This window comes from Rhodanobacter denitrificans (genome assembly GCF_000230695.2).
Classification (GTDB): Bacteria; Pseudomonadota; Gammaproteobacteria; order Xanthomonadales; family Rhodanobacteraceae; genus Rhodanobacter; species Rhodanobacter denitrificans.
Genome location: NC_020541.1, coordinates 3884701 through 3942097 on the forward strand (window position 1 = coordinate 3884701; position 57397 = coordinate 3942097).

Here is a 57397-nt window from a genome sequence, read left to right on the forward strand (position 1 = left end):
ACCGCCGCCGGCGTGTTCACCGACCTGCTGCGCATCGCCGAATCGCTGGAGGCGCGCGCATGAACTCCTCCCTGCTGGAACCCGTCATGGCCGCACCGCGCACTGCCAAACATCCACAAGTCGCCTGCGCGTTCGCGCCGGCCAGCGTCGGCAACGTCGGCGTCGGCTTCGACCTGCTCGGCCACAGCGTGGCCGGCGCCGGCGACCGCGCCGAAGTGCGCCGCATCGACGAGCCGGTGGTGCGCATTGCCGCCATCCGCGGCTGCGTCACCGACCTGCCCACCGACCCGCGCGCGAACACCGCCGGCACCGCGCTGCTTTCGCTGCGCAAGGCGCTCGGCTTGCGCCACGGGTTCGAGCTGACCCTGCACAAGGGCATCGCGCTGGGCTCGGGCATGGGCGGTTCGGCGGCCTCGTGCGTGGCAGCGCTGATCGCCGCCAATGCGCTGCTGCCCAGGCCGCTGCCGCGCGAGGCGCTGTACGGCTTCGCGCTGGACGGCGAAGCAGTGGCCAGCGGCAGCCGCCACGGCGACAACCTCGGCTCGATGCTGCTCGGCGGCCTGGTGCTGGCCACCCACGAACGCCTGCTGCGCATCGAGGTGCCGGCCGCATGGCACTGCGCGCTGGTGCATCCGCACGTGGTGCTGGAGACACGCACGGCGCGCGCGGCGCTGGCCGGCCACTACGCGCTGGGCGAGTTCGTGGCGCAGAGCGCGAACCTCGCCCTGGTGCTGGCCGGCTGCTGGCGCGGCGATGCTTCGCTGGTGCGTGAAGGCCTGAAGGACGTGCTGGTGGAACCGCGCCGCGCGCCACTGATCCCGAACTTTGCCCGCGTGAAGCAGGCCGCGCTCGACCACCACGCGCTCGGTGCCAGCATCTCCGGCGCCGGCCCCAGCGTGTTCGGCTGGTACGACCACCGCGCCGACGCCGAGGCGGCCAGCATGGCGATGCGCGCCGCGTTCGCCGAGGGCGGGCTGGACAGCGACGCCTGGGTGTCGCCGATCGACGGACCCGCTGCCGCCTTGATCGCCTCGCTCGACGAGGCCTTGCCATGAACGCACGCCCTGCAGGAGCGCACCCTGTCCACAAGGGTCTTCCCTCGGTCGTGCGCGATGCCTTTGCTGCACGCCAGGCAGAACTCGCGCACAGGGTGCGCTCCCGCAGAGGTGGCGACCATGCGTGAACCACTGCGTTATCACAGCACGCGCAGCAGCACGGAAACCGTGCCGCTCGGCCAGGCGATCGCCGCCGGGCTGGCGCCGGACGGCGGCCTGTACGTGCCCGAAGCCCTGCCGCGACTCGACCCGGCCGCGTTCGATCCGCGCGGCAGGCTGGCCGACACTGCGGCCACCTTGCTGGCGCCGTTCTTCGCCGGCGACGTGCTGGCCGACGCACTGCCCGCGATCTGCGCCGAGGCGCTCAGCTTCGACACGCCGCTGCGCGCCCTGCCGGCGCATCCGCACGCGGCGATGCTGGAGCTGTTCCACGGCCCCACCTCGGCCTTCAAGGACATCGGCGCACGCTTCCTCGCCGCCTGCCTGCGCCGGCTGCCGCGCCGCGATGCGCGGCCGCTGACCATCCTGGTCGCCACCTCCGGCGACACCGGCGCCGCGGTGGCCGCCGCGTTCCACCGCCAGCCGAACGTGCGCGTGGTGATCCTGTATCCGGACGGCTTGGTCTCGCCGCGCCAGGCACACCAGCTCGGCTGCTTCGGCGACAACGTCACCGCGCTGCGCGTGGCCGGCCGCTTCGACGACTGCCAGCGCATGGTCAAGGCCGCGCTCAACGACGCGGCACTGCAGGCGGATGTGCCGCTGTCCTCGGCCAACAGCATCAGCCTCGGCCGCCTGCTGCCGCAGATGAGCTACTACGCGCACGCCGCGCTGGGCTGGTGGCGCGAACACGGCACGCCGCTCAACTTCATCGTGCCCACCGGCAATCTCGGCAACGCGCTGGCCTGCCTGTGGGTGCGCGAACTGGGCCTGCCGGTCGGCGAGGTGCGGCTGGCCTGCAACGCGAACGCCACCCTGCCCGAGTTCTTCGCCGGCGCCGACTATCGCCCGCGCGAAGCCATCGCCACTCTCGCCAACGCGATGGACGTCGGCGCGCCCAGCAACTTCGAGCGGCTGCGCTGGACCTTCCCGAATGAATCCGCGTTGCGCCAGCTGCTGCAAGCGCACAGCGTGGACGACGCCACCATCCGCCACACCATCGCCGCTCACGCCCGCGAGCACGGCGAGCTGTTCTGTCCGCACACCGCCACCGCAATGCACCTGCTCGACCGCCTGCGCGCGGAGGGCGACACGGCGCCATGGGCGGTGGTCGCCACCGCGCATCCGGCCAAGTTCGAGAACGTGGTGGCGCCACTGCTCGACCACCCGCTCGCCGTGCCCCCCGCGCTGGCCGCGATGCTGGCACGCGGCGCTAGTGCCGAACCGCTGGCGGCCAGCGAGATCGCCCTGCGGAGCCGGCTGCTGCTCTCGTGAAATATTCCGCGTCTCGCCCGGCAAGACCGTCTGGACATCTGGACGTCCAAAGCAGGCCGATCGACGATTTCAAACGAAACTGTTGACGCCGCCACACGAAGTGCCCTAAGGTCGGTCACATGTCGCAGCGCAGCAACCATTGCCGCATCGCCGAAATGAACCGTCTCGCGACGGTCGACGGCCTGCTGCAGCTCGGCGGCACGCTCCTTATTACCCTCGTACTCGTACTCCTTATTACCAACGGAGGTGCGGGCTGAGGGCATGTGTCCAGGTAAATAAGAAAACCTGAAAACACCCGAAGAACCCCGCACCCGGTAACGGATGCGGGGTTTTTTTGTGCCTTCGGCGCCGCCCACAGCGGAGCCATGATGAAAAACCCCGGCCAGCACGACACCCCCGCCAGCGACGACGACGTAGTCGCCGGGCGCGTGCGCATCTTCGACACCAGCCTGCGCGACGGCGAGCAGGCGCCCGGCTTCTCGATGGACCGGCGCGCCAAGCTGCGCATGGCGCGGCAGCTCGAGGCGCTCGGCGTGGACGTGCTCGAGGCCGGTTTCCCGCAGGCCTCGCCGGACGATTTTGCTGCAGTCGCGGAAATCGCCGGGGCGCTGAAAAACACCACGGTGTGCGCGCTGGCGCGCTGCCAGGACGGCGACATCGACAGCGCCGCCCGCGCGCTAGCGGCGGCCCGCCACTCGCGCATCCACCTGTTCCTGTCGACCAGCCCGTTGCACCGCGAGCACAAGCTGGGCATGAGCAGGGCGCAGGTGCTGGACACCGCGGTGCGTGCGATCGAACGCGCCCGCGGGCTGTGCCACGAGGTGGAGTTCTCCGCCGAGGATGCCTTGCGTACCGAGCCCGAATTCCTCGCCGAGGTGTTCAGCGCCGCGGTCGCCGCCGGCGCCAGCACGCTGAACGCGCCGGACACGGTGGGCTACACCACGCCGACCGAGATCGTCGAGCTGTTCGAATACCTGCGCCGCCACGTCGTGGGCGCGGAGCGGGTGATCTTCTCCAGCCACTGCCACGACGACCTCGGCATGGCGGTGGCGAACAGCCTGGCCGCGGTCAGCGCCGGCGCGCGCCAGGTGGAATGCACCATCAACGGCATCGGCGAGCGCGCCGGCAACGCTGCGTTGGAAGAAGTGGTGATGGCGCTGAAGGTGCGCGCGCCGCACTTCGGCGTGGACGCCCGCATCGACACCCGCCAGCTGTACCCCACCTCGCGCCTGCTGACCGAGCTGACCGGCCAGGCGGTACCGCGCAACAAGGCGATCGTGGGCGCCAACGCGTTCGCCCACGAGTCGGGCATCCACCAGCACGGCATGCTGAAGCACCGCGGCACCTACGAGATCATGCGGCCGCAGGACGTCGGCATCGCCGAAACCCGCCTGGTGATGGGCAAGCACTCCGGCCGCGCCGCGCTGCGCCAGCGCCTGCAGGCGCTGGGCCACGCGCCGGACGCCGCCGCGCTGGACGAGATCTTCGCCCGCTTCAAGACGCTGGCCGACCACGGCCGCGAATTGCACGACGAGGACCTGGAAGCGCTGGCGCTGGGCCGCGACCCGCACGCTACCGGCCCGTGGCATCTGGTGCAGCTGCACGCCAGCTCGCACCTGGGCGGCAGCGCCTCGGCCTCGGTGAAGCTGGCCCACGACGACGGCCACGAGGTCGGCGAGGCGGCAATCGGCGACGGCCCGGTCGATGCGGTGCTGCGCGCGATCGAGCGCGCCACCGGCACGCCGCTGGCGCTCACCCGCTTCCAGATCGATGCGCTCGGCGTAGGTGCCGACGCCCTGGGCCACGCCCAGCTGAGCGCGCGCCACGCCGCGCGCGACTGGCGCGGCCACGGCAGCAGCACCGACATCGTCGAGGCCGCCGCGCTGGCCGCGCTGGTCATCGTCAACCGGATCGCGCAGCACCCGCCGCACGAGCAAGCCCCGTCCATTGAAGAACGCGGTCAGGGAAGGCCGCTTGCCGATCCTCGCGCGCAGGGACGCCCGCACAAGGAGATCACCGCATGAACACCCCATTCCTGTGGCACAACGGCCGCATCAAGCCGTGGGCCGAGGCCAACGTCCACGTCAGCACGCACGCGCTGCATTACGGTTCGTCCGTGTTCGAGGGCGAGCGCGTATACGCCACGCCGCACGGCCCGGCCTACTTCCGCCTCGCCGACCACACCCGCCGCCTGTTCGAGTCGGCGCGCGTGTACGAGATCGAGGTCGGCTACAGCGAGGACGAGATCAACGCCGCCTGCCTGGAGCTGATCCGCGCCAACGCGATGCCGTCGGCCTATGTGCGGCCGATCGTGTTCCGCGGTGCCGGCGGCCTGGGCGTGCTGGCGAAGGACGGGGCGCCGGTCGAGGTGGCGATCATGGCGATGGCCTGGGGCGCGTACCTGGGCGAGGCGGCCGAGCGCGGCGCCGACATCTGCGTGTCGTCGTGGAACCGTCCCGCGCCGAACACCATCCCGAGCTGGGCCAAGGCCGGCGGCAACTATCTGTCCAGCCAGCTGATCGGGCTGGAGGCGCGCCGCAACGGCTACGACGAGGGCATCGCGCTGGGCCACGGCGGCCTGCTCAGCGAAGGCGCCGGCGAGAACCTGTTCCTGGTGAAGAACGGCCGGCTGCTCACGCCGCCGTCCAGCGCCGGCATCCTGGCCGGGATCACCCGCGACAGCGTGCTCGCGCTGGCCGCCGGCCTCGGCATCGCGGTGGAGGAGCGCGAGCTGCCGCGCGAGGCGCTGTACTCGGCCGACGAAGTGTTCATGACCGGCACCGCCGCCGAGATCACCCCGGTGCGTTCGGTCGACCGCAAGGCGGTCGGCAAGGGCGCGCCCGGCCCGGTCACGCAGCAGCTGCGGCAGGCGTTCTTCGGATTGTTCGATGGCCGTACCGAGGATCGCCACGGCTGGCTGAGTGTCGTCAATGCGGTCGCCCCTGACCGCGAAGATCGAGAACCGGCCATCCATGGCCGGACTCCTCATCAACAGCCTGCCCCCATGGAGGCATCGGCATGAGTGCGCGGACCCTGTTCGAGAAAGTCTGGGACGCCCACGTCGTCGTCGCCGAAACCATCGACACGCCCGCGGTGTTCTACGTCGACCTGCACCTGGTGCACGAGGTAACCTCGCCGCAGGCGTTCAGCGAACTGCGCGAGCGTGGACTGAGCCTGCGCCGGCCCGACCGCATGCTGGCCACGCTGGATCATTCCACCCCGACCCTGCCGGCCAACGCCGACGGCAGCCGTCCGTACGCGAACGCCGAGGCGCAGGCGCAGGTGGCGCAGCTGGAAAGCAACTGCCGCGAGTTCGGCGTCGAGCTGCACGGCTGGGACAGCGCCGAGCGCGGCATCGTGCACGTGATCGGCCCGGAGCTGGGCGCGACGCAGCCGGGCATGACCATCGTCTGCGGCGACAGCCACACCTCCACCCACGGCGCGTTCGGCGCCCTGGCGTTCGGCATCGGCACCACCGAGGTCGGCCACGTGATGGCCACGCAATGCCTGCTGCAGCGCAAGCCGAGGACCATGGCGATCCACGTGGACGGCCAGCTGCCGCCGGGCGTGGGCGCGAAGGACCTGATCCTGCACATCATCGGCACGATCGGCGTCGATGGCGGCACCGGCCACGTGCTGGAGTACCGCGGCGCGGCGATCGAGGCGCTCACGATGGACCAGCGCATGACCGTCTGCAACATGTCGATCGAGGCCGGCGCGCGCGCCGGCATGATCGCGCCGGACGAGACCACGTTCGCCTGGCTGGAAGGCCGCATGCGCGCACCGCAGGGCACGGCGTGGGACGCGGCGGTGGCGAACTGGCGCACGCTGAAGAGCGACGACGGCGCGCGCTACGACCGCGAGGTACGCATCGACGCCGCCGCGGTGAAACCTACCGTCACCTACGGTACCCATCCGGGCATGGCGATCGCCATGGACGCGCCGGTGCCAGCGGCGACGAACGCGCAGGAACGCCGCGCGCTCGACTACATGCAGAGCCGCCCCGGCCAGCCGATGCAGGGCACACCGGTCGACGTGGTGTTCATCGGCAGCTGCACCAACTCGCGCCTGTCCGACCTGCGCGAAGTGGCGCGCGTGCTGCGCGGCCGACGCGTCGCCGACGGCGTGCGCATGCTGGTGGTGCCCGGCTCCGAGGCGGTGCGCCGCGACGCCGAGCGCGAAGGCCTGCACCGGGTGTTCCTTGCCGCCGGCGCCGAGTGGCGCGTGCCCGGCTGCTCGATGTGCATCGCAATGAACGGCGACCTGGCGCAGCCGGGCCAGCTCGTCGTCTCCACCTCCAACCGCAACTTCGAGGGCCGCCAGGGCAAGGGCGCGCGCACCGTGCTGGCCAGCCCGGCCACCGCCGCCGCGTCGGCGATCGCCGGGCGCATCGCCGATCCACGCGAGTACCTGGCGGAGGTGGCGGCATGAACGCCGACCGATTCGCTGGCCTCCCTCCCCTGCTGGCAGGGGAGGGCCGGGGTGGGGTCGCTCTTGCCTCCAGCTCCAGAGCTTTACCCCCTCCCGACCTCCCCCTGCACGCAGGGGGAGGAGCAAGGCGCTTCGTTGCACTTCCCTGCGGGCACCCGCCCCTCACATCAATCCTCTCCCCACAGGGGAGAGGAGGCCAACGCAAGAAGCGAGGAATTTCATTGATGCACCCCATCACCCGCCTCCACTCGCGCACCGCCGTGCTGGCCGACGAGAACATCGACACCGACCGCATCATCCCGGCGCGCTTCCTCACCACCACCACCCGCGACGGGCTGGGCAGGCTGTGTTTCCACGACTGGCGCTACCAGCCCGACGGCAGCGACAACCCCGTCTTCCCGCTGAACCGGCCGGAAGCGCGCGGCTGCGCGATCCTCGTCGCCGGAAACAACTTCGGCTGCGGCTCCTCGCGCGAGCACGCGCCGTGGGCCTTGCTGGATTACGGCATCCAGGCGGTGCTGTGCAGCGAGATCGCGGACATCTTCCGCGGCAACGCGCTGAAGAACGGCCTGCTCGCCATCGTCATCGACGAGCGGGAGCACCGCTGGCTGCTCAGGCACCCCGGCATCGAGCTGGCGATCGACGTGCGCGGGCAATACATCGCGCTACCCGACGGCGGCCGCATCCCGTTCCGCCTGGAACCGTTCGCGCGGCACTGCCTGCTCCACGGCGTCGACCAGCTCGGCTACCTGCTGCAACACGCCGACGCGATCACTCATTACGAACAACAGGAGCAAGCGGCATGAAGGCACGCATCGTTACCCTGCCCGGCGACGGCGTCGGCCCCGAGGTCACCGCCGCCGCGGTGGCCGTGTTGAAAACCGTGGCCGCGCGCTATGAGCACGTGTTCGCGTTCGAGCAGCAGCTGATCGGCGGCATCGCGATCGACGCCACCGGCGAACCGCTGCCGGCCGCCGCGCTGGCGGCGTGCCAGTCCGCCGATGCGGTGCTGCTGGGTGCCGTCGGCGGTCCGCAGTGGTCCGATCCGAACGCACCGGTGCGGCCCGAACAGGGCCTGCTGGCGCTGCGCGCCGCGCTCGGCGTGTACGCGAACCTGCGCCCGCTGCAGGTGCACCCGGCGCTGGCCAACCTGTCGCCGCTGAAGAACGACAAGCTGAAGCACGTCGACGTGCTGTTCGTGCGCGAGCTCACCGGCGGCGCCTATTTCGGCGCGAAGACGCGCAGCGCCGATGCCGCCACCGACGAGTGCCGGTACACCGTGGCCGAGATCGAGCGCGTGGTGCGCCGTGCGTTCGAGCTGGCGCGCGGCCGCCGTCATCACGTCACTTCGGTCGACAAGGCGAACGTGCTGGAAACCTCGCGGCTGTGGCGCAGCACGGTGCAGCGCATCGCCGCCGACTACCCCGACGTGAAGCTCGAGCACCAGCTGGTCGACTCGATGGCGATGCTGCTGCTGACCCGGCCGAACCGCTACGACGTGGTGGTCACCGAGAACCTGTTCGGCGACATCCTCACCGACGAGGCCGCCGCGCTGGCCGGCTCGCTCGGCCTGCTGCCGTCGGCCTCGCTGGGCGACGGCCGGCGCGGGCTGTACGAGCCGATCCACGGCTCGGCGCCGGACATCGCCGGGCAAGGCGTGGCCAACCCGATCGGCGCGATCCTCTCCGCCGCGCTGCTGCTGCGCCATTCGCTGGGACTGGAAGCGGAGGCGGTCGCGGTGGAGTCGGCGGTCGAGCAGGTGCTGCGGCACGGCCCGCACAGCCGCGACATCGGCGGCAGCGCCGGCACCGACGAGGTGCGCGATGCGGTGATCGCCGCGATCGACGACCACGCCGACACCGCCGCCGCGTTCTTCGCCGGAGCGCGCGCATGCGGCTGATCCGGCCAGCTTTCCCCCGCGGACACCGGGACGTGTCCGCATTTTTTGCCGCCCCCTGCGCGTCTTCGGCGCCGGACGGTTCGTGCCCGCCGCGATGGCGCCGACTCCCGTTCCGTCCCGCCACCTCCCTGGCGCGCAGGGGGCGCTCTTCTTCCTTTCGATCAGCTCCACCGCAAGCACTCGCCCCTCATCCGCCCCTTCGGGGCACCTTCATTCGGGCCATCCCCGGCCCTCACCCTGCGGGCGGCTGGCGCCGTGCAAATCGGCTTTCCTGCCGATTTGTCCCCCCGTCAAGGGACTCTGTCCTTCGGAGCTTTCCCCATGCGCAGTGACCTGATCAAGAGCGGCCCGGACCGCGCCCCCGCCCGCGCCATGCTGCGCGCCACCGGCCTGGACGATGCGGCGCTGAAGAAGCCGCTGGTGGCGGTGGTGCACACCTGGTCGGACGTGTCGCCATGCAACCTCAACCTGCGCGAGCTGGCGCAGGCGGCGATGGCAGGCGTGCGCGCCGCCGGCGGCACGCCGGTGGAGTTCAACACCATCGCGGTCACCGACGGCATCGCCATGGGCACGCCGGGCATGCGCTATTCGCTGGTGAGCCGCGAGGTGATCACCGACTCGATCGAGGCGGCGGTGGAAGGCCACCTGTGCGACGCCATGGTGGTGCTGTGCGGCTGCGACAAGACCATTCCCGCCGCAGCGATGGCGATGGCGCGGCTGGACATCCCCGCGGTGGCGCTCTACGGCGGCACCATCGCGCACGGCCTGCACAGGAACCGGCCGATCACCATCCAGCAGGTGTTCGAGGCGGTGGGCGCGCACGGCGCCGGCAAGATCGACGACGCCGAGCTGCGCCAGGTGGAGTGCGACGCCTGCGGCGGCGCCGGCGCCTGCGGCGGCCAGTTCACCGCCAACACCATGGCGATGGTGCTGACCACGCTGGGGCTGTCGCCGATGGGGCTGAACGACATTCCCGCCACCCACCCGGACAAGCTCGCCGCCGCTCGCCGCTGCGGCGAGCTGGTGATGGATTGCCTGCGCGAGGGCCGCACGCCGCGTGCCCTGATCAGCCGCACCGCGATGCACAACGCCGCGCGCATGGTCGCGGCCACCGCCGGCTCCACCAACGCGGTGCTGCACCTGCTCGCGATCGCCCGCGAGGCCGGCGTGGAATGGTCGCTGGAGGATTTCCAGCCGGCCACCGAAAGCACCCCGGTGATCGCCGACCTGTTGCCCGGCGGCCGCTACACCGCGGTGGAGATGTTCGACGCCGGCGGCGCCGCGCGCGTGGCGCAGGAGCTGATCGCCGCCGGCATGCTGGAGGACGCCGCCACCGTCACCGGCCGCAGCCTGTTCGCCGAAACCGCCGCGGCGCCGCGCGTCGCGCAGCAGCGGGTGATCCATCCGGTCGTCGCACCGCTGAAGCCGCGCGGCGGCTACTCCATCCTCTACGGCAACCTGGCGCCGGACGGCTGCATCCTGAAGATCCCCGGCAAGCACAGCGCCGGCCACGGCGGCACCCGCTTCGAGGGCAGCGCCCGCGTGTTCGAGAGCGAGGAGGCCGCCTTCGCCGCCGTGCAGGAAGGCCGCATCGCGAAGGGCGACGTGGTGGTGATCCGCAACGAAGGCCCGGCCGGCGGCCCCGGCATGCGCGAGATGCTCGGCGTCACCGCCGCGCTGATCGGCCGCGGCCTCGGCGACGACGTGGCGCTGATCACCGACGGTCGTTTCTCCGGCGCCACCCACGGCTTCATGGTCGGCCACATCGCCCCGGAAGCCGCCCGCGGCGGCCCGATCGCGCTGCTCGCCGACGGTGACCGCATCCGCATCGACGCGCTCGCCCGCGAAATGTCCACCGACGCCGACCTCGCCGCGCGCCGCGCGCGGTGGCAACCGCCGGCGCCGAAAGTCAGTCGCGGCGTGCTGGCCAAGTTCGCCCTGCTGGTGGGCTCGGCTTCCGACGGCGCCACCACGCAACCCGCCAACCCTGCCCCACGCCCTACCACCACCGCATCCAACCAGGGAGTCACCGCATGAGCCACCACACCCTCGCCTCATCCCGCATCGCCGTGCTCGGCTACGGCAGCCAGGGCCGCGCGCACGCGCTCAACCTGCGCGACTCCGGCCTCGACGTCGTGGTCGGCCTGCGCCCGAACGGCCCGACCTGGCACAAGGCCAAGGCCGACGGCTTTACTGTCGCCGAACCGGCCGAGGCGGTGAAAGGCGCCGACCTGGTCGCCGTGCTCACCCCCGACATGGTGCAGCCCGCGCTGTACAAGGAAGCGATCGAGCCGAACCTCAAACCCGGTGCGGCACTCCTGTTCGCGCACGGCTTCAACGTGCACTTCGGACAGATCACGCCGCGCGCGGACATCGACGTGATCCTGGTCGCGCCGAAAGGTCCCGGCGCGCTGGTGCGCAGCGAGTACGAGCGCGGCCGCGGCGTGCCGTGCATCTGGGCCGTGCACCAGGACGTCAGCGGCCACGCCGAGGCGAAGACGAAGGGCTACGCCGACGGCATCGGCGGCAACCGCGCGATGCTCATCCAGACCGACTTCAAGGAAGAGACCGAGACGGATCTGTTCGGCGAACAGGCGGTGCTGTGCGGCGGCGCCAGCGAGCTGGTGACCAAGGGCTTCGAGACCCTGGTCGAGGCCGGCTACCAGCCGGAGATCGCCTATTACGAGGTGATGCACGAGCTGAAGCTGATCGTCGACCTGTTCTACGAGGGCGGCCTGGCCAAGATGCTGCAGTTCGTCTCCGAGACCGCGCAGTACGGCGACTACGTCAGCGGCCCGCGCATCGTCGATGCCGGCACCAAGGCGCGCATGAAGGGGGTGCTCAGCGACATCCAGGACGGCACCTTCGCGAAGAACTGGATCGCCGAATACCAGGCCGGCCTGCCGAACTACAAGCGCCTGAAGCAGGCCGACCTCGAGCATCCGATCGAGGTGGTCGGCGCGAAGCTGCGCGCACGGATGCCGTGGCTGCAGCCGAACACGCCGCCCGCCGCCGTCGCGCCGCTGAAGAAAGCCGGCTGACGCTCCCTGGCTCCTCCCCCTGCAATGAAGGGGAGGTTGGGAGGGGGTGACGCTTTTGACTTTTTACGGGCAAGAGCGCCCCCTCCCCAACCCTCCCCTGCTGCGCAGGGGAGGGAGCACGACACCGAACTTGTGGGGATTTTCTTTGTGAATGCACAAGCACTGAAAGCCGAGACCACGACCGACCGGCACCCGCTGGCCGGCCACAGCATGAGCGGCGCCGAAGTGATCGTGCAGATACTCGCCGACGAGGGCGTCGACGTTCTGTTCGGCTACTCCGGTGGCGCGATCCTGCCGGTGTACGACGCGGTGTTCCGCTACAACGCCGGACACCCGCGCGCTGACGGCAGCGAACCGATGCCGTTGATCGTGCCGGCCAACGAGCAGGGCGCCGGCTTCATGGCCGCCGGCTACGCACGCGCTTCCGGCAAGGTCGGCGTGGCCATCGTCACCTCCGGTCCCGGCGCCACCAACATGGTCACGCCGGTACGCGACTCGATGGCCGATTCGATCCCGCTGGTGGTGATCTGCGGCCAGGTGGGCACCGCCGCAATCGGCAGCGACGCGTTCCAGGAGGCGCCGGTCAGCAACATCATGGGCGCCTGCGCCAAGCACGTGTTCCTGGTCACCGACGCGACGCAGCTGGAAGCGATCGTGCGTACCGCGTTCAGCCTGGCACGCAGCGGCCGGCCCGGTCCGGTGGTGGTGGACGTGCCCAAGGACGTGCAGAACACCGCGCTGGCCTGGCGCGGCGGCGGCGAGCTGGCACTGGCCGGCTACCGCACGCGGCTGCGTGCAGTGGAGCAGTCGACGCTGAGCGACGCCGACTGCGCGACGTTCTTCCACGCGCTGGTGCGGGCGCGGCGCCCGCTGATCTACGCCGGTGGCGGCGTGATCGCAGCGGAAGCGTCGGCCGCGCTGCGCGCCTTCGTCGACGCTTTCGGGCTGCCGGTCGCCACCACCCTGATGGGCCTGGGCGGCTTCGACAGCACCGACCCGCTGGCGCTGCACCTGCTCGGCATGCACGGCACCGCCTACGCGAACTACGCGGTGGAGGACTGCGACTTCGTGCTGGCGTTGGGCGCGCGCTTCGACGACCGCGTGGCCGGCGTACCGGACAAGTTCGCGCCGCGCGCGAAGTTCATCGCGCAGGTCGACATCGACCCGGCCGAGATCGGCAAGGTGAAGGCGGTCGACTGGCAGCACGTGGGGCCGCTGGTGCGCGCGCTGGAACGGCTCACCGCGTACGGCCGCGCGCACGGCCTGCGCCCCGAGCTGGACGCCTGGCATGCGCACGTGGCGGAACTGAAACGCGTGCACGCGATGGCCTACGACCGCGCCAGCGCACTGATCCAGCCGTACGCAGTGATCGAGGCGATCAACCGCCACACACGGGGCCATGCCATCGTCAGCACCGGCGTCGGCCAGCACCAGATGTGGGCGGCGCAGTATTTCGACTTTCGCGCGCCACGGCATTGGCTCACCTCCGGCTCGATGGGCACGATGGGCTTCGGCCTGCCGGCGGCGATCGGCGCGCAATTCGCGCGGCGCGACAAGCTGGTGATCGACATCGACGGCGACGCCAGCATCCGCATGAACCTCGGCGAGCTGGAAACCGTCACCACCTACGAGCTGCCGATCAAGGTGGTGGTGTTGAACAACGTCGGCGACGGCATGGTGCGGCAGTGGCAGAAGCTGTACTTCAAGGGCCGCTTCGCGGCGTCGGACAAGAGCCTGCACAAGAAGGACTTCGTGCGCGCCGCGCAGGCCGACGGCTTCGGCTGGGCGCGGCGGCTGGAACGCGTGGACGAGCTGGAGGCGACGATTGCCGACTTCCTCGCCTACCCCGGCCCGGCCTTCCTGGAAGTGATGATCGACCCGGAGGCCGGCGTATATCCGATGGTTGGCCCCGGCGCCAGCTACGCGCAGATGATCACCGGCGACTTCATTCCCTCGCGCGCGGCGGCGGCCGCGGGCGAGGGCGCGACGTCACACATGTTCTGAGCTTTGGGCCTTTCCCTTCTCCCTCCGGGAGAAGGTGGCCCCCAAGGGCCGGATGAGGGTACGGGCGGGCGTCAGCGCCTCGCTTCGCCCGTACCCTCACCCGCCTGTCGGCACCCTCTCCCGAAGGGAGGGGGACTCACCCACGGAGTCCCGTCATGAACCACACCTTGTCCATCCTGCTGCAGAACGAAGCCGGCGCGCTGGTGCGCGTGGCCGGGCTGTTCGCCGCGCGCGGCTACAACATCGACACGCTGACCGTGGCGGCCACGCACGATCCCGCCGTCTCGCGGCTCACGCTGAGCCTGCAATGCGACGACGCGGCGCTCGGCCAGATCCTGCAGCAGACGCGCAAGCTGGTCGACGTGCTGCAGGTGGCGCATCCGGCTGCCGCGCTCGCGGCATGAACGCCGTCGCCCCGCTCGTCGACGACGATCACGCCGACCTGCTGGCGCAGATCCGTGCCGCGCGCGTCTACGAGGTGGCGCAGGTCTCCGCGCTGGAACCGGCGCCGCTGCTCGACGAGCGGCTGGGCCGGCCGGTGCTGCTGAAGCGCGAGGACCAGCAAAGCGTGTTCTCGTTCAAGCTGCGCGGCGCGTACAACCGCATGGTGCAGCTGGACGCGGCGCAGCGCGCGCGCGGCGTGGTCGCCGCTTCCGCCGGCAACCACGCGCAGGGCGTGGCGCTGGCCGCGGCGAAGCTGGGCATCCGCGCCACCATCGTGATGCCGGTGACCGCACCGCAGCTGAAGGTGGACGCGGTGCGCCGCTTCGGCGGGGCGATGGTGGACGTCGTGCTGGCCGGCGATTCCTACAGCGACGCGCAGGCGGCGGCCGCGCAGCTGCAGGCCGAACGCGGCGCGGTGTTCGTGCACCCGTTCGACGACCCGGCGGTGATCGCCGGCCAGGGCACGGTGGCGCTGGAGATCCTGCGCCAGCACCCGGGTCCGCTGGAGGCGGTGTTCGTGCCGGTCGGCGGCGGCGGCCTCGCCGCCGGCGTGGCCGCGTGCATCAAGGCGCTGCGGCCCGCGGTACGGGTGATCGGCGTGCAGGCGGCGGACTCGGACGCGATGGCGCGCTCGCTCGACGCCGGCGAGCGTGTCGTGTTGGACGAGGTCGGCCTGTTCGCCGACGGCACCGCGGTGAAGCAGGTCGGCGCGCTGACCTTCGCGCTGTGCCGGCAGCATCTGGACGCGATGCTGCGGGTGGATGCCGACGCGGTCTGCGCGGCGATCCGTGACATCTACCAGGACACCCGCAGCGTGCCCGAACCCGCTGGCGCGCTGGCGCTGGCCGGGCTGAAGCAATACGCCGCCGCGCACGGCGGCGGCGCGGGCGCGCTGGTGGCGATCGTCTCCGGCGCGAACATGAATTTCGACCGCCTGCGCTTCGTCGCCGAGCGTGCCGAGCTAGGCGAGCAGCGCGAGGCGGTGTTCGCGGTGACCATCCCGGAGGAGCGCGGCAGCTTCCGCCGCTTCTGCGCCGCGCTGGGCCGGCACGCCATCACCGAGTTCAACTACCGCATCGGCGACGCGCGCTCGGCGCACATCTTCGTGGGCGTGTGCATCGCCCGCCGCGGTGAGCGCGAGGCGCTGGCCGCCGCGTTCTGCGCGCAGCAGTTCGACGTGCTCGACCTCACCGACGACGAGCTGGCCAAGCTGCACCTGCGCCACATGATCGGCGGCCGTTCGCCGCTGGCACGGGACGAGCGGCTGTACCGCTTCGAGTTCCCCGAGCGTCCCGGCGCGCTCACCGACTTCCTCGGACGGCTGCACCCGGACTGGAACGTCAGCCTGTTCCACTACCGCAACCACGGCGCCGACCACGGCCGCATCCTGGTCGGCCTGCAGGTGCCGGCGGCCGAGCTGCCGCTGCTGCGGCAGTTCCTGGCTGCGCTTGGCTATCCGCATGTGGACGAGAGCGCACACCCGGCCTACCGGCGGCTGCTGCGCAGCTGAGCGCGCATCGCCGGCGCCGTGCGCCCGCGGCCGCTCAGAACAGGTCGATGCTGCCGGCCGCCATCTCCCGCCCGAGCAGGCCGCGCGCGCTCAGGCTCTCGTAGCCGCAGGTGCCGTTGCGGCCGTGCTGCTTGGCGTAGTACAGCGCCTTGTCGGCGCGATCCAGCGCGCTGGCCGGGTAATCGTGGCGACCGACGCCGGCGTAGCCGATGCTGACGGTGACGCTGCCCACCTGCGGGAACACGTGCTCGGCGATGCGCTGGCGGAAACGCTCCAGCACGGCGTGCACGATGCCCTCGCTGGCTGCGCCGAACAGGATCACGAACTCCTCGCCGCCGAAGCGGAACAGCACGTCGCTGCGGCGGAAGCAGGCACGCATCTGCTGCGCCAGCAGCAGGATCACCTCGTCGCCGTAGATGTGCCCGTAGGTGTCGTTGATGCGCTTGAAGTGGTCGATGTCGAGGATCGCCAGCCACACTTGCGGCGGCTCCGCGGCGGGCTCGCCGGGCACTGCGCGTGCCGGCGGCAGCACGCGCAGCGTCTGCTCGTGCTGGTGCAACAGCCGCTGCAACTGGCGTTCGAGGCTGCGCCGGTTGTACAGGCCGGTCAGCTTGTCGTGTTCGCTTTCGTGCAGCAGCACGGTGTAGTTGGCGTAGATGCGCGCAAAGCCCTCGGTGAGCGACCGGCTGGCAGCCGGCGGCAGGTCGCTGTCCAGCTGCAGCGCGCCGATCGCGCGGCCGTCGCACAGGATCGGCACGACCAGTCGATGCAGGCCCTGCACCGTTTCCGTCTGCACGTCCAGCCGGTGCATGCAGCGGTGCAGCAGCTTCAGCGCCGGATCGATAGCGTCCGGGTCGTCCGCCTGCAGGCGATAGACGCCCTGCGCGTCCGGCGTGCAACACATGATGGCCTCCACGTAGGCGCCGTCGAGCGCCCGCTTGGCCAGCACCACCCGCCGCGCTGCGGTCAGTTCGGCCAACGACAGCACCAGGCTGTGGTCGAGCGCGGCGATGTCGCGGTGGTGGGTGAACGAGGCCACCGAATCGAGCAGGCGCGAGTGCACGAAGGAATCGGCCGCCGGCGCGTCGGGCGGCAGCGCGTCGGGCGACAGCGCAAGGTCCTCTTCGCTGGCTTCGTATCCGGCCATCGACGCTCCAGGCACCGACGGCGTCCGGCGTCGTGCGGCGCATGCTTGGCGTTACCCCGAACGGTAGCGCTCGTCAGCCTTATCGGCCGCGGCAGGGCGGACTTTAGAACTACCGCGCGGTTCGCCGAGGCACGGCGCGCTAGACTTTGCCGCATGGTTCCCCCATCCCGCCAACGCCAGCGGCACCGCGCCGCGCCTTCCTCCGCCGCCCGGCCACGGCCCGGCACCGCGAACCCCGCCGCCCGGGCGATGCAGCCGGCGGACAGCTCGACCCGTGCCACGCGGGTGCTGGACTGGCTGCTGTGCCGGCTGCCGGCGCACCATCGCGCGAAGGCGCGCGACTACCTGGTGCTGACCCGGATGGATCGCCCGATCGGCGCGCTGCTGCTGCTGTGGCCAACCTGGTGGGCGCTGTGGCTGGCAGCCGGCGATTTCCCGCCGTGGCAGCCGCTGCTGATCTTCACCCTCGGCGTGTTCGCGATGCGCGCGGCCGGCTGCGCGATCAACGACTACGCCGACCGCCAGCTCGATCCGCTGGTGGAGCGCACCGCCGGGCGGCCGATCGCCAGCGGGCGGGTGACGCCACGCGAGGCGCTGGTGGTATTCGCCACGCTGCTGGCGTTCTCCTTCGTGCTGGTGCTGTTCACCAACGCGCTGACCATCCGGCTGGCGTTCGCCGGCGCCGCGCTGGCGGCGATCTACCCGTTCACCAAGCGCTGGACCTACGTGCCGCAGGTGGTGCTGGGCGCCGCATTCGGCTGGTCGATCCCGATGGCATTCGCCGCGGTGACGCACACGGTACCGCCGCTGGGCTGGCTGCTGTTCATCGGCAACATCCTGTGGACGGTGATATACGACACCGAGTACGCGATGGTCGACCGCGACGACGACCGCAAGGTCGGCGCGAAATCCACCGCGATCCTGTTCGGCGACGCCGACCTGCCGATCCTCGGCATGCTGATGGGCACCTTCCTGCTGGCGATGCTGTTCGTCGGCCGGCGCGCCGCGCTGGGCTGGCCGTACTGGCTGGCGCTGCTGGCCGCCGCCGGCCTGTTCGGCTGGCAGCTGTGGCTGATCCGCGCGCGCGCCCGCGACGCCTGCCTGGCCGCGTTCCGCCACAACAACTGGCTGGGGCTGGCGCTGTGGATCGGCATCGTGCTGGCGCTGGCGGTGCGCTGAGCAAGCGCCGAGCCGGCACCCGGTAGTTCAATGCGGGTGCTGCACCAGCACGTAGCTTCCCGGCTTCGTCGCCGGCGCGGCGGACCAGCCCGGCGCCAGCTCGATGGTCCAGCCCTTGCCTGCGAGACGCGGGCCCTTGATCGTCATCGGGACGGGCAGCGCGGCGCGGCTGAAATCCGCTGCCACCAGCACGCCGCCCGCTTGCACATCCAGGGTGCCCCACCGCGCGATGGCGTGGAACGTGCGGTAGACGATGCCGTCCGCGCCCAGCGCCACCGCGGTGCTGGGATTGAAACTGAAGCGCCCCAGCGCAGTCAGCGCAAGCGTCGGCCCGTCGACCAGGGCGGCGCGGTAGTGCGCCTGCATGGCTTTCTCGCGGGCGGCGCGATCCGCCAGCGTCACGCGCAGCCCGCTGGCACCATAGGTCGCGGCACGCGACTCGGCCGACGCTTCCGCGTTGCCGTGTAGCGTCGATGCCAGCATCGCGCCAAGGTCGGAACGCTCGTCGAGCGTCTTGCGCCATCCCGGCATGCGCTCGTCCAGCAACAGGCCGTAGGCCGGTCCCGACATGAAGGCGGAAATGCGCGAGAAGGAACTCTCGACATCGGGATGGAGGAGATCGGCCGCCGTGTGCCAGCGCGCCGCCGCGGCATCCGGCTCCGCCACCGCGATGCCGGTGTATTGGGCGGTGCCCTCCGTGATCTCCATGGCGGCTTCCGTTGCCGCCGCGCCGGGAAACAGTGCGTGGCGATGGCGGCGGAAGGCCAGGGCGTCGCGGATCGCCTGCGTCTGCGCATCGCCCGATTCGATCAGGGCGGCGGCGAGCGCGCGCCACTCCAGCTGCAGCCACAACCGCCCCTGTTCGGTATCGAGCTGCGGATTGGCCGTGGCGTTCGCCGCGAGATGCAGCTGCGGCTGGATGCGGTGGAACATCTCGTGCGCCAGAGTAATCGAGCGCGTCAGTGCATCCTCGGGCACGGCCGGCAACCTCAGCTGCGTCCAGCGCACGCCCTCCCATTCCGTGGGCGCGTCGGAAAGGACCACGTCCTCGGGCAGCGTGCCGACATAGACCCCGTCCGCAGGCCGCAGCAGATGCCGCGGATCCGGCTGGTTGGCGATGACGGCCCGCGTCGCGGGGATCACCAGCAGCATCCGGCCGTAGAGCGGGATGCCCCACAGGCGGCCGTCGTCCCTGGCGGAGACGCTTTGCGCATCCGCGAAGACGGCTTTCGCCTGCGCTATCTCGGTTGGCGTAGGCGACGCGGCCAGCGCCAGGGTCGGCGCAAGCAGGAAAAAAACCAGCGACGCCACGCGTGCCGATCCGCGAATCCACCTTGCTACCGACATGGCAAACCTCCTCATTCCATCACTGCCGACACGCCGCGAGCACAAGGCGAGTCCTCGTCACTGGCCTGATCCGCCCTGGCCGCGCCACCCGTACCACCCTGTCCGGTCTCGCATCGCCTACGGCGACAAACGGCACATGTCCTCGTAATCGTCGCGCGTCCGGAGCACCGGCAGTGCGAGCACCAGGGCGAGGTAGACCAGCGCCATCATGCCGCCGGTGAAAACCGTCGCCAGGATGAAGATGGTCCGCACCCAGTCGACGCGGACGCCCGAACGTGCCGCCAGTCCGGTGCAAACGCCACCGATCCACTTGTCTTGCTCGATGCGGCAAAACCGCCAGGGCCGCATCGGCGGCGGGCGGCGGGCATGGCCGTTGTCGCTGCCGGGATCGACCGTGCCGACTTGCCCCAGCACCGAATCGACTTCGTGGCCGGCGATGACCCGCCCGCCGGCATGCGGCAACACCGCGAGTTTTTCGCCGATCGACTGCTCGAGGTCGCGGAGTATTTCCTCGCGATCGGGATCGCGCGCCAGCCCCGCACGCGCGCGCTCGAAGTAGCGGCGCAAGGATCCGTAGCCATCCTCGTCCAGTTGGAACGCCGTCGCGTGACCGCTCAGGCCGACATGGATCACGATTTGCATGGTGGTGTACCCAGTTCGTCGATGAGGCGCGTCAAGGACTTCCAGTACGTCCGGAACGCGGCCAGTTGCCTGCGGCCGTTCGGCGTGAGCCGGTAATACTTCCGCGGCGGGCCGCTTGCGGATTCCTGCCACTCGTAATCCAGCAAGCGTTCGCGCCGCATCCGGCTCAGGAGCGGATACAGGGTGCCCTCGCTGGTGGCGAACTCGGTACCGCCCAGGCGCTGCAGGATGTCGGCGGCATAGGCCCTTCCCGACGAAACGACGGCCAGCACCACGAACTCCAACAGCCCCTTGCGCAACGCGCCGGACTTGCCTGCATCCATCTCACGCACTACCTTTTTTGAAAAAGGTACTTGTGCCTAAACTTGAAGTCAAGGCGCCCGCGGCGACGGTGCGCGCGCCAGCGCCCACACGTCCACCCGCTGCACGCCGGCGCGGCGCAGCACGCGGGCGCATTCGGCGAGGGTGGCGCCGGTGGTCATCACGTCGTCGAGGATCGCCACGTGCGCGGGCAGCGCCACGCCTTCGCGCAGGGCGAACGCGCCATGCACGTTGCGGCGGCGGGCGAGCGCGTCGAGTTCGGTCTGCGCCGCGGTGGAACGCCGGCGCAGCAGCGCATCGTGCCGCAGCGGCACGCCGGATGCGCGCGCCAGCGAGCGGGCCAGCTCCAGCGCCTGGTTGTAGCCGCGCCGGCGCAGGCGGCTGCGATGCAGCGGCACGGCCAGCAGCAGCTGCGGCAGCCGCAGCGGGCACGGCTCGCGCTGCCACAGTTGCGACAGCACGCGCCCGGCGGCGAGGTCGGCGGAAAACTTGTAGCGCGACTCCAGCCGGTCCAGCGGCCAGCCGTAGCGGAACGGCGCCCACGCCGCGTCCCACGGCGGCCGGTGGCGCTGGCACTCGCCGCACAGCGCTGCCGGCGCGGCCAGCGGCAGCGCGCAACGCGCGCAGCAGCTGCGGTTGCGCGGCAGCTCGGCGGCGCAGTCGGCGCACAGATCCATCTCGTCGGCGCCGGGCGCGCCGCACAGCAGGCAGCGCCGCGGCAGCAGCCATCGCTGCAGCGCGTGCCAGGGTTGCAGCCGACTTGGCCGATCCATGCGTCCTCCCCGTTCGTCGCTCGGGATGGTAACGGCAAGTCGCCCGCGAGTATCGCCCGGTGCCACCGTGGCGACGTACACTCGGGCGTCGTCGCGCCGCGACGTCCGATTCCGCCCGCCACTTCATCCACTCAGAGAGGTTCCCATGTCCGTGCCCGACAGCGGCAAGCCCGCTCCTTCCACCTGGCCGGCGGTAGCCGGCACCGCGCTGCGCGTGGCGTTCGGCCTGATCTGGGCCGTGAGCGCCGCGCTGACCTGGACCGCCGATTTCGCCAACCACTACGTGGGCTACCTGCACAACGCCGCCACCGGCCAGCCGGCCTGGTCGGCGTGGTGGTTCGAGCTGTGGATCGGACTGGTGACGCCGCACGTGGGCTTCTTCGTATGGGCCACGCGCATCGCCGAGACCCTGCTGGCGCTGGCGCTGCTGCTGGGCTTCGCGCGCAAGATCACCTACGTGGTGGGCATCCTGTTCAGCCTGTTGATCTGGAGCACGGCGGAAGGCTTCGGCGGCCCGTACTCGGTGGGCGCCAACAACATCGGCGCGGCGATCAGCTACGTGCTGATCTTCGCGGCGCTGATCGTGATCAACCTGCGCTCGGGCCCCAGCCCGTACAGCCTGGACTACCTGATCGAGCGCCGCTGGCCGAGCTGGCGCCGGCTGGCCGACTGGAACGACACGCTGCCGCTGACCGAGGTGCACCCGCTGCCGTGGCGCGTACAGGGGCCGGCGCTGGCCGGCGTGCTGATCCTGGTGGCGCTGCTGCTGGCCGGCTTGCACAGCGCGTTGAACGTGAAATCAGCCAGCCCGCAGGCCGCGGCGGCCGCGGTGACGCCGCTATCGCTGGCCTCCAGCCAACCCATCGGCAAGGCCCGCGACGCACGCCTGCCGCCGCTGCAGGAAGGCGGCAGCGTGGCAGTGGACATCGCCGTCTCCGACCAGAGCGTGGAAATCGCCAGCGGTGTGCAGTACCAGGCCTGGACCTTCGGCAAGAGCGTGCCCGGCCCGGTGATCCACGTGCGCCAGGGACAAACGGTGAACGTGAAGCTCACCAACCACGGCACCATGCAGCACTCGATCGACTTCCACAGCGCGATCACCCCACCCAGCCTGCACTACGTGGACATCATGCCGGGCGAGTCGATCGCCTTCTCGTTCGTGGCCAAGGTGCCCGGTGCGTTCCTGTACCACTGCGGCACGCCGCCGGTGCTGCTGCACATCGGCAACGGCATGTACGGTGCGATCATCGTCGACCCGGCCACGCCGCTGCCGCCGGCCGCCGAGAGCTACGTGCTGGTGCAGGGCGAGTGGTACACCCAGCAGGTGTCGGGCAAGCTGATGGCCGGCAACTACGAGAAGATGCAGCAGATGCGCCCCGACGAGGTGGTGTTCAACGGCGCCGCGTTCCAGTACCGCGACCACCCACTCACCGCCAAGCCCGGCGACCTGGTGCGCCTGTACGTGGTCAACGCCGGCCCCAGCCTGTGGAGTTCGTTCCACGTGATCGGCGCGATCTTCGACAAGGTCTATCCGGGCGGCAACCCGGCGCAGGCGATCGACGGCGTCTCCACCTGGAGCGTGGGCCCGGGCGAGGGCGCGGTATTCGACCTGAAGCTGGACGAGGCCGGCCACTATCCGTTCGTCGACCACGCCATGGCGCACATGCAGCTGGGTGCGCAGGGCGTGCTGCTGGTGGGCTCGCCCGACGAGGCCGCCAAGCCGCCGGTGAGCAAGGCACCGGTCGCCGCCACGCCCGCCACGCCGCCGCCGGCCGCCAGCGGTCCGTACACGTTCGACCCGGCCCGCGGCGCCTCGCTGTACGCCGCCAACTGCGCGGCCTGCCACCAGGCCACCGGCCTGGGCCTGCCCGGCGCCTTCCCGCCGCTGAAGGACAACGTGGCGGTGCAGGACGCCGACCCGGCCAAGCACATCGAGGTGATCCTGAAGGGCCTGCAGGGCCTGGTGATCAACGGCACCAGCTACCCCACCGCGATGCCGCCGTTCGCCGCCGCGCTGAACGACGCGGACATCGCCAACATCGCCAACCACGAGCGCAGTTCGTGGGGCAACCAGGGCAAGCTGATCACCGCCGATCAGGTGAAGGCCGCACGCGGCAAATAAGCCGGTGCGGATGCGTCGAGGAAGGGCGGCCTGCGGGCCGCCTTTCCGTTTCCGGCGCGGGCGCCAAGTTTACTTCGTCAACCGAACCGCCCTGCAAAAAAGTTGACGACAGCGATCGGCCCACCCAAACTCGGGGCCTCTGCCACGGAGCCCGCCATGCCCGAAGCCGCCATCCGCCACGACTGGACGCGCACGGAAGTCGCCGCGCTGTTCGCGCTGCCGTTCAACGAACTGCTGCACCGCGCGCACGGCGTGCATCGCCAGCATCACGACCCGAACGCGGTGCAGGTGTCGACCCTGCTGTCGATCAAGACCGGCGGCTGCCCCGAGGATTGCGCCTACTGCCCGCAGGCGGCGCGCTACGACACCGGCGTGGCCGCGCAGAAGCTGATGGAGGTCGACGACGTGCTGGCACGCGCCCGCGCCGCCAAGGCCGCCGGCGCCAGCCGCTTCTGCATGGGGGCGGCCTGGCGCGGGCCGAAAGACCGCGACATCCCCAAGGTCGCCGCGATCGTGCGTGCGGTGAAGGAGCTGGGCCTGGAAACCTGCGCCACCCTGGGCCTGCTCGGCGACGGCCACGCGCAGGCATTGAAGGACGCCGGCCTCGACTACTACAACCACAACCTCGATACCGCGCCGGAGTTCTACGGCGAGATCATCCACACCCGCGACTACCGCGATCGCCTGGAAACCCTGGAGCAGGTGCGCGACGCCGGCCTGAAAACCTGCTGCGGCGGCATCGTCGGCATGGGCGAGACGCGCGAGCAGCGCGCCGGCCTGCTGCAGGCGCTGGCCAACCTGCCCGAGCATCCGCACTCGGTGCCGATCAACCAGCTGGTGCCGGTGCCCGGCACGCCGCTGGGCGACGCCGAGCCGCTCGATCCATTCGAATTCGTGCGCGCGATCGCGGTGGCACGGATCCTGATGCCACTGTCGATCGTGCGCCTGTCCGCCGGCCGCCAGCAGATGGACGACGCGGTGCAGGCGCTGTGCTTCTTCGCCGGCGCCGGCTCGATCTTCTACGGCGAGAAATTGCTGACCACCGGCAACCCGGACGTGGAAGCGGACCGCGCGCTGTTCCGGCGGCTCGACCTGCATCCGATGGAAGTGGCCATGGAGGCGGCTGGCGTGCGCGCCGGCCTTCCTGAAAGCGACGCGGCCGGCTGCGGACAAGGCTGCGGCTGCAGTGCCGCGGCCTGATCTGCTCGAACGACTGGCCGTCCAGACGGCTGAACGCGAGCGCGCCAGGCTGCGCCGCCGGCTGCGCACGATCGACCACGCCGACGGCCCGTGGCTGGAGACCGGCAGCCAGCGCCTGCTGGCGTTCTGCAGCAACGACTACCTCGGCCTGGCGCAGCACCCGCAACTGGTCGCCGCGCTCACCCGCGCGGCGCGCGAGGAGGGCGTCGGCAGCAGCTCGGCGCACCTGATCTGCGGCCATCGCAGCGCGCACGCGGAACTGGAGGAAGCGCTGGCCGCCTGGACCGGACGCGAGCGCGCGCTGCTGTTCTCCACCGGCTACATGGCCAACCTCGGCGTGCTGCAGGCGCTGCTGGCGCGCGGCGACGTGTGCGTGCAGGACAAGCTCAACCACGCCTGCCTGCTCGATGGCGCCAGGCTCGGCGGCGCCGAACTGAAGCGCTATCCGCACGCCGACGTGGCCGCCGCCGCGCGCCAGCTGGCGGCGAACCCCGGCGCGGCGGCGCTGCTGGCCACCGACGGCGTGTTCAGCATGGACGGCGACGTCGCGCCGCTGCGCGCGCTGGCGCAGCTGTGCGCACTCGAGCGCGCCACCTTGATGGTCGACGACGCGCACGGCCTCGGCGTGCTCGGCGACGACGGCGCCGGCAGCCTCAGCGCGGCAAAGCTGGGCCAGCACGAGGTGCCGCTGCTGATGGCCACGCTGGGCAAGGCGCTCGGCTGCAGCGGCGCGTTCGTGGCCGGACCGGCCGCGCTGATCCACGGCCTGGTGCAGTTCGCGCGCCCCTACATCTACACCACCGCGATGCCGCCGGCGCTGGCCGCCGCCGCGCTGGAAGCGGTGCGGCTGGCGCAGAGCGAAACCTGGCGGCGCGACAAACTCAGCGTGCTGATCGGGCGTTTTCGCCGCGGCGCGGCCGAGCTCGGCCTGCCGCTGGCGGCCTCGCCCAGCGCGATCCAGCCGCTGCTGCTTGGCGGCGCCGACGCCGCGCTGGGGGCGGCGCAGGCACTCGAACGGCAAGGCCTGCTGGTGACCGCGATCCGTCCGCCGACGGTGCCCGCCGGCCAGGCGCGGCTGCGCATCACGCTGTCGGCGGCGCATGAGGAAATCCACGTCGACCGGCTGCTGGGCGCACTGGAAACACTGCATCTGCCGGCCGCGCTCCGGGTGCCCGGCGGCGACCACGTATAATCGCCGCCTGCTCCGCCGATTCCCCCGCATGTCGATCGTCAACATCTCCGCCTACAAGTTCACCAGCCTGGACGACCTGCCCGCGCTGCGCGAACGGCTGTTCGCGCGTTGCGAAGCGCTGGCGCTGAAGGGCACGATCCTGCTGGCGCCGGAAGGCATCAACCTGTTCCTCGCCGGCCGCCGCGCGCAGATCGACGGCTTCATGGCCACGCTGCACGACGACCCGCGCTTCGACGATGTCGCGCCGAAGGAGTCGTTGTCCGATGCGGTGCCGTTCGGCCGCCTGCGCGTGCGCCTGAAGCACGAGATCATCACCATGCGCCAGCCCGCGACCCGCCCCGAAGGCGGCCGCGCACCGGCGGTGGACGCACCCACCCTGCAGCGCTGGCTGGACCAGGGCCGCGACGACGACGGTCGCGAGGTGCTGCTGCTGGATACCCGCAACGACTACGAGACCGCCGCCGGCAAGTTCGCGCAGGCGGTCGACTACCGCCTCGCCAGCTTCACCGCCTTCCCCGCCGCGATCGCTGCCGACCGCGCGCGCTACGAGGGCAAGACGGTGGTCTCGTACTGCACCGGCGGCATCCGTTGCGAGAAGGCCGCGCTGCACATGCAGGAGCTCGGCATGGCGCACGTCTACCAGCTCGACGGCGGCATCCTGAAGTATCTCGAACAGACCGGCGGCGCGCACTGGCAGGGCGACTGCTTCGTGTTCGACGGGCGTGGCGCCGTCGACAAGCGGCTGCTGCCCGCGCAGGGCGCCGCCGCATGAGCCTGTACGTCGACCGGCGCGGCCACGGCCCCATCCCGCTGGTGCTGCTGCATGGCTGGGCGATGCACGGCGGCGTGCTGGCGCCGCTGGTCGAGGCGCTGGAAAACCAATGCACGATGTACGTGGTCGACCTGCCCGGCCACGGCCGCTCGCGCAACTGCGGCCTGCCGCTGGAACCGCATGTCTGCGCCGCGGCGATCGCCAAGCTCACGCCACCGGCGCTCTGGCTGGGCTGGTCGCTGGGCGGCACCATCGCGCTGACCGCCGCGCTGGAGCTGCCGCGGCAGGTGCGCGGGCTGGCCATGCTGTGCGCCACACCGAAATTCGTGCGCGACGCCGGCTGGCCGCACGGCAGCGATGCCCAGCTGGTGCACCAGCTGGCCAGCGACCTGGAAACCGATTACCACGCCACCATCGAGCGCTTCCTGGCGCTGGAGGCGATGGGCAGCGCCGACCCGCGCGGCGAACTGCGCCACCTGCGTGAGCTGGTGTTCACGCATGGCGAACCCGACCTGCGCGTGCTGCAGGAAGGCATCCGCATCCTGGAAAGCAGCGACCGCCGCGCTGCCCTGCCCGACCTCGCCGTACGCAGTGCCTGGATCAGCGGCCGCCGCGACCGGCTGGTGCCGCCGCAGGCGATGGCCTGGTCGGCCAGCCAGTGCGGCGGCCAGTACACCGAGATTCCGCAGGCCGGCCACGCGCCGTTCTTCGGCCACGCCGATGCGGTGGCGCAGGCGCTGCAGCCGCTGCTGGCCCCCCTTTCCCTTGAGCAGGCGCGATGAGCGACTTCCAACTCGATCCCACCCAGGTGCGCCGCCACTTCGGCCGCGCCGCCAGCACCTACGAAAAGCACGACGCGCTACAGCGCGAAGTCGGCGATGCCCTGCTCGAACGGCTGGGCTTCTACCTGGAAACACCGCTGCGCGTGGTCGACGTCGGCGCCGGCACCGGCCGCGGCAGCGCGCTGCTGAAGCAGAAATACCCCAAGGCCGAGGTGATCGCGGTCGACCTGGCGCTGCCGATGCTGCGCGCCGCGAAGCAGCACAGCAGCTGGCGCAAGCCGTTCCGCCGCGTGTGCGCCGAAGCCACCCGCCTGCCGCTGGCCGACCACAGCGTGGACGTGCTGTATTCCAACCTCTGCTTCCAGTGGGTCGACGACCTGCCGGCACTGTTCGGCGAGTGCATGCGCGTGCTCAAGCCCGGCGGCTTCATGGCGTTCTCCAGCTTCGGCCCGGATACCCTGATGGAACTGCGCGCGGCCTGGGCCGAGGCCGACCAGCAGCCGCACGTGGGCCGCTTCCTCGACATGCATGACGTCGGCGACGCGATGCTCAACGCCGGCCTGCGCGACCCGGTGCTGGACGTGTTCCGCTACACGCTGACCTACAGCGAGCCGCGCAAGCTGCTGGAGGAACTGCGGGGCCTGGGTGCCACCAATGCCGACCGCGCACGCGCACGCGGCCTCACCGGCAAGGGGTGCTATCGGCGCATGCTGGCCGCGTACGAGGCGATGCGCACGGACGGGCGCATCCCGGCCAGTTGGGAAGTGGTCAGCGCGCATGCCTGGGGCCCGCCCGTGGGCCAGCCGCGCCGCGTCCCCGGCGGCGAGATCGCCACCTTCTCGATCGACACGCTACGCGGCTCGCGACGCAAATGACGCACGCCGGCATGGCGGCGCCGTGTGCTCGCACACGGCGCCAGTTCGGTCAGAAGCTGTACTTCAGCGACGCGCCCACGCCGTAATCCGGACTGCCGTCGGCGAAGCCGGCGAGCGCGTAGGCCTGCACGCGCAGGCTGTCGTTGAACTTGTGGTTCCAGTAAGCGGCGATCTCGCTCTGCGAGGCGCCGGTATCGGCGATCCGCTCACGGTAGTAGTAGTACGCGCCGATGTTGTTGCTGGAGTTGAGCTTGTAGTCGGCACCGATGTTCGCATTGAAGCCGTTCTTCAGCTTGATGTACTGCGAGCTGCCGTACTTCATCCAGCCCACGCCGCCGAACGCGGTCCAGTCGCCGCTGACCTTGTAGGTATCCAGCGAGAGGCCGTAATCGTTCTTGCCGGTGCCCAGGCCCTTGTTCTCGTCGGCGGTGCCGAATTTCACCTTGCCGGTGAGGTCCAGCCCGAACGTGCGATCGGCGCTGCCGAACAGCTCATAGCCAGCCGATGCGGTGATATCGCCCAGGCCCGAGGCCGAACCGCTGGAGGTGGTGGTCGTGCCGCCGCCGTTGCCGCGGCCGCGCCCCTTCGGATTACCGTTCTTCACCTTGCCCACGCCGGGGATCACGTTGCCGGCACCGCTGATGTTGATGTACGGCACGACGAGCTTGAACGTCCAGCGGTCGGTCTGGTACGCCGCCGTCACCGGCACCGACCAGATGTCGGTGGTGGTGTCGGTGCCGTACTTGCCGCTGCTGTAGTCGGCGCCTGCCGAAAGGCTGAACCGGCCGCTGTCGGACGTGGCGGCATGTGCCGCCGGCGCACCGATCAGCAGTAGTCCGCCGACGATCATCCAGTGATGGGGGTTGCGCATGAATGGGGTTTCCTTGGTTGAAAGAGGATGGCAGCAGGCCCGGCATCGCACCGGGCCTGCATGGATGACTGCATGCGGGGAAAGGCGGGCTCAGCCGCCCGGGCGACCGGCATGATCGGGATGTTCGGGGCGCTCCGACCGGCTCGGACGATCGGGGCGATCCAGGCGAGCCGGGCGATCGGCTTTTGCCACATGCTCGGGCTTGCCCGGACGATCGACGCCGTGCACCTTGGCCAGTTCGACTTCTTCCACGTGAGCATGCGCGTGCCCGTCCGCGGCGCCGCCGCCGGCCGCCTTCGGCGAACGCATCACGTCGCCCAGCTTGAAACCGTCCGCCTTGGCGATCTGGCCCCAGCCTTCACCGGCGGCGCGCGCGGCGAGGATGCCGTCGAGCTTGATGCTGGTACCGTCGGCAAGCACCAGGGTGCCGCCGTTGAGCGCGGCCTGCATCTCGGCAGCGGTCGGATCGGTGATGCCCGCCTTGGCCAGGCTGGCCTCGGCCAGCGACAGTGCGATCTTCACGTTGCCGTAGCCCATCTGGCCGGTGGCCGGCGTGAACGTGGTGCTCGTCGTGGTCGTGGTGCCGTCGGCGTTCTTGGTCACGTCGTCGAGAGTGACCGCACTGCCGTCGCGCAGCCCGCTGACCAGCGCCTGCGCGTTGGCATCCGAACCGGCGAACCCGGCGAACTCGGTGCTCAGCCGGGTCGACTCGTGGCTGGTGGTGCTGGTGGAGGTGGACGTATCGGTGGGCGTGGTGGTCTGCGCCATCGCCGGTGCGAGCGACAACGCGCCAAGCACCGCGGCACAGATCAGCGTGGATTGCAGAGGGCGGTATTTCATGGGATGGCTCCTGAGGATGCAACGATGGCGAAATGCCGACGAGACGACGTGGTGTGTTCCCTTACGCCCCTGTATCCGAATCCCGCCTCATGGCCACGGTTCGATTCGCATGCCACCGACGTCTCTGCGCGCATCTTTGCGCCGCACGCGCGCAGCACACAAGCGACGTCGCCGCGTTTGTTCAGCATGCGTTTCACGCACTGGACAACCGCCGTCCATCTTTGTCGCGATTGTGTGAACGGCTAGGCATTTCCGGCATCACGCCGCCGTGTCCGGCGCCGGACGAAACTTCTTTCGATGCCTGCCTAGCGCGACCCGCCGTGCCGGAAACAGCCGACCAGGTGATCGTCGATCATGCCGGTGGCCTGCAGCAGCGAGTAGCAGATGGTGCTGCCGACGAAGCGGAAGCCGCGCTTCTTCAGCGCCTTGCTCATGCGGTCGGACAACGCGGTGCTGGCCGGCACCTCGGCCGGGCGGCGCCAGCGGTTGCGCAGCGGCGTGCCGTCGACGAACGACCACAGATAGACGTCCAGACTGCCGAATTCATCGATTGCCTCCATGGCGGCGAGTGCGTTGGCGCGGGTGGACGAGACCTTCAGCCGGTTGCGGATGATGCCCGGATCGAGCAGCCGCTTTTCCAGTTCGCGATCGCTCATCGCGGCGACGCGGGCTATCTCGAAATCATGGAAGGCCTTGCGGTAGTTCTCGCGCTTGGCCAGCACGGTGCGCCACGACAGGCCAGCCTGGGCGCCCTCCAGGCACAGGAACTCGAATAGGGCGCGGTCGTCGTGCAGCGGCGTGCCCCATTCGGTGTCGTGGTAGTCGCGCATCAACGGGTCGTTGCCGGCGGCCCAGTGGCAACGCGGGAGCTCGGTGGTCTCGGTCATGGCTGGCCCATCGTCGATGAGTGGGTGGTCGCGGGGTGCCGCACAACGTAACCCACGCCGCTAGACTTGTCGCCCCACCTTGCCCCGGCTTCCCATGTCGCCTTCGCCCTCACGCGGCGCGTTGTCCGCGCTGCTCGTCACCATCCTGATCTGGGCCTACAGCTGGGTCGTGATGAAACAGGTGCTGGCGTACGCCGGGCCGTTCCATTTCGCCGCGCTGCGCTACCTGCTCGGCGCCGGCGTGCTGTTCGCCGCGCTGCTGCTGTCGCGGCAGTCGCTGCGCCCGCCGCCGTTGCTGCCCACGCTGCTGATCGGCCTGTGCCAAACCACCGCGTTCCAGGGGCTGGAGCAGTGGGCGCTGCTCGATAGCGGCGCCGGCCACGTCGCCCTGCTCGCGTACACCATGCCGTTCTGGGCGGTGCTGCTGGCGTGGCTGCTGCTGGGCGACCGCCCCACCGCGCGGCACTGGCTGGGGCTGGCGCTGGCCGCGCTCGGGCTGCTGTGCATCATCGAACCGTGGCGCACCATGGGCAGCACGCTCAGCACCACGCTGGCGATCGCCGGCGGCGCCGCCTGGGCGGCCGGCACCGTGCTCAGCAAGCGCATGTTCCAGCGCCACGCGCCGCCGGTGCTCAACCTCACCGCGTGGCAGATGCTGCTGGGCGGCATCGTGCTCGGCGGCATCGCGCTGGCGGTACCGGAGCGCCCGATCGAATGGAACTGGGTCTTCGTCGGTGGACTGACCTACAGCGTGCTGCTGGCCTCCAGCCTGGCCTGGTGGCTGTGGTCGATCGTGCTGCAGCGACTGCCGACCACACTGGCCAGCGTGTCCAGCCTCGGCGTGCCGATCGTCAGCGTGCTGCTGGCCTGGCTGATCCTGCACGAGCAGCCCTCGCCGATGGAGCTGGTCGGCATCGTGTTCGTGCTGCTGGGCCTGCTCGCGGTCAGTGGCGTGGGCGCGCGCCAGCGCAGCTGAGCCGGTTCAGCCTGCGCCGCCGGCAGCGGCGATAGAATCCCCCATCTGGTGAATGGACCGAGGCGCCGATGTTCGATCTCCCGTCGTGGTGGGCCCATCTGGTCAGCTGGCTGAGCGGCCATGCCGTGGTGCCGCTGCTGGATGCGCTGCACCTGGACGGCTTGAGCGGCAACCCCGACGACATCGCTGCCTCGCTGCTGATCGCCGCGCTGCAGCTCGGCATCATCGGCCTCATCTTCCGTCCGCTGGAAAGCTGGTTTCCGGCCGAGCGCTGGAGCGACCGCCGGCTGACCCGGGTCGATCGCAACTACACGTTGCTGATGCTGCTGGGCATCTTCCCGCTGTTCACCTACCTGGTGCTGATGCCGTTCAGTCACCTGCTCGGCGGCGGCGGCGAGGCAGTCGACCCCGGCACCGGTTCGGCGCTGGCGCTGACCCACTGGGTGCCGTGGTTCAACCGGCATCCCTACATGCTGTTCGCCGTCTACTACGTGATCTACGACTTCACGTACTACTGGATGCACCGCACCCAGCACGCGATCCCGTGGTGGTGGGCGCTGCACAGCATGCACCACAGCACACGCCAGATGAGCTGCTGGACCAACGACCGCGGCAGTCTGGTGGACGGCTTCATCCAGTCGATGATCCTGGCCACGGTGGGCCTGGCGATCGGTGTGGACCCGGACGAGTTCGCCTGGCTGATGCTGCTCGGCGAACTGGTGCAGAACTTCTCGCACACCAACGTGCGGCTGGGCTTCGGCCGCGTGTTCGACCGCGTGTTCGTCGCGCCGAAGTTCCACCGCCTGCACCACATGCTGGTCGATCCCGAGCGGCCGACGCTGCACAACTGCAACTACGGCCAGGTGCTCTCGGTGTGGGACGTGCTGTTCGGCACGGCGCTGTACGGCGAGCCGCCGCGGCCGACCGGCGTGGGCGACCCGATCGTCGATGCCGACAACGACTACGGCCTGGTCGGGCTGCACTGGGCCGCGCTGAAACGGTTCTGGGTCGCCGTGCGCCAGCCTGCCGGCTGGCGACCGGGCGAAGTGGCCTTCGGCGCGGATTACACGCCGATCCCGGTAGACCAGCTGGACCTGCACGCCCTGGCGCGCCATGCGTCAGCCGTCGCCCCCGATGCCGACGCGCCGGCGAGCGACAGCGCTATGGTGGAATCCGCGCCGGGCTGATCCGCCCGCAGACTCACCAGGGCAGGGCCTGCAGATCCACGTTGCCGCCGGTGAGCACCACGCCGACGCGCCTGCCGGCGAAGCGTTGCGGCTGCTTGAGGATCGCCGCCAGCACGGTGGCGCTGGACACCTCCACCACCTGCTTCAGCTCCGACCATAGCAGCTGCATCGCGGCGATGGTTTCCGTGTCGCTGACCGTAATGACCTCGACGCGGTGCGTGCGCAACGCGTCGAGGTTGCGCTCGCCGACCAGCGCGCGCAGCCCGTCGCAGATCGTGTCGGGCACCACCGTGGTGACCCGCGTGCCGCGCGCCAGCGATTGCGCCGTATCGTCGGCGCCGAGCGGCTCGGCACCGAACAGGTCCAGTGCCGGGTCGATGCCGTGCGCGGCGATCGCCACGCCGCTGGCCAGGCCGCCGCCGCCGACCGGGGTGATCAGCGCATCCAGTCCGGGCGCCTGCTGCAGCAGTTCCAGCGCGAGCGTGCCCTGCCCGGCCATCACCCGGGTGTCGGCATACGGATGCACCAGCTCCGCGCCGGTGGCGCGCTGCACCTCGGCACAGGTCGCCTCGCGCGCGGCCTGGGTCGGCGCGCAGCGATGCAGGATCGCGCCGGCGCGCTCGATCGCCGCGAGCTTGGCGCGCACCGCGCCTTCCGGCACCACCACGTGCGCGGCGATGCCGCGGGTGGCGGCGGCCAGCGCCAGCGCGTTGCCATGGTTGCCGGAGGAATGGGTGACCACGCCATGCGCGGCCTGCCCGTCGTCGAGCGACCACACCGCGTTGCAGGCGCCCCGGAACTTGAACGCGCCGCCGCGCTGCAGGTTCTCGCACTTGAAATGCAGTTCGGCACCGGCCAGCGTGTCCAGCGCCGCACTGCGCAGCACCGGCGTGACGCTGGCGTACGGCGCGATGCGCGCGGCGGCGGCGAGGATGTCATCGAAGCCGGGCAACAGGTTCATCACGAATCGATCTCCAAGCCGCAACGAAAGCGTCGCTCGGCACCGGGTTCGAGCCGGACCGCCGCGGCGCACTCGGGCCGGTTGAACGCGTCAGCCATGCATTCCATCGGTTCCAGCGCGACGGCGCGGCGCGGATCGCGGCTCACCGTGTCGCCGGTGAACGCGTGCATCACGCCGTGTTCCTGCCACACCGCGATGCCGAAACCGCTGGCCGGGTCGCGCAGGCGTGTGCGGATACGGCCGTCGGGGTCCGCCTCCAGGTCGGTGTAGCCCTGGTCGATGATGCTGTCGCCGATCCGCCGCGGCTCGCGGAAATCCAGCGCCGGCGCATCGTCCAGTGCCACGTAGGCTTCCGCGCCGGCCAGCGCGATCAGGTCGGCGCCGGTGCGGATCAGGGTCTGCGCGGGAATCTGCAGTTCCCAGCCGTCGACCTCGCCGTCGGCCACGCGGAAATACGGATGCCAGCCGAAAAAGCATGGCGCGGCGCGATCGCCGACGTTGCGCATGCACGCCTCCAAGCTGAGGCCGGCGTAGTCGAGGACGAACGTCACCGACAGGTCGATCGCATGCGGATAGCCCGGCCGCGGGCGGATCGCATCGGTGCGCAGCGTGACGCGGGCGGAATCGTCATCCGCCTCCAGGTCGGCCAGCTCGAAATCCGCGTCACGCACGAAACCATGCCGACTGCCGCGATCGACGCCGGTGACGCCCGGGGCGAGATCCTGCATCTGGCCGTCGAAGGTGTAGCGCGCATCGGCGACGCGCCCGGCGAACGGCACCATGACCGCGAAGCGCGAGCCCGGTCGGGCGGCGATTTCGGCGGCGTCGGCATAGCCGCCGGCGAGGTCGCGGCTGACGCCATCGACATCGGCCTCGAAGCTGAGCAGCGCCGCGCCGCGCCGTGCGACGCGGATGCAGCGACCGCCGTCGACATCGGTCAGCACCACGATGTCCTGATCGCCGAGTCGACCGGGCCGGGCGGTGTAGCGCATCGCAGCCATGCGGGGTTCCCTGTGGTTCGAGAGGTGCATGGTATCCTGTTCGCTCCCCAACGCCCCATCCGTTGTTCCCATGCATGCACTCTCCACGCAAGCCGCCCCGGCGTCGATTTGTCTTCGCGACTACCGCGCCCCGGCATGGCGCGTGGACACGGTGGAACTGGACTTCGACCTCGGCATCGACGCCAGCGAGGTACTCGCGCGCCTGCACTTGCGTCGCGACCCCGCGCAGGACGCCCCGCTGCGGCTGGACGGCGAGAACCTGCAGTTGCTGTCGATCGCGCTGGACGGCACGCCGCTGCCCGCCACCGCCTACCGCTACGACGGCAACGCGCTGGAGGTAGATGGCGCGCGCGACGGCAGCGTGCTGGAAACCCGCGTGCGGCTGCGCCCGGCGGCGAACACCGCGCTGGAAGGCCTGTACCTGTCCGGCCCGCGCGAGACCGGCTTCCTGCTGACCCAGTGCGAGGCCGAGGGCTTCCGCCACATCACCTTCTTCCCTGATCGGCCCGACGTGCTGTCGCGCTATACGGTCACCCTGCGTGCCGACCGCACGCGCTTTCCGGTGCTGCTGGCCGGCGGCAACCCGGACGGCGCCGGCGCGCTGGACGGCGGCCGGCACTGGGCGCGCTTCGTCGACCCGCATCCGAAGCCGAGCTATCTGTTCGCCGTGGTCGCCGGCCATCTGCAGGTGATGGAGCGCGACTACGTCACCGCCGATGACCACGCCGTGCAACTGAAGATCTGGGCCGAAGCCGACGCCATCGACCGCTGCCACTACGCGATGGCCGCGCTGGAACGCGCGATGCGCTGGGACGAGCAGGCCTACGGCCGCAACTACGATCTCGACGTGTTCCACGTCGTCGCCACGCACGACTTCAACATGGGCGCGATGGAGAACAAGGGCCTCAACATCTTCAACGCGAAGTGCCTGCTGGCCGCGCCGGACTCGACCACCGACGAGGAGTATCGCCACGTCGAGGCGGTCGTGGCGCACGAGTATTTCCACAACTGGAGCGGCAACCGCGTCACCTGCCGCGACTGGTTCCAGCTGTCGCTGAAGGAAGGGCTCACGGTATTCCGCGAACAGAGCTTCTCGGCCGACATGAACTCGGCGCCGCTGAAGCGCATCGAGGACGTCGCCCTGCTGCGCCGCGCGCAGTTTCCCGAAGACGCCGGCCCGCTGGCGCATCCGGTGCGCCCGGCGCAATACAGCGAGATCAACAATTTCTACACCGCCACGGTGTACGAGAAGGGCGCCGAGCTGGTGCGCATGCTGGCCGGTGCGCTGGGGCGGGACGGTTTCCGCCGCGGCATGGACCGCTACTTCGAGCGCAACGACGGCCGCGCCGCCACGCTGGAGGACTTCCTCGCCGCGCTGGGCGGGGCGAACGGCACCGACCTCACGCCCTACCTCGCCTGGTATGCCCAGGCCGGCACGCCCCGGCTGAAGGCGCACGGCCATTACGATGCGGTCCGCCACACGTACACCCTGACCCTGGCCCAGTACACCCCGGGCGGCCACGGCGCGGAACCCCGCGTGCCGCTGCCGATCCCGGTGAAACTGGCGCTGTTCACGCCGCAGGGCGACATGCTGCCGCTGCATCTGGACGGCCAGACGGCCAAACCCGACACCGAGCGGGTGGTGGTGCTGGAGCGGGCCGAACAAAGCTTCGTCTTCGCCGATGTCACCACCGCACCGGTACCGTCGCTGCTGCGCGGGTTCTCCGCGCCGGTGATCCTGGAGTGCGACTACACGCCCGGGGAACTGGCTCTGCTGCTGGCCCATGACGTCGACGGCTTCAACCGCTGGGAAGCGGGCCAGCAACTGGCTGCGCGTGCCTACGAGGACCTGCGCGACGACACCGCCGGCGCCGCGCTGCATGCCTGGTGCGATGCACTGGCCCGGTTGTTCGATGCCGCCGCCATCGACGACGCCCTGCTTGCCGACCTACTGACCCCGCCGGGCGAGGTCGAACTGGCCGAGCGCGAGAGCGCGATCGACCCGCAGCGCATCCATCACTTGCGCCAGGCCCTGCAGCAGCGACTGGCCGCGCGCCTGGGCGCCGCGGCCTTGCGCCAGCGCTATGCCGCGCTGGCCGCACACACCACGATCGAACTCGACGCAGCGAGCCAGGCCCAGCGCCGGCTGAAGCGCCGCGTGCTGGAACTGCTGGCGCTGCTCGACCGTGCCGGCTCTGGCGAACTGGCCACGGCGCAATACCGCGAGGCGCCCGGCATGACCGACCGCCTCGCCGCGCTGTCCGTGCTGGTGCGCAGCGATGCCCCGCAGGCCGCCGCGGCGCTGCGCGATTACCGCGAACGCCACGCCGGCAACGCGCTGGCGCTGGACAAGTGGTTCGCGGTGCAGGCGCAGTTGCCGGGCGAGCGCGCACTGGACCGCGTGCGGCGGCTGGAGCGCGATGCCGCGTTCACCCTGAAGAACCCGAACCGGGTGCAGTCGTTGCTGGGGGCATTCGTGCGCAACAACCCGAGCGGCTTCCACCGCGTCGACGGCGCCGGCTACCGACTGCTGGCCGAACGGCTGGTGGCGCTGGATGCGTTGAACCCGCAGGTCGCGGCGCGGCTGGCCACGGCGTTCAACGGCTGGCAGCGGCTGGAGCCGCTACGGCGCGAGGCCGCGCATGCGGCCATCGTGGAACTGGCCGGGCATCACGGGCTTTCCCGCAACCTGGCCGAAATCATCGGCAGCGTGCTGAACCGCTGACCGGCGGCGGGGCATCGCGCGATCCCGCCGGATCGCCCTGACGTGCACGCGGCGCTGCCCCGCACACGGGCCGGAGGCTTCGTTCAGACGTCCAAATGATCGAGCGCGTCGAGCAGGCTCTGCAGGCGCGACTCCAGACTCGGCTGCAGTGCCACGCGCTCGCTGTCGTCGCGCTCGCTCAGGCCGTCGATGGCCATCTCGACCTGGCCGAGTTCGACCAGCAGGTCATGGTGCGGATAAACCGGTTGGAAATCGAAGCTCATGTCCATGGCGTATCCCTCGTGATAGGTAAGCCGGGAGATGCAACCGCCATGCCACATGTGATCTGGATCACGACCGATTCACGCATGCAATCACACGACTGACGCAATACGTCATCTGCTGCCGCGATCCGGCACAAAACTCCTTTTCAGTCACCCCGTGTTCACGCATTTGCGGCGAATATCGCTCCACGCTCCACAGCAACCACTGTGGTCTGCGCCAGCAGGTTTCCGGTTTCTGGCGCTCGGCAATACGGTCATCCTGGATTCCCCCTGTTCCTGAGACCGCCGGGCGCCAGATCTAACAGCACGAGGCCCCGCGGCCGCCAAGCCGCGGGGCCTCGTCTTTTGGGCCTTGCACGCTTTTTGACCCCGCAAAAGGCGACGGCACCCCGAGGGGTGCCGTCTTGCTTCCTTTCCTGGTACGCGATCGAACCCCTGTCCGTCCGATCTCGGCGCGCGTGGTCGCGCAGCGTCTGCCCCTGAAAGTGCTGGCTTTGTTGAAGCAGAAAACGTGCCAGCCGTCCCGGGCGGCTCGCCAGGCATGGGTGGCGCTACCATGGCGCCCCGTTTCGTCACTTTTTGCACGCTCAGGTCAGTTCGATGCGCCACCCGACCCACTACGACGTCATCGTGATCGGCGGCGGCCACGCCGGCACCGAAGCCGCGCTGGCCGCCGCGCGCGCCGGTGCACGCACGCTGCTGCTCAGCCACAGCATCGAGACGATCGGCCAGATGAGCTGCAACCCCGCCATCGGCGGCATCGGCAAGGGCCATCTGGTGAAGGAGATCGACGCGCTTGGCGGCGCGATGGCGCATGCCGCCGACCTCGCCGGCATCCAGTGGCGCACGCTGAACGCGTCGAAGGGCCCGGCCGTGCGCGCCACCCGCTGCCAGGCCGACCGCACGCTGTACAAGGCGGCGATCCGACGCATGGTGGAGACGCAGCCGAACCTCGAACTGTTCCAGCAGGCGGTCGACGACCTGCTCATCGAAAACGGCCGCGTCACCGGCGTGGTCACCCAGATGGGCTTGTCGTTCGGCGCCCGCTCGGTGGTGCTCACCGCCGGCACCTTCCTCGCCGGCAAGATCCACATCGGCCAGGCGCAGTACGCCGGCGGTCGCGCCGGCGATCCGCCGGCCAGCGCGCTGGCGCAGAAGCTGCGCGAGCTGCCGCTGGCGGCCGACCGCCTGAAGACCGGCACGCCGCCGCGCATCGACCGCCGCAGCATCGACTTTGGCGGCCTGGATGAGCAGCCCGGCGACGATCCGGTGCCGGTGTTCTCCTACCTCGGCACGCGCGACGAACACCCGCGCCAGGTCAGCTGCTGGATCACCCACACCAGCGAGCGCACCCACCAGATCATCCGCGGCGCACTGGATCGCTCGCCGCTGTACACCGGCCAGATCGAAGGCGTCGGCCCGCGCTACTGCCCGTCGATCGAGGACAAGGTGGTGCGCTTCGCGGAGAAGTCGTCGCACCAGATCTTCATCGAGCCGGAAGGCCTGGACACCTTCGAGATCTACCCGAACGGCATCTCCACCTCGCTGCCGTACGACGTGCAGCTGGCCCTGGTGCAGTCGATCAAGGGCTTCGAGCGGGCGCACATCACACGCCCCGGCTACGCGATCGAGTACGACTATTTCGACCCGCGTGGCCTCCACCCGTGGCTGGAGACCAAGGCGATTCCCGGCCTGTACTTCGCCGGCCAGATCAATGGCACCACCGGCTACGAGGAGGCCGCCGCGCAGGGCCTGGTCGCCGGCCTCAACGCCGCGCTCGCGGTGCAGGGCAAGGGGCCGTGGTATCCGCGCCGCGACGAGGCCTACCTCGGCGTGCTGATCGACGACCTCACCAGCAACGGCACGATCGAGCCGTACCGCATGTTCACCTCGCGTGCCGAATACCGGCTGCACCTGCGCGAGGACAATGCCGACCTGCGCCTCACCGAGCAGGGTTTCGCACTCGGCGTGGTGTCGCAGGCACGCCTCGACGCATGGTGCGCCAAGCGCGAGGCGGTCGAGCGCGAGCTGCAGCGGCTCGGCACGTTGTGGGTGACCCCGGCGAACGCCCGTGGCGCGGCGGTCGAGCGCCAGCTCGGCATCGCGGTCAGCCGCGAGACCAGCGCCATCGACCTGTTGCGCCGACCCGAACTCGATTACGCCGCACTGGCCGCCGTTCCCGAACTGGGGCCGCCGGTGCAGCGCGACGACGTTGCCGCACAGGTCGAGGTGCAGGTGAAGTACGCCGGTTACCTCCAGCGCCAGCGCGAGGAGATCGAGCGCCAGCGCCGCCACGAGCAGCTGGCGATTCCCACCGGCTTCGACTACGACAAGGTGCGCGGGCTGTCGGCCGAGGTGCTGGCGAAACTGAAGCGCGCGCGGCCGGCCACAGTGGGCCAGGCCGCGCGCGTCAGCGGCGTCACCCCGGCGGCGATCTCGCTGCTGCTGGTGCACCTGAAGCGCCGCGACGCCGCCTGACCCCCGCGCGGCAATCCGCTCATGGCATCATGCGCACTTTGACCAGCATGGGGGTGCGCGATGGAAATCTGGATCGGCCGCGACGGTGAACGGCATGGCCCGTACAAGGAAGACGACGTGCGCCAATGGCTGCGCAGCGGCCAGGTGAGCCCAGCCGACCTGGCCTGGCACGAAGGCCTGGCCGACTGGCAGCCGTTGTCGGTGCTGTTCCCCGACGTGGCAGTCGCACCGCCGCCGGCAACCGCCAACCCCTACGCCGCACCGGCCGCCCCGCTGCTGCCGCAGACCACCGCCGCCGCGCTGGAAGACCACGCCGGTTTCTGGAAGCGCGTGGCCGCCTATATTCTCGACGCGATCGTGCTGTACATCCCGCAGGTGCTGATCGAGAAGGCATTCGGCGGCGACGCGGCGAAGGCGGCGCTGAAGCAGGCCAGTCTCGACGCGGTCGGCAACCCCGACGCCATGATGGCCGCCAACATGCACTACTACTCCACGATGTGGCCGGCCATGCTGCTGATCGTGGTGCTCGGCGTGCTGTACTTCACCGTGTGTGAAAGCTCGGCCTGGCAGGGCACGCTGGGCAAGCTGGCGCTGGGCATCCGGGTCACCGACCTGGAAGGCCGGCGGATCAGCTTCCCGCGCGCGCTGGGCCGCTACTTCGCCAAGATCCTCAGCGCCATCATCCTGGGCGTCGGCTTCCTGATGGTCGCTTGGACCCAGCGCAAGCAGGGCCTGCACGACATGATCTGCGGCACCCTGGTACTGAACGGCCGTGCCAGCGAGTTCAAAGCGAGCCCGTCGACGGCCGACAGCCGCAACTCGTTCAGCGCCTGAGCCACTGACCCCACGACGGCGCCGCGGCCGATCCGCGGCGCCGTTCTTGTTTGCGCGGCGGTACCGCCAGAGCCGCTTGGTATCATCGGCCGCCGCATTCTTCTTCATCCGGCGCATCACGCCGCCGACGGGAACCGATCACCACCCATGCTCAGCATCGAACAACGCATCGCCCACGACATCGCCGCGAAGACCGAACAGGTACGGGCGGCCGTCGACCTGCTCGACGGCGGCGCCACCGTGCCGTTCATCGCGCGCTATCGCAAGGAAGTCACCGGCAGCCTCGACGACACCCAGCTGCGCCTGCTGGAAGAGCGCCTGCGCTACCTGCGCGAGCTGGAAGAGCGCCGCGCCGCGATCCTGGCCAGTGTGGAAGAACAGGGCAAGCTCAGCGATGCGTTGAAAGCCGACCTGCTCGCCGCCGACACCAAGGCGCGGCTGGAGGACCTGTACCTGCCGTACAAGCCGAAGCGCCGCACCAAGGCGCAGATCGCCCGCGAGGCCGGGCTGGAACCGCTGGCGCTGGGCCTGCGTGAGGATCCCACGCGGTCGCCGGAGACGTTCGCCGAGTCGTTCGTCGACGCGGAGAGAGGCGTCGCCGACGTGCGCGCCGCACTCGACGGCGCCCGCGCGATCCTGATGGAGTCGATCGCCGAGGACGCGCACCTGGTCGGCGAGCTGCGCGACTGGCTGTGGGCGCAGGGGCAGATCCGCGCGAAGGTGGTCGAGGGCAAGGAGCACGAGGGCGCCAAGTTCCGCGACTACTTCGATCACGTCGAGCCGATCGCGAAGATCCCCTCGCACCGCCTGCTGGCGCTGATGCGCGCGCGCAACGAGGGCGTGATCGAACTCGAGCTCGCCCCCGCCGCGGACAGCGAGCAGGGCCACGCCGAGGGCGAGGGCCGCGTCGCGGCGCATGCGAACATCCACCAACGCGGCCGTGCCGCCGACGCCTGGCTGCGCGAGACCGTGCGCCTGACCTGGCGGGTGAAGCTGCACCTGCATCTCACGCTCGATCTGTTCGGCCGTGTGCGCGAAGGCGCCGAGGACGAGGCGATCCGCGTGTTCGGCGACAACCTGAAAGACCTGATGCTGGCTGCGCCGGCCGGCGCCAAGACGGTGATGGGACTGGACCCGGGCATCCGCACCGGCTGCAAGGTCGCGGTGGTCGACGCCACCGGCAAGCTGCTGGCCACCGACACGATCTACCCGCTGGAACCGCGCCGGCAGTGGAGCGAATCGCTGGTGGCGCTGGCCAAGCTGTGCAAACAACACAACGTGGACCTGATCGCGATCGGCAACGGCACCGGCTCGCGCGAGACCGACAAGCTGGCCGCCGAGCTGATCAAGAAGCTGCCCGAGGCGAAACTCTCGAAGATCGTGGTGAGCGAGGCCGGCGCCTCGGTGTATTCGGCGTCCGAGCTCGCGGCGAAGGAGTTTCCCGATCTCGACGTGAGCCTGCGCGGCGCCGTCTCGATCGCCCGCCGGCTGCAGGACCCGCTGGCCGAGCTGGTGAAGATCGAGCCGAAGGCGATCGGCGTGGGCCAGTACCAGCACGACGTCAACCAGATCAAGCTGGCGCGCGCGCTGGATGCGAAGGTGGAGGACTGCGTCAACGCGGTCGGCGTGGACGTGAACACCGCCTCGGCCGCGCTGCTCGCGCGCGTGGCCGGCCTGTCCGCTTCGGTGGCCGAGAACGTGGTGAAGCACCGCGATGCGAACGGCCCGTTCCCGAACCGCAAGGCGCTGCTGAAGGTGCCGCGCCTCGGCGACAAGGCATTCGAGCAGTGCGCCGGCTTCCTGCGCGTGCCCAGCGGCGACAATCCGCTGGACGCCAGCGCGGTACACCCGGAGGCCTACCCGGTGGTCGAGCGGATCATCGCGCAATGCGGCCGCGAAGTGCGCCACATCATCGGCGACAGCGGCTTCCTGCGCGGCCTGAAGGCAGAGCAGTTCACCGACGAGAAATTCGGCGTGCCGACCGTGCGCGACATCCTGAGGGAGCTGGAAAAGCCCGGTCGCGACCCGCGCCCGGAATTCGTGGCGCCGAGCTTCGCCGAAGGCGTCGAGGACGTGAAGGACCTCCGGCCCGGCATGATCCTGGAAGGCCGCGTCACCAATGTCGCCGCGTTCGGCGCATTCGTCGACATCGGCGTGCACCAGGATGGCCTGGTGCACCTCTCGGCGTTGTCGCACAGCTTCGTGAAAGATCCGCGCGACGCGGTGAAGGCCGGCGATATCGTCAAGGTCAAGGTGATGGAGGTGGACATCCCGCGCCAGCGCATCGGCCTCAGCATGCGCCTGGACGACGAACCGGGGCAGGCGCGCAGCGCCCGTCCGGGGGCCGGCCGCGATGCCGGCGGCAGCCCACGCGACAGCCGCGGCCCGCGCCCCGGCGGCGGCGCGCCCAAACCCGCTGCCGCCCCGGCCAGCAACGCGTTCGCCGATGCGTTTGCGCGGGCGGGCAAGCGCTGAGCTGCCCAAGCCGGGACCGCGGGCGGCGGCGATGCGCTGCAGCATGCGGTTCCGTATGGAATGCCGTACCGTAACGTCCAGCTAACACGGCCATCCCGGCCGAGGAGTATCTGCATGCTTCGTACCCGCCATCTGGCCGGTGCCATCGCCACCGCCCTGCTGTTCAGCACGGCCGCCGCGGCCACCGATTTCAGCAACGTCATCGTCTTCGGTGACAGCCTCAGTGACGGCGGCAACATCTCGCTGGCCACTGCGCCCGCGATCCAGCCGCCGCTGCGCTTCACCACCAACCCGGGCATCACCACCGCGGAGAACGTCGCGGCGAAGCTCGGTTTCGCGCTGGCCCCGTCAGCCGCCGGCGGCACCGACTTCGCCTGGGGCGGCGCCGGCTTCGTCAACAACGTCGCCGCGGTGCCGACCATTCCGCAGCAGCTGCAGATGTACCTCGGCACGACCGGCGGCAAGGCCGACGGCAACGCGCTGTACCAGGTCTGGGGCGGCGCCAACGACATCTTCTACCTGAGCGGTGCGCTGACCGACCCGAACGCGATCGCCGCCGGCACCACCGGCGCGGCGCAGGCCGAGCTGGGCGTACTCGGCGCGCTGCAGGCCGCCGGCGCGCGCTACGTGGTGGTCTACAACCTGCCCGACCTGGGCAAGACGCCCGCCTCCGCCGCCGGCGGCGCGGCCGCGCAGGCCGGCGCCAGCCAGCTCGCCGTGCTCTACAACGGCGTGCTCAACAGCGGGCTGGCGCAGTTGAGCGCCAACGGCCTGAACATCATTCCGGTGAATACCTTCGCCCTGCTCAACGAGGCGGTCGCGAACCCCGCGGCCTACGGCTTCAGCAACGTCACCACGCCGGCGTGCACCGGCAGTTCGATCCAGTGCGGCCCGCAGGGCTCGGGGCTGCCCTACAGCTACGCGGCGGGCACCGACCAGAGCTACCTGTTCGCCGATGGCGTGCATCCGACCACCGCCGCTCACGCGATGCTCAGCCAGTACGTGCTGTCGGTGATCCGTGCGCCGGAGCAGGTCTCGCTGCTCGGCGAAGCGCCGCTGGCCGCCAGCGCCACGCAGAACCGCGTCATGCGCGAGCAGATGCTGACCACCGGCAAGGATGGCGACGTGCGCACCTTCGTCAACATCGACTATGCCCGGCAGCGCTTCGACGCCACCGGCAATTCGCCGCGCACCAACAGCGACAACTTCAATTTCACCCTGGGCGCGAACTATTTCGCCGGCGAGCACGTCACCGCCGGCGTGGCGCTGGGTGTGGGCCAGCACAACGCCGACTTCTCCGGCGGTGGCGGCTACAAGCTGCAGGACGTCAGCGGCCTGGGCTATGTCGGTTACCACAACGGCGGCGGCTACGTGGGCGGCTACGTCAACTTCGGCCAGTCGAATTTCAAGGACATCGAACGCCGCATGAGCATCGGCGCCATGCAGCGCACCGAAACCGGCAAGACCGACGGCTCGCACCTGGGCGGCGGCGTCACCGGCGGCTGGTGGTTCGATCTCACCGACAAGCTGCAGACCGGCCCGTTCGCCACCGTCGACTGGCAGACCGTGAAGATCAGCGGCTACGCCGAGAGCGGCAACGACAGCAGCGCCATGTGGTTCGGCCGGCAGCAGCGCGACTCGCTGCTATCCACGCTGGGCTGGCGCCTGCGCGGCCAGTGGCAGGTCAACAACCTGGTGATGTCGCCCTATGTCGAGCTGGGCTGGAACCACGACAGCAAGGCCGACCCGCGCATGGTCCGCGCCGGCCTGAACAGCATGAACGGCGGCTTCGCCCTGTCCGGCTTCAGCCCGGACCCGAGTTGGGGTACCGCGACGCTGGGCCTGTCCGCCCAACTCACCCCGAGCGTGCAGAGCTGGATCGGCTACAGCGGGCGCTTCGGCGACAACAGCCAGAAGTTCAACAGCGTCAACATGGGCGTGCGGATCAGTCTCTGATCCGCTCTGCCCAGCGGCCCGGCCTGGTCCGGGCCGCCCATGAAAAAGCCGTCCGTGGATGCGGACGGCTTTTTTTGTGGACCAGCCCGCTCGACGCGGGAGCCCGGACGGCTTACTTGTTCTTGCCGCCGGTAGCCATGGCGAGAATCGCCACCGCCTGCTTCCTCAGCGTCGCCGCCACTGCCGGATCGAGCGGCTGCACGTCGCTGCCGACCTGGTGCTGCTTGAGTACCAGCGTACCGTCGTCGCTCCAGCCGGCGCGGTCGATCGCGCTGGGTTTGCCGTCGCGGCTGGCCTTGGTTTCCTGCACGATCGCCCACGGCTTGCCGTCCTTGTAGGCATAGTCGGTGCTGGTGTAACCCTTGTCGCCGTAGTCGACCTCTTCGCGGATGTACTTCACCTCGCCGGCCTGGCGGAACAGCTGCCAACCGCGCGAATCACTGGCCTCCAGCTTGGTGCCATGGCTGATCTTCATGCCGCCGATCTGCGCCTTCGCCTCGGCGAACTCGGCCAGGATCTTCTCGCTGGGCGTCTGCTCGGCCAGCAGCTCGATCGCCACGCCGTCGTTCTTGCTGCCCTTGGCCAGCACCGGCGCCTGGATCGGCATGGTGTACTTGCGGTCGCCGTCGGTCAGGGACGCCTGGATCACGTACAGGTCGCCCGGCTTCACTTCGGCCGGGTTGAAGCTCAGCGTGAACGACTGCGGGAACGAACCGGCCGGCGAGGTCTTGCTGGCCAGCGGGGCGGAGCCCACGGCGGTGGACGACACGTCGGCCAGGTTCAGCACCAGGGTGGCGTTCGCCGACGGCGCGGGCGTGCCGGCGCGCAGCGTAATCGTGCCGCTCACCTGGCTCGGGACCGGCGCAGCGGCCGCAGCCGTGTTCGCGGAAGCGGGCGCCGTGGAGTCCGTCGACTGAGACGGATGGGAAGCGTTGTTGCAACCAGCCAGAGCCAGTGTCGCAACCGACATCAGCGACAAAACCGTCTTGCGCATGGGAAAACCTCATCAACGTGAAATCAAGCACGAGGCCGTTCAGGCGCTATGCGCCACGACTCTACGCGGGGGAAGTTCCAAGCATAGCCCAAAAAGCGCCGCCCGGAAAAGTCAAGCCATCCAATGGCCTACCATGCGGCGGCGTACGCGGCCCGCGACGCCGGCCCGGCTCAGCGGCGGTGCAAGGCCCGGTGTGCGATGTCACGGCGGCAGAATGCGCCGTCGTAATGGATCCGGCCGAGCGCGGCATACGCGCTTTCGCGCGCCGCGGCGAGGTCGCTGCCCAGTGCGCACACGGTCAGCACGCGGCCGCCGGTGGTGAGCACGCGCCCCGCCGGGTCGAGGCGGGTACCGGCGTGGAATACCTTGACGTCGGCCGCTAGCGCCACGTCGAGGCCGTCGATCGCGTCGCCCAGACGCACCCGGCCCGGATAGCCACCGGCCGCCATCACCACGCCGATCGCCGGGCGCGCGTCCCAACGCGCCCGGGTCTGTTCCAGCCGGCCGTCCAGCGCGGCGTCGATCAACTCGACCAGGTCGGACTTCAGCCGCAGCAGGATCGGCTGGGTTTCCGGGTCGCCGAAACGCACGTTGAACTCGATCACCTTCGGCGCGCCCGACTTGTCGATCATCAGGCCGGCATAGAGGAAGCCGATGAACGGCGCGCCCTCGGCCGCCATGCCGCGCAGGGTCGGCTCGATCACTTCCTTGAGGATGCGCTGCTCGACTTCCGGCGTGACCACCGGCGCCGGCGAATACGCACCCATGCCGCCGGTGTTCGGGCCGAGGTCGTTTTCGTCGCGGCGCTTGTGGTCCTGGCTGGAGGCCATCGGCAGCGCATGGCTGCCGTCGCTCATCACGATGTAGCTGGCTTCCTCGCCGTCGAGGAACTCCTCGATCACCACCCGCGCCGAGGCGTCGCCGAACGCGTGTGCGCCGAGCATGTCGTGCAGCGCCAGTTCCGCGTCGGCCAGGGTCAGCGCCACCACCACGCCCTTGCCGGCGGCCAGGCCGTCGGCCTTGATCACGATCGGCGCGCCGCCGCTCTGATGGGCCTGCTCGCGCACGTAGGCCAGCGCCGGATTCAGTTCGGTGAACACCGCATAGTGCGCGGTGGGAATGTTGTGCCGCTGCAGGAAATCCTTGGCGAACGCCTTGGAGCCTTCCAGCTGCGCGGCGATCGCGCGCGGGCCGAAGATGCGCAGGCTGGCGGCGCGGAAACGGTCGACCACGCCGGCCACCAGCGGCACCTCGGGACCGACCACGGTCAGCCCGACCTTTTCGCGCTTCGCCAGCTGCAGCAGGCCATCGAGGTCGTCCGCCGCCACGTCGGCGTTGCGCACGCCCGGCTCGCGCGCGGTGCCGGCGTTGCCGGGCGCCACGATCACCTCGTCGACCTGCGGCGATTGCCCGAGCTTCCACGCCAGCGCATGTTCGCGACCGCCGCCGCCGATGACCAGGACCTTCATTGGGCTGCTCCGTGTGAGGCGCGCCACCCGGCGCAGCCCGGCATTGTAGCGGCTGCGCGCTCAGCCGACGGCAGCGAGGCCGCACGCCCTGGCGCGAGCCGGCGGCTCAATCGTCGTCGTGCTGGCCGAGCAGGGCCAGCAGCGCCGCGCGCGGCAGCTTGCCGGTCTCGTTGCGCGGCAAGGCCTCGACCAGCTTCAGCGGACGCGGCAGGAACAGCGGGTCGATCGCGCGGCGCAGGGCGTCGAGTATCGCGTGTGCATCCAGCCCCGGTGCCACCGCCAGCGCGGCAATCCGGTGCACGCCCAGCGCATCGCCGTCGTCGAGCTGGAACACCGCGCCGTCGCGCACGCCCGGGATCGCCAGCAGGCGCCGGGTAAGGTCGCCCAGCGAGGCGCGCTTGCCGGCGATCTCCAGCAGGTCGGCGTGGCGGCCGCACAGGCGGAAGCGGCGGCCGCCGTCGGACAGGCTCACGATGTCGGCCAGGGCCACCGGCGCGTCCAGCTGCGGCGCCTGCACCAGCGTGCCGTCCGGCTGCGGATGCAGGCTGGCACCGTCATACAGCGACCAGTCCTCGTCCACGGCGGGACGCCGGCTGGCGAACACGCAGGTCTCGGTGGAGCCGAACACCTCCAGCAGCGGTGCACCGAACCGCTGCTCGGCGCGGCGCGCCAGTTCCACCGGCAGCGGTGCGGTGGCCGACACCATCGCCGCGACCGGCGGCAGCGCGATGCCCGATTCCACCAGCGCGCGCAGGTGCACCGGCGTGGTCACCAGCACCCGCGGCGCCGGCACCTCGGCCAGCGCGGCGGCCACGTCGGCCGGAAAGAACGGCCGCCCGGCATGCACGCCGACGTCGCCCAGCAGCGGCAGCAGCACCGACATCTCCATGCCGTACATGTGCTGCGGCGGCACCGTGGCGACGATCTCGACACGCGGCCCGACCGCTGCGCGCAGCAGCGCCAGGTTGCCGGCGTTGCTGGCGTGGAAACTGCCCCAGGTCTTCAGGTTCGCGCCGGGCGCACCGGTGGAGCCGGAGGTATAGCCGATCGCCACCACCTGCCCGGCCGGAATCGACGGCCACGCTGCATCAAGTTCAAGCGGCGGTACGGCATCCAGCGGCGGCAGTTGCCGGTAACCGCGCGGCGCGGGATCGAGCGCCTGCTCGCCCAGCGCATAGCAACCCGGATGCGCTGCCATCACCTCGTCCACTGCCTGCGGCGCACGCGACGACGGCAACAGGTTGGCCTGGCCACGCAACGCGATCGCGCAGAACGCGACCAGGAACGCGTAGCGGTCCTCGCACAAATTGACCCCGGCGGGGGCGGCCGGCAACCCGGCGGCCACCGCCTGCACCTGGGCCAGGAAGCACGCCGCGTTCACCGGCTCGCCGTGATGCCAGGCCACGATCCGTGCGGGGTCGACCGCGTCCAGCAACGGCAGTCGCGGTGGCGCCTCACGCTGGTAGGTGTCGTAAACGATGGCCAAGCCGCAATCTCCCTGATCTTCAATTCGACATGCCCCGCAGAATCGCGCCGCACCATGAACAGCGGCGTGAATGGCGGCAGCTGGCATCCCGCGGCGGTTCAGCTGGCGCAATGATCCGGCGCGCTCCCGTGGACGCTCAGGCGCGGATGATAGCGCCCGACAATGCATCGCGGATCACCGTGGGACTGGCCTGGCCACCCAGTGGAGCGTCCAGCAGGCCATCCAGTGCATCGCCGAAGTACTCCGCCACGGTCTGCGCCGTGCGCGCCGGCGGCTGGCCGTGCGGGTTCGCGCTGGTCGACACCAGCGCGCCGCCGAACGCGCGGCACAACGCGGCGGCCGGTGCGTGCGCGGTGACCCGCAGCGCGATCCCGGCATGCGCGCCGGCGACCCACGCCGGCACCTCGGCCGAGCGCGGGAAGATCCAGGTGTGCGGGCCGGGCCAGCTCGATCGCACCTCCCGCAGCACCTCCGCCGGCACCGCGGCCAGTTCGATGTAGCGCTCGACCTGGGCGAAATCAGCGGCGATCAACAGCACGCCCTGGGTCGCCGGGCGCTGCTTCAACGCGAAGATTTTCTCGAAGGCGACGCGGTCATGTGGATCGCAGCCGAGGCCGAACACCGCCTCGGTCGGGTACGCCAGCACGCCGCCGCCATGCAGCAGCGCGGCGGCAGCGTCGAGTTCGGCCAGGGTGAAGCGCTGCAGCACTCAGGCTCCGGTTTTGCTGGTCGCGGGCCTCTTTGCAGCGGCCTTCTTGGTGGCGGTCTTCTTTGCCGCCGTCTTCTTCGCCGGGGTCTTTTTCGCCGCAACCTTCTTGCTGGCGGCCTTCTTCACCGCCGTCTTTTTTGCCGGCGCCGCCTTCTTCGCGGCCGCCTTCTTGGTCGCGCCCTTCTTGCCGAAGCGACCCGGCTTGCGTGCCGGTGCGGCCGCCAGCAGCTCCAGGCACTGCGCCTCGGTCAGCTCCTTCGGCTCCTGCTCCTTCGGGATGCGCGCGTTCTTCTCGCCGTCGGTGATGTAGGCGCCGTAGCGGCCGTTCAGCACCTGCACGCCGTTGCCGAAATCGAGGATCAGCCGGTTCGCCAGCATCTCAAGTTTCTCCTGCACGATCTGCAGCGCGCGCGGCAGTTCGATCGTGTACGGGTCGTCCTCGGGCTTCAGCGAGGCATAGGTGCCGCCTTGCTTGACGAACGGGCCGAAGCGGCCGATCGCCACGCTGACTTCCTCGCCGTTCGGCGCGCTGCCCAGTTGGCGCGGCAGCTTGAACAGCTCCAGCGCCTCGGCCAGGGTGATCGTGTGCATGCTCTGGCCCGGGCGCAGGCTGGCGAAGGTGGGCTTGTCCGCGTCGTCCTTGGTGCCGATCGCCGCATACGGCCCGAACCGGCCCAGCCGCACCGAGACCGGCTTGCCGGTCTTCGGGTCGCTGCCGAGCTCGCGCGCGCCGGTGGCCTCGCTGCGATCGACCGATTCGGTCTTCTCCTCCACCTGCTGCTTGAACGGCTGCCAGAAGCGCTGCATCAGCGGCACCCACGCCTCCTCGCCGCGGCTGACCGCGTCGAGCTCGTCCTCGAGCCTGGCGGTGAAGTCGTAGTCGACGTAGCGGCTAAAGTGCTGGGTGAGGAACTTGCTGACCGCGCGGCCCACGTCCGTCGGCTTGAAGCGGCGGCTGTCGAGGAACACGTACTCGCGGTTCTGCAGCACCTGGATGATGCTGGCATAGGTCGACGGCCGGCCGATGCCGTATTCCTCCAGCGCCTTGACCAGGCTCGCCTCGGAATAGCGCGGCGGCGGTTCGGTGAAGTGCTGGTCGGCGACGATGTCGTGCAGCGGCACCTGCTCGTCCACCGCCAGCCGCGGCAGCCGGCGGCCTTCGTCGTCGTCCTCGGCATTCTTCTGGTCGCGGCCCTCCTCGTACACGGCGAGAAAGCCCGGGTCGACCACGGTGGTGCCGCTGGAACGGAACGCGGCGTCGCCACCGGCGACGTCGCGCACGGCGAATTCCACCGTCACGGTGTTCAGCGTGGCGTGGATCATCTGGCAGGCCACCGTGCGCTTCCAGATCAGCTCGTACAGCTTGCGCTGGTCGTCGTTGAGGAAGGCGGCCACCGATTTCGGCGTGTGCATCGCCGAGGTCGGGCGGATCGCTTCATGCGCTTCCTGCGCGTTCTTCGACTTGGTCTTGTACACCTGCGGCGCGTCCGGCAGCGCGTGGCCGCCGAAGTCGCGGGCGATCAGCTGGCGCAGCTCGGCCACCGCATCCTCGCCGAGCATGGTGGAGTCGGTACGCATGTAGGTGATCAGGCCGACATTGCCCTCGCTGCCCAGCGCCACGCCCTCGTACAGGCCCTGCGCCACCTTCATCGTGCGGCTGGTGGTGAAGCCAAGCTTGCGCGCCGCCTCCTGCTGCAGGGTGGAGGTGGTGAACGGCGCGGCCGGGCGGCGTTTGCGTTCCTTCGAGCTGACCTCGCTGACCGTGAGGCGGCCGCGCGCGGCCTGCTTCAGCGCGTCGCGGGCGGCATGCGCGTCCGCTTCGCTGGTGAGGTCGAACTGCTCGAACTTCTTGCCGTTGAGCCTGGACAGGCGCGCGGCGAAATCGCCCTCGGCGTGCTTCAGCTGGGCCTCGATGGTCCAGTACTCGCGCGCCTTGAACGCCTCGATCTCCTCCTCGCGCTCGACGATCATGCGCAGCGCCGGCGACTGCACGCGGCCGGCGGAAAGCCCGCGCTGCACCTTGCGCCAGAGCACCGGCGACAGGTTGAAGCCGACCAGGTAGTCCAGCGCCCGGCGCGCCTGCTGCGCATCGACCAGGTCGTGCGACAACTGCCGCGGCGCGGCCACCGCGGCCTTGATCGCCTTCGGCGTGATCTCGGAGAACACCACCCGGTGCAGCTGCTTGCCCTTGGTCAGGCCGCGCTCCTTCAGGATCTCGCTGATGTGCCAGCTGATCGCCTCGCCTTCGCGATCCAAGTCGGTCGCCAGATAGATGTCGTCGGCCAGCTTGGCCGCCTTGGCGATCGCGTCGACGTGCTTCTCGTTGCGCTCGATGATCTCGTAGGCCATGGCGAAACCGTGCTCGGTGTCGACCGCGCCCTCCTTCGGCTTCAGGTCGCGCACATGACCGTAGGAGGCGAGGACCTGGAAGTCCTTGCCCAGGTATTTGTTGATCGTCTTGGCCTTGGCCGGTGATTCGACGATGAGCAGGTTTTTTGCCATGAAGCTGGATATCCAAAGGTGAACCACCGGCGCTTCCGTGCCGGACATATATATAGTTGAAACCATGCCGCGCCGACGACTGTCAAGCCCGGCCGCACCGCAGGCGTCGCCCGACGGCCGTTCAGCCGCCGGGCAATCGCTGATAGCGGTTGCCCGGCAGGCTCGCCACCCTGGCCTCCAGCTCCAGGATCATCAGCATCGAGGAAAGTGCGGCGGCCGACCGCCCGGTACGCCGTACAAGTTCATCCAACGTCGCCGGTTCATGACCAAGTTCGGTCAAAAGCCGTCGATACCCGGTGTCGCCATCTGCCTCGGCGGGCCCCGGGGCGACACCATCGTCACTCGCGACCCGCGGCGGCCCGGCCACCGCGCCGCCAGTCGCACCCAGCCGCGCGGCCAGCTCGCCGCCAAGCATGCGCGCTGCCGGCGTCAATGTCTCGACAATCTCGGTCGCGCTCTCCACCAGCCGGGCGCCGTCGCGGATCAATCGGTGGCAACCGCGGGCCAGCGGGTGGTGGATGGAACCGGGCAGCGCGAATACCTCGCGGCCCTGTTCGGCGGCCAGTCGGGCGGTGATCAGCGAGCCCGAACGCAGGCCCGCCTCGACCACCAGCGTGCCCAGCGCGAGCCCGGCGATGATCCGGTTGCGCCGCGGGAAGTGATCCGGGCGCGCCGGCGTGCCGGGCGGAAACTCGCTGACCAGCGCCCCCTGCGCGGCGAGCCGCCGGGCCAGCGCGTGGTGCTTGCGCGGGTACACCCGATCCGGCCCGGTGCCGACCACCGCGAGCGTCTTCGCGCCGGCATCCAGCGCGGCCACATGGGCGGCACCGTCGATGCCGTCGGCCATGCCGCTGGTGATCGCGAAACCGGCCTCCGTCAGCGCCAGCGCAAACGCCCGGGCATGCGCGAGACCCACTGCGCTGGCACCGCGCGCGCCCACGATCGCCACCTGCGGATACAGCAGCAGGCCGGTGTCGCCGACCACGAACAGCACCGCCGGCGGCTGCGGAATGTGCTCCAGTTGCGGCGGAAAATCCACTTCGGTACAGCGCAGCAGCCGATGTCCGGGTTCGGCCAGCCAGGCCAGGTCGGCGGCCAGCTGCACTTCGTCGGGCCGGGCCAGCCAGGCGCGGGCCGGCTCGCCAAGCCGGGCCGCGTCGCGGCTCAACTGCGCCAGCGCGGCGCGGATGTCGCCGCCGGCCGCATCCAGCCGCTCGCGCAGGCCGCCCGGGCCGAGGCCGGGCGTGCGCAAGGCGAGCAGCCAGGCGCGCAGTTCATCGCGATCATCCATGGTCATGGCGGCAGTTTACGCAGTGGCCCGCAAAGAAAACGGCGCGGTGGGAACCGCGCCGTGCTGTAGGCAGATGCCGCCGTGGTGCTTGCCGGCACTTACTCCGGCATGACCAGGCGGGCGCCGACGTGCACCGGCCGCAGGCCATCCATCACCAGGCCGTAGCTGACCCGGTCGAAGGTGCGGAACACCATCACGTGGCCGATGTACTCGTCGGGCAATTTGACCTTCTCGCCCACGCCGCGCCGCCAGCTGTTGCTGGCCACGTCGTCGTGGATCGTCTCGCCGGGCTGCATCATCGTGTAGGTCTGGCCATTCTCGACGCCGTCCTTCGCGCCGATCGACAACATCACCACCTGGCGCGGACCGGCCGCATCCATCGCGTCGGCGAAGCCGATCACCTTGGCATTGGCCGGCACCGACTTCGGCGCATGCGGGTAGTAGTAGGCGTCGTACGGCGACTCGTCCAGCGGCATGATGCGGTCGCCGCTGCGGATTTCCTGGGTGGCGCCGAGCAGCAGCAGCGTCGCCGGGTCGCCCGTGCGCAGCGTCTCGGCGGTGCCGATCACGCTGACCTCGACGCCGAGGTCGTCGCCCTTGCCGTAGTGGCCGTCGTTGCGGGAATCCTCGCGCCACGGCGCATTGACCATCGCCGCGTTGCTGTCCAGCTCGTGCGCGACCAGGTCGGCGCTGGCCGCGTCACCCTGGTCGAAGCCGCGGAACACGTGGCTGGGCCGCACGATCGCCCAGCGCTGGCCGGCCTCGCCCTGCAGGCCGCGCACATAGATGTTCTGGCCGACCGCGCCACGCAGGCGCGCTTCCTCGAGGCCGACCACGTACGGCGCGGAGCTGACCGCATTCGAGTCCATCACCCGCATGTCCTTCAGGAACATCTTCAGCTCGGACAGCGGGATCGCCGGCACCGCCTCGCCCTCGCGATGCACGCTCGGCTGCAGGCCCAGGCGCGGCCCGTTGATGAAGGACAGGTTGAGCACGTCGCCGGGGTAGATCAGGTGCGGATTGCGCACCTGCGGATTGGCCTGCCAGATTTCCGGCCACAGCCACGGTTTGGACAGGAACTTGGCGGAGATGTCCCAGAGCGTGTCGCCCCGACGCACGGTATAGCTGTCGGGATGATCGGCCCGCAGTTGCGCACCGGCCGCATAGACGGCCACGGTGACCAGCATGCCGGCCAGCAACACGATAATTTTCTTGATCATTGGCGGGAATCCCCCTTCCCCAGGTGCTCGGCCGAGTGTAACCGAATGGTTAATGCGCGCAACAGGCGCGAGTTGGCAAAAATCGTCTGTACTCGGGCGCTTGCCGACGTACAATAAGACACATTCTAGATGGCGCCGCGGGTGGTTTTTTACCAAATCGCCCGCACTTTCGGCGCCGAGGTGATGCCTGTGTCCATCCTTTCCATCCTTGAATTCCCCGACCCCCGGCTGCGCACCCGTGCCGCGCCGGTAAGCGTGTTCGACGCGAAGCTGAAGCAGTTCGTCGCCGACATGTTCGAGACCATGTACGCCGCCAACGGCGTCGGCCTGGCCGCCACCCAGGTCAACGTGCACCAGCGCGTGCTGGTGATCGATATGAGCGAGGAGCGCAACCAGCCGCTGGTGCTGATCAACGCCGAGATCGTGGAGAAGGACGGCGCCCAGGTCTACCAGGAGGGCTGCCTGTCCTTCCCCGGCCTGTACGCCGACGTGACCCGCGCGCTGAGGGTGAGGGTGAAGGCGCAGGACGTCGACGGCAAGGCCGTCGTCCACGAGGCCGAAGGCCCGCTGGCGGTGGCCGTGCAGCACGAGATGGACCACCTGGAAGGCAAGGTGTTCGTGGATTACCTCTCCCCGCTGAAACGTTCGCTGCTGCTGAAGCGCCTGGACAAACAGCGCAAGCAGGCGGCCAGCGCTTGAGCGGCCGGCGCCTGCGGGTCGTCTTCGCCGGCACCCCCGAGTTCTCCGTCCCTTGTCTCGAGGCCTGCCGTGCCAGCGGCGCCGAGGTGGTGGCCGTCTATACCCAGCCCGACCGCCCCGCCGGCCGCGGCCGCCAGCTCGCGGAGAGTCCGGTGAAACGGGCCGCGCTGGCCACCGGCCTCGCGGTCGAGCAGCCCGAATCGCTGAAACCCGCCGAGGTACAGCAGCGGCTCGCCGACTACCGTCCCGACCTGCTGGTGGTGGTGGCCTACGGCCTGATCCTGCCGCGCAAGGTGCTGGCGATTCCACGCCTCGGCTGCTGGAACGTACACGCCAGCGTGCTGCCGCGCTGGCGCGGCGCCGCGCCGATCCAGCGCGCGATCCTGGCCGGCGATGCCGAGAGCGGCGTCGACCTGATGCGGATGGAGGCGGGCCTGGATACCGGCCCGGTGCTGCTCGAACGGCGCACGCCGATCGGCCGCGACGACACCGGCGGCTCGCTGCACGACCGCCTCGCCACGCTGGGCGCGGAGGTGCTGGCCGAGGGCCTGCGCCGCACGCTGGCCGGCGAGACACTGGCCGCCACGCCGCAGCCAGAAACCGGCGTGACCTACGCGCACAAGCTGGACAAGGCCGAGGCGAAGCTCGATTTCAGCCGCTCCGCGATCGAACTGGAGCGCCAGGTGCGCGCGTTCGACCCGTGGCCGGTGGCCGCAGGCGAAATCGCCGGCGAACCGCTGCGGATCTGGGCCGCCCGCGCGATCGAGGCGGACCACCACGCCGCGCCGGGCAGCGTGCTGGCCGCCGGGCGCGACGGCATCGACCTCGCCTGCGGGCAGGGCGCGCTGCGCGTCACCACGGTGCAGCGCGCCGGCGGCAGGCGTATCGGCGCGGCCGACTACCTCAACGCCCGTCCCGAATTGCGGCGCGGCTGATGAAGGCCGACACCCGCGCGCTGGCCGCCAAAGGGCTCGCCGAGGTGGCCCTGCGCGGCGCCTCGCTGCGCGACGTGATGGAGCGTTCCGCGCCCAGGCTGGCCGACCCACGCGACCGCGCCCTGCTGATGGCTCTGCTCAGCGAAGGCGCGCGCTGGTGGCTGCGTTTCGATCCGGCGGTCGACGGCCTGCTGGAAAAATCGCTGCGGCACAAGGACCCGGCCGTGCACGCGCTGCTGGTGCTGGGACTGGTCCAGCTGGAGATCCTCGAACTTGCGGACTACGCCGCGGTGGCCGCCACGGTCGAGGCGGTGCGCGCGCTCAAGCGGCCGCAACTGGCCGGCCTGGTCAACGCCGTGCTGCGGCGCTGGCAGCGCGAACGCGAAAGCCTGCTGGCGAAACTCGATGCCCGGCCGCAGACCCGCCACGCGCACCCGGCCTGGCTGGCCGCGGCGCTTGCGCGCGACTGG

Annotated in this window: 49 protein-coding genes (2 of these 49 running past the window's edge); 31 read left to right on the forward strand and 18 right to left on the reverse strand. The window is 70.3% G+C overall.

The annotated features are described in order from the left end of the window. The 14 genes from R2APBS1_RS17715 to ilvA form a co-directional block, all read left to right on the forward strand. On the forward strand, positions 1-63 hold the final stretch of the coding sequence (locus R2APBS1_RS17715) for a homoserine dehydrogenase family protein (protein WP_015448973.1). Its footprint begins 1083 nt before the window's first position; the window shows 63 of its 1146 coding nt (coding positions 1084-1146); its start codon lies off the left edge, out of view; it ends in the stop codon at positions 61-63. After that, positions 60-1055, forward strand: a complete 996-nt coding sequence (locus R2APBS1_RS17720; protein ID WP_015448974.1) for a homoserine kinase — start codon at positions 60-62, stop codon at positions 1053-1055. The genes R2APBS1_RS17715 and R2APBS1_RS17720 overlap by 4 nt, the downstream gene beginning before the upstream one ends. Positions 1056-1175: 120 nt before the next feature. After that, entirely contained in the window at positions 1176-2486 is a 1311-nt protein-coding gene (gene thrC / locus R2APBS1_RS17725; protein ID WP_015448975.1) for a threonine synthase, read from the forward strand. Between the two features lie 119 nt (positions 2487-2605). Next, positions 2606-2743: a hypothetical protein gene (locus R2APBS1_RS20325; protein WP_015448976.1), complete on the forward strand. Its 138-nt coding sequence runs from the start codon at positions 2606-2608 to the stop codon at positions 2741-2743. 111 nt (positions 2744-2854) lie between these two features. Next, on the forward strand, positions 2855-4510 hold the full coding sequence (locus R2APBS1_RS17730; protein ID WP_015448977.1) for a 2-isopropylmalate synthase: 1656 nt from the start codon (positions 2855-2857) through the stop codon (positions 4508-4510). Then, positions 4507-5508, forward strand: coding sequence for a branched-chain amino acid transaminase (locus R2APBS1_RS17735; RefSeq protein WP_015448978.1), 1002 nt, complete (start codon positions 4507-4509; stop codon positions 5506-5508). The genes R2APBS1_RS17730 and R2APBS1_RS17735 overlap by 4 nt, the downstream gene beginning before the upstream one ends. Beyond that, positions 5505-6917, forward strand: coding sequence for a 3-isopropylmalate dehydratase large subunit (gene leuC / locus R2APBS1_RS17740; protein ID WP_015448979.1), 1413 nt, complete (start codon positions 5505-5507; stop codon positions 6915-6917). The genes R2APBS1_RS17735 and leuC overlap by 4 nt, the downstream gene beginning before the upstream one ends. Before the next feature lie 224 nt (positions 6918-7141). Next, positions 7142-7723, forward strand: coding sequence for a 3-isopropylmalate dehydratase small subunit (leuD, locus tag R2APBS1_RS17745; RefSeq protein WP_007513602.1), 582 nt, complete (start codon positions 7142-7144; stop codon positions 7721-7723). Beyond that, on the forward strand, positions 7720-8817 hold the full coding sequence (leuB, locus tag R2APBS1_RS17750) for a 3-isopropylmalate dehydrogenase (protein ID WP_007513600.1): 1098 nt from the start codon (positions 7720-7722) through the stop codon (positions 8815-8817). Before leuD ends, leuB begins: the two co-directional genes overlap by 4 nt. A 321-nt stretch (positions 8818-9138) precedes the next feature. Further along, the gene (ilvD, locus tag R2APBS1_RS17755) at positions 9139-10854 is read left to right on the forward strand and encodes a dihydroxy-acid dehydratase (protein WP_015448980.1); all 1716 of its coding nucleotides are present in this window, start codon (positions 9139-9141) and stop codon (positions 10852-10854) included. Further along, on the forward strand, positions 10851-11858 hold the full coding sequence (gene ilvC / locus R2APBS1_RS17760) for a ketol-acid reductoisomerase (RefSeq protein ID WP_015448981.1): 1008 nt from the start codon (positions 10851-10853) through the stop codon (positions 11856-11858). Before ilvD ends, ilvC begins: the two co-directional genes overlap by 4 nt. A gap of 147 nt (positions 11859-12005) precedes the next feature. Further along, positions 12006-13862 (forward strand): biosynthetic-type acetolactate synthase large subunit, encoded by a 1857-nt coding sequence (gene ilvB / locus R2APBS1_RS17765; protein ID WP_041676823.1) that lies wholly within the window; start codon positions 12006-12008, stop codon positions 13860-13862. Between the two features lie 155 nt (positions 13863-14017). Continuing rightward, on the forward strand, positions 14018-14266 hold the full coding sequence (gene ilvN / locus R2APBS1_RS17770; protein ID WP_007513591.1) for an acetolactate synthase small subunit: 249 nt from the start codon (positions 14018-14020) through the stop codon (positions 14264-14266). Further along, the gene (ilvA, locus tag R2APBS1_RS17775; protein WP_015448983.1) at positions 14263-15816 is read left to right on the forward strand and encodes a threonine ammonia-lyase, biosynthetic; all 1554 of its coding nucleotides are present in this window, start codon (positions 14263-14265) and stop codon (positions 15814-15816) included. The genes ilvN and ilvA overlap by 4 nt, the downstream gene beginning before the upstream one ends. A gap of 34 nt (positions 15817-15850) precedes the next feature. Here ilvA and R2APBS1_RS17780 read toward each other — a convergent pair whose 3' ends face one another. Next, complete coding sequence (locus tag R2APBS1_RS17780; protein ID WP_015448984.1) at positions 15851-16963, reverse strand: GGDEF domain-containing protein; 1113 nt, start codon at positions 16961-16963, stop codon at positions 15851-15853. Between the two features lie 249 nt (positions 16964-17212). Here R2APBS1_RS17780 and ubiA point away from each other — a divergent pair, with 249 nt between their 5' ends. Next, positions 17213-18142, forward strand: coding sequence for a 4-hydroxybenzoate octaprenyltransferase (gene ubiA, locus R2APBS1_RS17785; RefSeq protein WP_015448985.1), 930 nt, complete (start codon positions 17213-17215; stop codon positions 18140-18142). 27 nt (positions 18143-18169) lie between these two features. On the opposite strand, the gene R2APBS1_RS17790 is transcribed toward ubiA, so the two are convergent. The 4 genes from R2APBS1_RS17790 to R2APBS1_RS17805 all read right to left on the reverse strand — a co-directional run bounded on the left by R2APBS1_RS17790 (position 18170) and on the right by R2APBS1_RS17805 (position 21225). Next, positions 18170-19453 carry a hypothetical protein gene (locus R2APBS1_RS17790; RefSeq protein WP_157769770.1) on the reverse strand — a complete coding sequence of 428 codons (1284 nt, stop codon included), beginning with the start codon at positions 19451-19453 and terminating at the stop codon, positions 18170-18172. A gap of 153 nt (positions 19454-19606) precedes the next feature. Beyond that, positions 19607-20131, reverse strand: coding sequence for a PspC domain-containing protein (locus R2APBS1_RS17795; protein WP_015448987.1), 525 nt, complete (start codon positions 20129-20131; stop codon positions 19607-19609). Next, positions 20119-20454, reverse strand: a complete 336-nt coding sequence (locus R2APBS1_RS17800; protein ID WP_007513580.1) for a PadR family transcriptional regulator — start codon at positions 20452-20454, stop codon at positions 20119-20121. Before R2APBS1_RS17800 ends, R2APBS1_RS17795 begins: the two co-directional genes overlap by 13 nt. Positions 20455-20502: 48 nt before the next feature. Beyond that, a complete protein-coding gene (locus R2APBS1_RS17805) occupies positions 20503-21225 on the reverse strand; it encodes a ComF family protein (RefSeq protein ID WP_015448988.1) in 723 nt (240 codons plus the stop codon). A 145-nt stretch (positions 21226-21370) separates the two neighbouring features. On the opposite strand from R2APBS1_RS17805, the gene R2APBS1_RS17810 reads away from it, so the two are divergent. From R2APBS1_RS17810 to bioC, 6 genes are all read left to right on the forward strand, one after another. Further along, a complete protein-coding gene (locus R2APBS1_RS17810) occupies positions 21371-23347 on the forward strand; it encodes a multicopper oxidase domain-containing protein (protein ID WP_015448989.1) in 1977 nt (658 codons plus the stop codon). A 156-nt stretch (positions 23348-23503) separates the two neighbouring features. Next, positions 23504-24547, forward strand: a complete 1044-nt coding sequence (gene bioB / locus R2APBS1_RS17815) for a biotin synthase BioB (RefSeq protein WP_015448990.1) — start codon at positions 23504-23506, stop codon at positions 24545-24547. Continuing rightward, positions 24534-25739: an 8-amino-7-oxononanoate synthase gene (bioF, locus tag R2APBS1_RS17820; protein ID WP_015448991.1), complete on the forward strand. Its 1206-nt coding sequence runs from the start codon at positions 24534-24536 to the stop codon at positions 25737-25739. Before bioB ends, bioF begins: the two co-directional genes overlap by 14 nt. Before the next feature lie 28 nt (positions 25740-25767). Then, a complete protein-coding gene (locus R2APBS1_RS17825; protein ID WP_015448992.1) occupies positions 25768-26511 on the forward strand; it encodes a sulfurtransferase in 744 nt (247 codons plus the stop codon). Beyond that, positions 26508-27293, forward strand: a complete 786-nt coding sequence (gene bioH, locus R2APBS1_RS17830) for a pimeloyl-ACP methyl ester esterase BioH (protein ID WP_015448993.1) — start codon at positions 26508-26510, stop codon at positions 27291-27293. Before R2APBS1_RS17825 ends, bioH begins: the two co-directional genes overlap by 4 nt. After that, positions 27290-28168, forward strand: coding sequence for a malonyl-ACP O-methyltransferase BioC (bioC, locus tag R2APBS1_RS17835; protein WP_015448994.1), 879 nt, complete (start codon positions 27290-27292; stop codon positions 28166-28168). Before bioH ends, bioC begins: the two co-directional genes overlap by 4 nt. 49 nt (positions 28169-28217) lie before the next feature. Here bioC and R2APBS1_RS17840 read toward each other — a convergent pair whose 3' ends face one another. From R2APBS1_RS17840 to R2APBS1_RS17850, 3 genes are all read right to left on the reverse strand, one after another. After that, complete coding sequence (locus R2APBS1_RS17840; protein ID WP_007513564.1) at positions 28218-29039, reverse strand: transporter; 822 nt, start codon at positions 29037-29039, stop codon at positions 28218-28220. 90 nt (positions 29040-29129) lie between these two features. Continuing rightward, a complete protein-coding gene (locus R2APBS1_RS17845) occupies positions 29130-29879 on the reverse strand; it encodes a hypothetical protein (protein WP_015448995.1) in 750 nt (249 codons plus the stop codon). A 305-nt stretch (positions 29880-30184) separates the two neighbouring features. After that, positions 30185-30766, reverse strand: a complete 582-nt coding sequence (locus tag R2APBS1_RS17850) for a DNA-3-methyladenine glycosylase I (RefSeq protein WP_015448996.1) — start codon at positions 30764-30766, stop codon at positions 30185-30187. A 94-nt stretch (positions 30767-30860) separates the two neighbouring features. Here R2APBS1_RS17850 and R2APBS1_RS17855 point away from each other — a divergent pair, with 94 nt between their 5' ends. Then, positions 30861-31742, forward strand: coding sequence for a DMT family transporter (locus tag R2APBS1_RS17855; RefSeq protein ID WP_015448997.1), 882 nt, complete (start codon positions 30861-30863; stop codon positions 31740-31742). Between the two features lie 68 nt (positions 31743-31810). Next, positions 31811-32929, forward strand: a complete 1119-nt coding sequence (locus tag R2APBS1_RS17860) for a sterol desaturase family protein (protein ID WP_015448998.1) — start codon at positions 31811-31813, stop codon at positions 32927-32929. 13 nt (positions 32930-32942) lie between these two features. On the opposite strand, the gene R2APBS1_RS17865 is transcribed toward R2APBS1_RS17860, so the two are convergent. Both R2APBS1_RS17865 and R2APBS1_RS17870 read right to left on the reverse strand, forming a co-directional pair. Next, complete coding sequence (locus R2APBS1_RS17865; RefSeq protein WP_015448999.1) at positions 32943-33890, reverse strand: pyridoxal-phosphate dependent enzyme; 948 nt, start codon at positions 33888-33890, stop codon at positions 32943-32945. Continuing rightward, entirely contained in the window at positions 33890-34891 is a 1002-nt protein-coding gene (locus R2APBS1_RS17870) for an aldose 1-epimerase (RefSeq protein ID WP_015449000.1), read from the reverse strand. Before R2APBS1_RS17870 ends, R2APBS1_RS17865 begins: the two co-directional genes overlap by 1 nt. Before the next feature lie 70 nt (positions 34892-34961). Here R2APBS1_RS17870 and pepN point away from each other — a divergent pair, with 70 nt between their 5' ends. Beyond that, the gene (gene pepN / locus R2APBS1_RS17875; protein WP_015449001.1) at positions 34962-37616 is read left to right on the forward strand and encodes an aminopeptidase N; all 2655 of its coding nucleotides are present in this window, start codon (positions 34962-34964) and stop codon (positions 37614-37616) included. Between the two features lie 83 nt (positions 37617-37699). On the opposite strand, the gene R2APBS1_RS17880 is transcribed toward pepN, so the two are convergent. After that, positions 37700-37885, reverse strand: coding sequence for a hypothetical protein (locus tag R2APBS1_RS17880; RefSeq protein WP_007513548.1), 186 nt, complete (start codon positions 37883-37885; stop codon positions 37700-37702). A gap of 594 nt (positions 37886-38479) precedes the next feature. Between R2APBS1_RS17880 and mnmG the strand changes: the two genes are divergently transcribed. The 4 genes from mnmG (at position 38480) to R2APBS1_RS17900 (ending at position 45622) form a co-directional block, all read left to right on the forward strand. Beyond that, a complete protein-coding gene (mnmG, locus tag R2APBS1_RS17885) occupies positions 38480-40357 on the forward strand; it encodes a tRNA uridine-5-carboxymethylaminomethyl(34) synthesis enzyme MnmG (RefSeq protein ID WP_007513546.1) in 1878 nt (625 codons plus the stop codon). 60 nt (positions 40358-40417) lie between these two features. Continuing rightward, the gene (locus R2APBS1_RS17890) at positions 40418-41191 is read left to right on the forward strand and encodes an RDD family protein (RefSeq protein WP_015449002.1); all 774 of its coding nucleotides are present in this window, start codon (positions 40418-40420) and stop codon (positions 41189-41191) included. Between the two features lie 147 nt (positions 41192-41338). After that, positions 41339-43666, forward strand: a complete 2328-nt coding sequence (locus R2APBS1_RS17895; protein WP_015449003.1) for a Tex family protein — start codon at positions 41339-41341, stop codon at positions 43664-43666. A 114-nt stretch (positions 43667-43780) separates the two neighbouring features. Beyond that, entirely contained in the window at positions 43781-45622 is a 1842-nt protein-coding gene (locus R2APBS1_RS17900) for an autotransporter outer membrane beta-barrel domain-containing protein (RefSeq protein WP_015449004.1), read from the forward strand. Between the two features lie 112 nt (positions 45623-45734). Here the strand turns inward: R2APBS1_RS17900 and R2APBS1_RS17905 are convergent, their stop codons facing one another. The 7 genes from R2APBS1_RS17905 to R2APBS1_RS17935 all read right to left on the reverse strand — a co-directional run bounded on the left by R2APBS1_RS17905 (position 45735) and on the right by R2APBS1_RS17935 (position 55293). Continuing rightward, entirely contained in the window at positions 45735-46616 is an 882-nt protein-coding gene (locus tag R2APBS1_RS17905) for a YbaY family lipoprotein (protein WP_015449005.1), read from the reverse strand. A gap of 170 nt (positions 46617-46786) precedes the next feature. Next, positions 46787-48085: a phosphoribosylamine--glycine ligase gene (gene purD / locus R2APBS1_RS17910; protein WP_015449006.1), complete on the reverse strand. Its 1299-nt coding sequence runs from the start codon at positions 48083-48085 to the stop codon at positions 46787-46789. Positions 48086-48191: 106 nt separating this feature from the next. Further along, positions 48192-49571, reverse strand: a complete 1380-nt coding sequence (locus R2APBS1_RS17915) for an AMP-binding protein (protein WP_015449007.1) — start codon at positions 49569-49571, stop codon at positions 48192-48194. A gap of 136 nt (positions 49572-49707) precedes the next feature. Further along, on the reverse strand, positions 49708-50280 hold the full coding sequence (gene tsaC / locus R2APBS1_RS17920; protein WP_015449008.1) for an L-threonylcarbamoyladenylate synthase type 1 TsaC: 573 nt from the start codon (positions 50278-50280) through the stop codon (positions 49708-49710). Then, a complete protein-coding gene (locus R2APBS1_RS17925; RefSeq protein WP_015449009.1) occupies positions 50281-52782 on the reverse strand; it encodes a DNA topoisomerase I in 2502 nt (833 codons plus the stop codon). Positions 52783-52903: 121 nt separating this feature from the next. Next, the gene (dprA, locus tag R2APBS1_RS17930; protein WP_015449010.1) at positions 52904-54079 is read right to left on the reverse strand and encodes a DNA-processing protein DprA; all 1176 of its coding nucleotides are present in this window, start codon (positions 54077-54079) and stop codon (positions 52904-52906) included. A gap of 92 nt (positions 54080-54171) precedes the next feature. Beyond that, positions 54172-55293, reverse strand: coding sequence for a LysM peptidoglycan-binding domain-containing protein (locus R2APBS1_RS17935; protein WP_015449011.1), 1122 nt, complete (start codon positions 55291-55293; stop codon positions 54172-54174). 189 nt (positions 55294-55482) lie between these two features. Between R2APBS1_RS17935 and def the strand changes: the two genes are divergently transcribed. The 3 genes in view from def to rsmB are tightly spaced (at most 11 nt apart) and all read left to right on the forward strand, a layout consistent with a single transcriptional unit that may run on beyond the window. Beyond that, on the forward strand, positions 55483-55992 hold the full coding sequence (gene def / locus R2APBS1_RS17940) for a peptide deformylase (RefSeq protein ID WP_007513524.1): 510 nt from the start codon (positions 55483-55485) through the stop codon (positions 55990-55992). Positions 55993-56003: 11 nt separating this feature from the next. Then, positions 56004-56927: a methionyl-tRNA formyltransferase gene (fmt, locus tag R2APBS1_RS17945; protein ID WP_027484104.1), complete on the forward strand. Its 924-nt coding sequence runs from the start codon at positions 56004-56006 to the stop codon at positions 56925-56927. Continuing rightward, a protein-coding gene (gene rsmB / locus R2APBS1_RS17950; protein WP_015449014.1) for a 16S rRNA (cytosine(967)-C(5))-methyltransferase RsmB crosses the window boundary here: on the forward strand, positions 56927-57397 show its 5' portion. It continues 831 nt past the right edge of the window; the window shows 471 of its 1302 coding nt (coding positions 1-471); it begins with the start codon at positions 56927-56929; its stop codon lies beyond the right edge, outside the window. Before fmt ends, rsmB begins: the two co-directional genes overlap by 1 nt.

Coding starts and splice junctions, on each gene's coding strand:
- R2APBS1_RS17720 (WP_015448974.1), top strand. CDS start 60: ATGAACTCCTCCCTGCTGGAACCCGTCATGGCCGCACCGCGCACTGCC.
- thrC (WP_015448975.1), top strand. CDS start 1,176: ATGCGTGAACCACTGCGTTATCACAGCACGCGCAGCAGCACGGAAACC.
- R2APBS1_RS20325 (WP_015448976.1), top strand. CDS start 2,606: ATGTCGCAGCGCAGCAACCATTGCCGCATCGCCGAAATGAACCGTCTC.
- R2APBS1_RS17730 (WP_015448977.1), top strand. CDS start 2,855: ATGAAAAACCCCGGCCAGCACGACACCCCCGCCAGCGACGACGACGTA.
- R2APBS1_RS17735 (WP_015448978.1), top strand. CDS start 4,507: ATGAACACCCCATTCCTGTGGCACAACGGCCGCATCAAGCCGTGGGCC.
- leuC (WP_015448979.1), top strand. CDS start 5,505: ATGAGTGCGCGGACCCTGTTCGAGAAAGTCTGGGACGCCCACGTCGTC.
- leuD (WP_007513602.1), top strand. CDS start 7,142: ATGCACCCCATCACCCGCCTCCACTCGCGCACCGCCGTGCTGGCCGAC.
- leuB (WP_007513600.1), top strand. CDS start 7,720: ATGAAGGCACGCATCGTTACCCTGCCCGGCGACGGCGTCGGCCCCGAG.
- ilvD (WP_015448980.1), top strand. CDS start 9,139: ATGCGCAGTGACCTGATCAAGAGCGGCCCGGACCGCGCCCCCGCCCGC.
- ilvC (WP_015448981.1), top strand. CDS start 10,851: ATGAGCCACCACACCCTCGCCTCATCCCGCATCGCCGTGCTCGGCTAC.
- ilvN (WP_007513591.1), top strand. CDS start 14,018: ATGAACCACACCTTGTCCATCCTGCTGCAGAACGAAGCCGGCGCGCTG.
- ilvA (WP_015448983.1), top strand. CDS start 14,263: ATGAACGCCGTCGCCCCGCTCGTCGACGACGATCACGCCGACCTGCTG.
- R2APBS1_RS17780 (WP_015448984.1), bottom strand. CDS start 16,963: ATGGCCGGATACGAAGCCAGCGAAGAGGACCTTGCGCTGTCGCCCGAC.
- ubiA (WP_015448985.1), top strand. CDS start 17,213: ATGCAGCCGGCGGACAGCTCGACCCGTGCCACGCGGGTGCTGGACTGG.
- R2APBS1_RS17795 (WP_015448987.1), bottom strand. CDS start 20,131: ATGCAAATCGTGATCCATGTCGGCCTGAGCGGTCACGCGACGGCGTTC.
- R2APBS1_RS17800 (WP_007513580.1), bottom strand. CDS start 20,454: ATGGATGCAGGCAAGTCCGGCGCGTTGCGCAAGGGGCTGTTGGAGTTC.
- R2APBS1_RS17805 (WP_015448988.1), bottom strand. CDS start 21,225: ATGGATCGGCCAAGTCGGCTGCAACCCTGGCACGCGCTGCAGCGATGG.
- R2APBS1_RS17810 (WP_015448989.1), top strand. CDS start 21,371: ATGTCCGTGCCCGACAGCGGCAAGCCCGCTCCTTCCACCTGGCCGGCG.
- bioB (WP_015448990.1), top strand. CDS start 23,504: ATGCCCGAAGCCGCCATCCGCCACGACTGGACGCGCACGGAAGTCGCC.
- R2APBS1_RS17825 (WP_015448992.1), top strand. CDS start 25,768: ATGTCGATCGTCAACATCTCCGCCTACAAGTTCACCAGCCTGGACGAC.
- bioH (WP_015448993.1), top strand. CDS start 26,508: ATGAGCCTGTACGTCGACCGGCGCGGCCACGGCCCCATCCCGCTGGTG.
- bioC (WP_015448994.1), top strand. CDS start 27,290: ATGAGCGACTTCCAACTCGATCCCACCCAGGTGCGCCGCCACTTCGGC.
- R2APBS1_RS17840 (WP_007513564.1), bottom strand. CDS start 29,039: ATGCGCAACCCCCATCACTGGATGATCGTCGGCGGACTACTGCTGATC.
- R2APBS1_RS17845 (WP_015448995.1), bottom strand. CDS start 29,879: ATGAAATACCGCCCTCTGCAATCCACGCTGATCTGTGCCGCGGTGCTT.
- R2APBS1_RS17850 (WP_015448996.1), bottom strand. CDS start 30,766: ATGACCGAGACCACCGAGCTCCCGCGTTGCCACTGGGCCGCCGGCAAC.
- R2APBS1_RS17855 (WP_015448997.1), top strand. CDS start 30,861: ATGTCGCCTTCGCCCTCACGCGGCGCGTTGTCCGCGCTGCTCGTCACC.
- R2APBS1_RS17860 (WP_015448998.1), top strand. CDS start 31,811: ATGTTCGATCTCCCGTCGTGGTGGGCCCATCTGGTCAGCTGGCTGAGC.
- R2APBS1_RS17865 (WP_015448999.1), bottom strand. CDS start 33,890: ATGAACCTGTTGCCCGGCTTCGATGACATCCTCGCCGCCGCCGCGCGC.
- R2APBS1_RS17870 (WP_015449000.1), bottom strand. CDS start 34,891: ATGGCTGCGATGCGCTACACCGCCCGGCCCGGTCGACTCGGCGATCAG.
- pepN (WP_015449001.1), top strand. CDS start 34,962: ATGCATGCACTCTCCACGCAAGCCGCCCCGGCGTCGATTTGTCTTCGC.
- R2APBS1_RS17880 (WP_007513548.1), bottom strand. CDS start 37,885: ATGGACATGAGCTTCGATTTCCAACCGGTTTATCCGCACCATGACCTG.
- mnmG (WP_007513546.1), top strand. CDS start 38,480: ATGCGCCACCCGACCCACTACGACGTCATCGTGATCGGCGGCGGCCAC.
- R2APBS1_RS17890 (WP_015449002.1), top strand. CDS start 40,418: ATGGAAATCTGGATCGGCCGCGACGGTGAACGGCATGGCCCGTACAAG.
- R2APBS1_RS17895 (WP_015449003.1), top strand. CDS start 41,339: ATGCTCAGCATCGAACAACGCATCGCCCACGACATCGCCGCGAAGACC.
- R2APBS1_RS17900 (WP_015449004.1), top strand. CDS start 43,781: ATGCTTCGTACCCGCCATCTGGCCGGTGCCATCGCCACCGCCCTGCTG.
- R2APBS1_RS17905 (WP_015449005.1), bottom strand. CDS start 46,616: ATGCGCAAGACGGTTTTGTCGCTGATGTCGGTTGCGACACTGGCTCTG.
- purD (WP_015449006.1), bottom strand. CDS start 48,085: ATGAAGGTCCTGGTCATCGGCGGCGGCGGTCGCGAACATGCGCTGGCG.
- R2APBS1_RS17925 (WP_015449009.1), bottom strand. CDS start 52,782: ATGGCAAAAAACCTGCTCATCGTCGAATCACCGGCCAAGGCCAAGACG.
- dprA (WP_015449010.1), bottom strand. CDS start 54,079: ATGACCATGGATGATCGCGATGAACTGCGCGCCTGGCTGCTCGCCTTG.
- R2APBS1_RS17935 (WP_015449011.1), bottom strand. CDS start 55,293: ATGATCAAGAAAATTATCGTGTTGCTGGCCGGCATGCTGGTCACCGTG.